45 protein-coding genes and 1 pseudogene (1 of these 46 running past the window's edge) are annotated in these 57,671 nt (G+C 59.3%); 19 read left to right on the top strand and 27 right to left on the bottom strand.

Features of this window, described 5'->3' with window-relative positions:
* The 8 genes from LB566_RS24610 to LB566_RS24575 all read left to right on the top strand — a co-directional run.
* Positions 1-548 carry the 3' portion of a GntR family transcriptional regulator gene (locus LB566_RS24610; RefSeq protein ID WP_411910504.1) on the top strand. It extends 196 nt beyond the left edge of the window, so only the last 548 of its 744 coding nucleotides appear in the window; its start codon lies off the left edge, out of view; it ends in the stop codon at positions 546-548.
* A 34-nt stretch (positions 549-582) separates the two neighbouring features.
* Positions 583-1,767, top strand: a complete 1,185-nt coding sequence (gene uxuA, locus LB566_RS24605) for a mannonate dehydratase (RefSeq protein WP_224628129.1) — start codon at positions 583-585, stop codon at positions 1,765-1,767.
* Between the two features lie 212 nt (positions 1,768-1,979).
* Complete coding sequence (locus tag LB566_RS24600) at positions 1,980-3,032, top strand: LacI family DNA-binding transcriptional regulator (RefSeq protein WP_224628127.1); 1,053 nt, start codon at positions 1,980-1,982, stop codon at positions 3,030-3,032.
* 2 nt (positions 3,033-3,034) lie between these two features.
* A complete protein-coding gene (locus LB566_RS24595) occupies positions 3,035-3,796 on the top strand; it encodes a glucosamine-6-phosphate deaminase (protein ID WP_224628124.1) in 762 nt (253 codons plus the stop codon).
* 35 nt (positions 3,797-3,831) lie between these two features.
* On the top strand, positions 3,832-5,019 hold the full coding sequence (locus tag LB566_RS24590) for an extracellular solute-binding protein (RefSeq protein WP_224628121.1): 1,188 nt from the start codon (positions 3,832-3,834) through the stop codon (positions 5,017-5,019).
* 268 nt (positions 5,020-5,287) lie between these two features.
* Positions 5,288-6,559 carry a type III polyketide synthase gene (locus tag LB566_RS24585; RefSeq protein ID WP_318012872.1) on the top strand — a complete coding sequence of 424 codons (1,272 nt, stop codon included), beginning with the start codon at positions 5,288-5,290 and terminating at the stop codon, positions 6,557-6,559.
* Positions 6,560-7,282: a methyltransferase domain-containing protein gene (locus tag LB566_RS24580; RefSeq protein ID WP_224628117.1), complete on the top strand. Its 723-nt coding sequence runs from the start codon at positions 6,560-6,562 to the stop codon at positions 7,280-7,282. It begins immediately after the preceding gene.
* Positions 7,279-8,463: an NAD(P)/FAD-dependent oxidoreductase gene (locus tag LB566_RS24575; RefSeq protein ID WP_224628115.1), complete on the top strand. Its 1,185-nt coding sequence runs from the start codon at positions 7,279-7,281 to the stop codon at positions 8,461-8,463. Before LB566_RS24580 ends, LB566_RS24575 begins: the two co-directional genes overlap by 4 nt.
* 134 nt (positions 8,464-8,597) lie before the next feature.
* On the opposite strand, the gene LB566_RS24570 is transcribed toward LB566_RS24575, so the two are convergent.
* The 4 genes from LB566_RS24570 to LB566_RS24555 form a co-directional block, all read right to left on the bottom strand.
* Positions 8,598-8,903 (bottom strand): hypothetical protein, encoded by a 306-nt coding sequence (locus tag LB566_RS24570; protein WP_140552796.1) that lies wholly within the window; start codon positions 8,901-8,903, stop codon positions 8,598-8,600.
* A 177-nt stretch (positions 8,904-9,080) separates the two neighbouring features.
* On the bottom strand, positions 9,081-9,581 hold the full coding sequence (locus LB566_RS24565; RefSeq protein ID WP_224628113.1) for a metallophosphoesterase family protein: 501 nt from the start codon (positions 9,579-9,581) through the stop codon (positions 9,081-9,083).
* Positions 9,582-9,659: 78 nt separating this feature from the next.
* Complete coding sequence (locus LB566_RS24560; protein WP_140552794.1) at positions 9,660-9,989, bottom strand: DUF768 domain-containing protein; 330 nt, start codon at positions 9,987-9,989, stop codon at positions 9,660-9,662.
* A 764-nt stretch (positions 9,990-10,753) separates the two neighbouring features.
* On the bottom strand, positions 10,754-12,841 hold the full coding sequence (locus LB566_RS24555) for a DUF4838 domain-containing protein (protein ID WP_224628111.1): 2,088 nt from the start codon (positions 12,839-12,841) through the stop codon (positions 10,754-10,756).
* Positions 12,842-13,308: 467 nt separating this feature from the next.
* Between LB566_RS24555 and LB566_RS24550 the strand changes: the two genes are divergently transcribed.
* The 5 genes from LB566_RS24550 to LB566_RS24530 all read left to right on the top strand — a co-directional run bounded on the left by LB566_RS24550 (position 13,309) and on the right by LB566_RS24530 (position 18,335).
* Entirely contained in the window at positions 13,309-13,503 is a 195-nt protein-coding gene (locus tag LB566_RS24550; protein ID WP_140552792.1) for a hypothetical protein, read from the top strand.
* A gap of 441 nt (positions 13,504-13,944) precedes the next feature.
* Positions 13,945-14,424, top strand: a complete 480-nt coding sequence (locus LB566_RS24545) for a MucR family transcriptional regulator (protein ID WP_411910503.1) — start codon at positions 13,945-13,947, stop codon at positions 14,422-14,424.
* Between the two features lie 210 nt (positions 14,425-14,634).
* Positions 14,635-16,221, top strand: coding sequence for an FAD-dependent oxidoreductase (locus tag LB566_RS24540; RefSeq protein WP_224628110.1), 1,587 nt, complete (start codon positions 14,635-14,637; stop codon positions 16,219-16,221).
* Positions 16,222-16,660: 439 nt separating this feature from the next.
* Positions 16,661-17,440 (top strand): response regulator transcription factor, encoded by a 780-nt coding sequence (locus tag LB566_RS24535; RefSeq protein ID WP_140552790.1) that lies wholly within the window; start codon positions 16,661-16,663, stop codon positions 17,438-17,440.
* Between the two features lie 133 nt (positions 17,441-17,573).
* Positions 17,574-18,335: a Crp/Fnr family transcriptional regulator gene (locus tag LB566_RS24530; protein ID WP_140552789.1), complete on the top strand. Its 762-nt coding sequence runs from the start codon at positions 17,574-17,576 to the stop codon at positions 18,333-18,335.
* A 160-nt stretch (positions 18,336-18,495) separates the two neighbouring features.
* Here LB566_RS24530 and LB566_RS24525 read toward each other — a convergent pair whose 3' ends face one another.
* The 9 genes from LB566_RS24525 to LB566_RS24485 form a co-directional block, all read right to left on the bottom strand.
* Positions 18,496-19,278: a cysteine hydrolase family protein gene (locus LB566_RS24525; RefSeq protein WP_224628107.1), complete on the bottom strand. Its 783-nt coding sequence runs from the start codon at positions 19,276-19,278 to the stop codon at positions 18,496-18,498.
* 129 nt (positions 19,279-19,407) lie between these two features.
* Positions 19,408-20,592 carry an acyltransferase family protein gene (locus LB566_RS24520; RefSeq protein WP_224628105.1) on the bottom strand — a complete coding sequence of 395 codons (1,185 nt, stop codon included), beginning with the start codon at positions 20,590-20,592 and terminating at the stop codon, positions 19,408-19,410.
* A gap of 305 nt (positions 20,593-20,897) precedes the next feature.
* The gene (locus LB566_RS24515; protein ID WP_224628103.1) at positions 20,898-21,992 is read right to left on the bottom strand and encodes a NeuD/PglB/VioB family sugar acetyltransferase; all 1,095 of its coding nucleotides are present in this window, start codon (positions 21,990-21,992) and stop codon (positions 20,898-20,900) included.
* A 6-nt stretch (positions 21,993-21,998) separates the two neighbouring features.
* Positions 21,999-22,931, bottom strand: coding sequence for an alpha-ketoacid dehydrogenase subunit beta (locus LB566_RS24510; protein ID WP_140552785.1), 933 nt, complete (start codon positions 22,929-22,931; stop codon positions 21,999-22,001).
* A gap of 3 nt (positions 22,932-22,934) precedes the next feature.
* Positions 22,935-23,945, bottom strand: a complete 1,011-nt coding sequence (locus LB566_RS24505; protein ID WP_140552784.1) for a thiamine pyrophosphate-dependent dehydrogenase E1 component subunit alpha — start codon at positions 23,943-23,945, stop codon at positions 22,935-22,937.
* A complete protein-coding gene (locus LB566_RS24500; RefSeq protein WP_224628085.1) occupies positions 23,942-25,117 on the bottom strand; it encodes a DegT/DnrJ/EryC1/StrS family aminotransferase in 1,176 nt (391 codons plus the stop codon). Before LB566_RS24500 ends, LB566_RS24505 begins: the two co-directional genes overlap by 4 nt.
* 22 nt (positions 25,118-25,139) lie before the next feature.
* Positions 25,140-25,817, bottom strand: coding sequence for a PIG-L deacetylase family protein (locus tag LB566_RS24495; RefSeq protein WP_140498445.1), 678 nt, complete (start codon positions 25,815-25,817; stop codon positions 25,140-25,142).
* A complete protein-coding gene (locus tag LB566_RS24490) occupies positions 25,814-26,476 on the bottom strand; it encodes a sugar transferase (protein ID WP_224628083.1) in 663 nt (220 codons plus the stop codon). Before LB566_RS24490 ends, LB566_RS24495 begins: the two co-directional genes overlap by 4 nt.
* The gene (locus tag LB566_RS24485; protein ID WP_140552781.1) at positions 26,473-27,834 is read right to left on the bottom strand and encodes a polysaccharide biosynthesis/export family protein; all 1,362 of its coding nucleotides are present in this window, start codon (positions 27,832-27,834) and stop codon (positions 26,473-26,475) included. The genes LB566_RS24490 and LB566_RS24485 overlap by 4 nt, the downstream gene beginning before the upstream one ends.
* Positions 27,835-28,004: 170 nt before the next feature.
* Between LB566_RS24485 and LB566_RS24480 the strand changes: the two genes are divergently transcribed.
* Positions 28,005-29,198 carry a glycosyltransferase gene (locus LB566_RS24480; RefSeq protein WP_224628081.1) on the top strand — a complete coding sequence of 398 codons (1,194 nt, stop codon included), beginning with the start codon at positions 28,005-28,007 and terminating at the stop codon, positions 29,196-29,198.
* Between the two features lie 9 nt (positions 29,199-29,207).
* Positions 29,208-30,395 (top strand): glycosyltransferase family 4 protein, encoded by a 1,188-nt coding sequence (locus tag LB566_RS24475; RefSeq protein ID WP_224628080.1) that lies wholly within the window; start codon positions 29,208-29,210, stop codon positions 30,393-30,395.
* Positions 30,396-30,431: 36 nt separating this feature from the next.
* On the opposite strand, the gene LB566_RS24470 is transcribed toward LB566_RS24475, so the two are convergent.
* Entirely contained in the window at positions 30,432-32,729 is a 2,298-nt protein-coding gene (locus LB566_RS24470; protein ID WP_224628078.1) for a GumC family protein, read from the bottom strand.
* Between the two features lie 284 nt (positions 32,730-33,013).
* Between LB566_RS24470 and LB566_RS24465 the strand changes: the two genes are divergently transcribed.
* Complete coding sequence (locus tag LB566_RS24465; protein ID WP_224628076.1) at positions 33,014-34,354, top strand: O-antigen ligase family protein; 1,341 nt, start codon at positions 33,014-33,016, stop codon at positions 34,352-34,354.
* A 102-nt stretch (positions 34,355-34,456) separates the two neighbouring features.
* On the opposite strand, the gene LB566_RS24460 is transcribed toward LB566_RS24465, so the two are convergent.
* Together LB566_RS24460 and LB566_RS24455 are read right to left on the bottom strand one after the other, a co-directional pair.
* Entirely contained in the window at positions 34,457-35,911 is a 1,455-nt protein-coding gene (locus LB566_RS24460; protein ID WP_224628074.1) for a pectate lyase, read from the bottom strand.
* Positions 35,912-35,931: 20 nt separating this feature from the next.
* The gene (locus LB566_RS24455) at positions 35,932-38,088 is read right to left on the bottom strand and encodes a nucleoside-diphosphate sugar epimerase/dehydratase (RefSeq protein WP_140642928.1); all 2,157 of its coding nucleotides are present in this window, start codon (positions 38,086-38,088) and stop codon (positions 35,932-35,934) included.
* A gap of 437 nt (positions 38,089-38,525) precedes the next feature.
* Between LB566_RS24455 and LB566_RS24450 the strand changes: the two genes are divergently transcribed.
* Positions 38,526-39,404, top strand: coding sequence for a sulfotransferase domain-containing protein (locus LB566_RS24450; RefSeq protein WP_224628072.1), 879 nt, complete (start codon positions 38,526-38,528; stop codon positions 39,402-39,404).
* 97 nt (positions 39,405-39,501) lie between these two features.
* Here LB566_RS24450 and LB566_RS24445 read toward each other — a convergent pair whose 3' ends face one another.
* From LB566_RS24445 to LB566_RS24405, 8 genes are all read right to left on the bottom strand, one after another.
* Positions 39,502-41,700, bottom strand: coding sequence for an acyltransferase family protein (locus LB566_RS24445; protein WP_224628070.1), 2,199 nt, complete (start codon positions 41,698-41,700; stop codon positions 39,502-39,504).
* A gap of 154 nt (positions 41,701-41,854) precedes the next feature.
* Entirely contained in the window at positions 41,855-43,072 is a 1,218-nt protein-coding gene (locus LB566_RS24435) for a glycosyltransferase family 4 protein (RefSeq protein ID WP_411910502.1), read from the bottom strand.
* Between the two features lie 6 nt (positions 43,073-43,078).
* A complete protein-coding gene (gene cysN / locus LB566_RS24430) occupies positions 43,079-45,010 on the bottom strand; it encodes a sulfate adenylyltransferase subunit CysN (protein ID WP_224628065.1) in 1,932 nt (643 codons plus the stop codon).
* The gene (cysD, locus tag LB566_RS24425) at positions 45,010-45,999 is read right to left on the bottom strand and encodes a sulfate adenylyltransferase subunit CysD (RefSeq protein ID WP_224628063.1); all 990 of its coding nucleotides are present in this window, start codon (positions 45,997-45,999) and stop codon (positions 45,010-45,012) included. Before cysD ends, cysN begins: the two co-directional genes overlap by 1 nt.
* Positions 46,000-47,403, bottom strand: coding sequence for a lipopolysaccharide biosynthesis protein (locus LB566_RS24420; protein ID WP_411910507.1), 1,404 nt, complete (start codon positions 47,401-47,403; stop codon positions 46,000-46,002).
* Between the two features lie 289 nt (positions 47,404-47,692).
* Entirely contained in the window at positions 47,693-49,513 is a 1,821-nt protein-coding gene (locus tag LB566_RS30510) for a sugar transferase (protein ID WP_318012871.1), read from the bottom strand.
* 369 nt (positions 49,514-49,882) lie between these two features.
* Positions 49,883-50,986, bottom strand: coding sequence for a glycosyltransferase family 4 protein (locus LB566_RS24410; RefSeq protein WP_224628060.1), 1,104 nt, complete (start codon positions 50,984-50,986; stop codon positions 49,883-49,885).
* 17 nt (positions 50,987-51,003) lie between these two features.
* Complete coding sequence (locus tag LB566_RS24405; RefSeq protein ID WP_224628058.1) at positions 51,004-51,987, bottom strand: sulfotransferase domain-containing protein; 984 nt, start codon at positions 51,985-51,987, stop codon at positions 51,004-51,006.
* A 433-nt stretch (positions 51,988-52,420) separates the two neighbouring features.
* Between LB566_RS24405 and LB566_RS24400 the strand changes: the two genes are divergently transcribed.
* Positions 52,421-53,320: a formyltransferase family protein gene (locus LB566_RS24400; RefSeq protein ID WP_411910506.1), complete on the top strand. Its 900-nt coding sequence runs from the start codon at positions 52,421-52,423 to the stop codon at positions 53,318-53,320.
* 57 nt (positions 53,321-53,377) lie between these two features.
* Here the strand turns inward: LB566_RS24400 and LB566_RS24395 are convergent, their stop codons facing one another.
* The 3 genes from LB566_RS24395 to LB566_RS24385 form a co-directional block, all read right to left on the bottom strand.
* Positions 53,378-54,406 (bottom strand): NAD-dependent epimerase/dehydratase family protein, encoded by a 1,029-nt coding sequence (locus tag LB566_RS24395; protein ID WP_224628053.1) that lies wholly within the window; start codon positions 54,404-54,406, stop codon positions 53,378-53,380.
* Positions 54,403-55,752 carry a UDP-glucose dehydrogenase family protein gene (locus LB566_RS24390; protein WP_224628042.1) on the bottom strand — a complete coding sequence of 450 codons (1,350 nt, stop codon included), beginning with the start codon at positions 55,750-55,752 and terminating at the stop codon, positions 54,403-54,405. The genes LB566_RS24395 and LB566_RS24390 overlap by 4 nt, the downstream gene beginning before the upstream one ends.
* Positions 55,753-56,290: 538 nt before the next feature.
* On the bottom strand, positions 56,291-56,965 hold the full coding sequence (locus LB566_RS24385) for a hypothetical protein (RefSeq protein WP_224628041.1): 675 nt from the start codon (positions 56,963-56,965) through the stop codon (positions 56,291-56,293).
* Positions 56,966-57,579: 614 nt separating this feature from the next.
* On the opposite strand from LB566_RS24385, the pseudogene LB566_RS30505 reads away from it, so the two are divergent.
* Positions 57,580-57,671: pseudogene (locus tag LB566_RS30505) on the top strand (molybdate ABC transporter permease subunit); the annotation flags it as partial.

The following is a 57,671-nucleotide window of genomic DNA, read 5'->3' as shown; positions in this document are numbered from 1 at the left end:
TCGGTGTCAGCCGCACGCCGGTTCGCGAGGCGTTGATTCGCCTGGTCGAAGACGGGCTGGTCAATATCTATCCCCAGTCGGGAACCTTCGTCGCGCCGATACCGATCTCGCTCATTCCCGAAGCCGTCGTCATCCGTAAGGCGCTGGAAGGCGCGACGGTCGAGAGGGCCGCGCAATGCGCAAACGGCGACGATGTGGGAAAGCTCGACGACATATTGGCGCGGCAGCGGTTCCTTGCCGAACGACAGGACATGAACGGCTTTCACGAGGCCGACGAGGCCTTTCACGAGGCGATTGCCCGAATAGCCAACTATTCCGGCATCTGGAACTATCTGAAGCCGGTCAAGGTGCAGATCGACCGGGCGCGACGCATGACGCTGCCCGCGCTCGGCCGCATGGACCATGTGATCGGCGAGCATGCGATCATCCGCAACGCCATAGCGGCGCATGACGTGAAGGCTGCCTGTAAGGCCATGCGAATCCATCTGGGCGCTGTCATTCCCGATGTCGAGCAACTGCGCGACGCCTACCCCGACTGGTTTATTTGAGCCGACCAGCCCTGAAATGTTGGAGAAATGACGAATGCGCGAGGCATGGAGATGGTTTGGGCCGGATGCGGGGGTTCCGCTCGATGCGGTGCGTCAGGCCGGCGCCACCGATATCGTATCGGCGTTGCACGAGGTCCCGATCGGGCGTGCCTGGACCAAGGCGGAAGTAGCGACACGCAAGGCGATGATCGAGGATACGCCGTCAAACCGCTCGCCGCTTGTCTGGTCGGTCGTGGAAAGCATACCGGTCCCCGACGCTGTCAAGCGTCACGGCGGCGGCGCGAAAGCCGAGATCGAGGCCTGGATCGCCAGCATGGAAGCGGTTGCGGCCAACGGCATCCATATCATCTGTTTCAATTTCATGCCGCTGGTGGACTGGACCCGCACCGATCTCGACTACGAGCTGCCAAGCGGCGCGACCGCGATGCGTTTCGACCAGGACCGGTTCGCAGCTTTCGACCTGCACATCCTGCAGCGCAGGGGAGCCGAAGCCGATTATTCCAAGGAGGACCGCGAGCGGGCGAAAGCTGTCTTCGAGGCGATGAGCGAAGAGGAGGCCGCGACCCTCGTCGCCAACATCGCCAGTGCGCTGCCGGGCTCGACCACGGAGCCGTTGACGGTCCCGCAATTTCGCGACCGGCTGGAGCGTTATGCGGGCATCGATGCCGCCCGGCTGCGCCAGCATCTCACCGAATTCCTGGCGGCGATCGCGCCCGCTGCAGAGAGCAGCGGCGTCCGGCTTGCGCTGCATCCGGACGATCCGCCCCGATCGCTCTTCGGTCTGCCGCGGGTGGCCTCGACCGCCGCCGACTACAACGCGCTCTTCGAGGCAGTTCCGTCGCCGGCCGTCGGCATGTGCTTTTGCACCGGAAGCCTTGGCGTGCGCGCCGACAACAATCTTCCGGCGATGGCGAAGCACTTCGCTCCGCGCATCCCCTTCGCGCATTTGCGGGCGACCAAGCGCGAAGGCGATGGCCGCACCTTCCATGAAGCGGCGCATCTGGACGGCGACGTGGACATGGTTGCGGTACTGCGCGAATTGTTGGCCGAAGACGGCAAACGGGAACCGCACGACACCATCGTCTTCCGCTCCGACCACGGCCACCGCATGCTGGACGATCTCACAAAGAAGGTGAATCCGGGTTATCCGGCGATAGGCCGCCTGCGCGGTTTGGCGGAACTGCGCGGCGTGATCCACGCGCTCCAGTCGAAGGGTTGACGGCGCGGCAATGCCTACCGTGATCGGCGCGGCCCTCGGTCCGCCTGCGCCGATCCTGCCCTATCCCTGACGTCGATTGGCATTAGGTCGGTTTCCGCCTGTGGAGGACTACCTCGGGAGACAGCCCGACTATCCGACCTGTTCTAGGCCAATCAATCCTTGACACGACTTCATGCAAGCGCTTTCATGCAAGCGCTTGCACAGGGGCGCGCATGCCTGACCGAAGGCGGAACAATTCATCTTCAACACCGACGCTGAGCGAGGTGGCGGACGCCGCCAACGTCTCTTCGGCTACCGTTTCGCGTGCTTTCAGCCGGCCGGAGCTTCTCAGTCGCGAGACGGTCGCGAGGGTTCACTCGGTCGCCGCGCGGCTCGGTTATGTCCCCAACCATGCCGCGCGCGCACTAAGCACCGGCCGGATAGGCAACATCGCGCTGATCGTGCCCGACATCACCAACCCGTTCTTCGCGGCGATGATGCGTGGGGGGCAGGCGACGGCCCGCGAATGTGGCTATGCGACGTTTATCGGCGATTCTGACGAGACGCCGGAAGTGGAGGACATTCTCCTGACCAAGCTGTCGGCGCAGGTAGAAGGTTTCATCATCGCCTCTTCGCGCCTGCACACGAAACAGATCCTTGAACATGCGCGGAAGCGGCCTTGCGTCCTCGTCAACCGCGACATTCCCGGCACGGTACGGCTTCTGGTCGATAGCGGGCCAAGCTATGGGCAAGCGCTGGAGCATCTGGTTTCGCTGGGCCATAGATCGATCGCCTATGTTGCCGGGCCGGCATTCTCCTGGTCGAACAGCCAGCGCTACGGCACCGTGACCAGGAGGGCCGCCGAGCTTGGGGTCGAGATCCTACGGGTTCCGACCTCGCGGCCAAGCTTCGAGGCCGGCCAGGCCTGCGTCGATGAGCTCGTCCTGACGGGAGCGACCGCCGTACTCGCATTCGACGATGTCATGGCGCAAGGCATCATGGCCGGGCTTGCCGCGCGCGGCCTGTCGGTGCCGGGCGACTACAGCGTGATCGGCTGCGACGGCATACTGGCGCCGACCCTTTTCCCGCCCCTGACGTCCATCGCAACCCATTGCGCGGAGGCCGGCAGGCAGGCGGTCGAGCTTCTCGTCGCTATGCTGCAAGGCAAGCCGCTCGCTCACAAGCGCATCAATCTCGTCACCGAATTCGTCATCAGGGCGACAACCCAGGCCCCGCGCTCGCAGCGAGCCAAGGCGGGGCTCCATCGACTTACAACCACGGAGTGATCATGCGAATTTACGTGAAACCGGACAAAAAGCTGCTGGGCGCTGCTGCCGCTGAACTGGGGGCGCAGTCGATCCGCGCCGCGATCGAGGCGCGCGGCGCGGCCAATATCGTCGTCGCCACCGGCGCCAGCCAGTTCGAGGTACTTGCCGCGCTGGTGAAGCGGGATGACATCGACTGGTCGCGCGTCACCGGCTTTCACCTCGATGAATATGTCGCCATGCCGGATACGCATCCGGCCAGTTTTCGGCGCTATCTCAAGGAGCGCTTCACCGCGCTGCTGCCGTCGCTCGGAGCTTTTCATTTCATCGACGGGGACGTGCCGGATCCAGGTGCCGAGGTGGCGCGCATCAATGCGTTGATTGCCCGCCACCCCATCGATGTGACCTTCGCGGGCATCGGCGAGAACGGCCACCTCGCCTTCAACGATCCGCCCGCGGACTTCGAGACGACGGCGCCGTTCCACCTGGTAACGCTGGACGACCGTTGCCGCCGTCAGCAGTTCGGCGAAGGCTGGTTTCCGACGCTGGAAGACGTTCCGCACAGGGCGATCTCCATGACCGTCAACCAGATCATGAAAAGCGGTCTGATCGTGCTGGCGGTGCCGGACCGCCGCAAGGCCGAGGCGGTGCGCGATACGGTCGAAGCGCCGATCTCGCCGATGGTGCCGGCCGGTATCTTGCGCCGGCATGCCGACTGCCACCTGTTTCTCGATCCGCAATCGACTGCTTTGCTTCACAAAGTGCCGGACACCGTGGGCGAATAACCGTCCACGCAACCTAGAAAAGGGAGGAGACACCAATGACAACCCGACGCAATGCCCTTCTAACGATCCTGGGTGCTGGCGTTGCCGCTACGGCAAGGCCTGTTTTCGCGCTTGCCAAGGAGTTCCCGAAGCCGAAGGAACCGCTGGTCATCAATGTGGTCGACGTTGCCGGCGACCTGCAGCTCAGCCAGCGAGCGCTTGAAAAGTTCGCCGAGACCCATCCGGAACTGATTTCGAAGTTCGTGTACACGCAGGCCCCGGCGCCCGAACTTGCCGCCAAGCTCAAGGCCCAGCAGGCGGCAGGCCGGTTGGACATCGATTTCGTGCTCACCGGTAACGATGCCCTTGCAGCGGGCATCGATCAGGGATTGTGGACCCAGATCCTGCCCGACTACGCCGATATGTTTCCCAAGCTCGACCAGCGCTACCTGCCGGGCGCCTATGCCATGCAGCAGATGGCGAAGGGCCAGGCCTTCGTCGATAGCTGGTATCCGTCAGGCCCGCTCCTGGAATATGCGCCGGATCGGGTCAAGGACCTTCCTGGGACCGCTGAAGAGTTGCTTGCCTGGTGCAAGGCGCATCCGGGAAAGTTCATGTATGCGCGACCGGCGAATTCCGGCCCCGGCCGAACCTTCGTCATGGGCCTTCCCTACCTGCTCGGCGATAAGGATCCGCTGGATCCTATCGACGGCTGGGAGAAGACCTGGGCCTATCTCAAGGAACTGAACGACTGCATCGACTATTATCCCTCCGGCACGACCGTCACCATGAAGGAACTGGGTGACGGCACGCGCGACATCATCGCCACGACCACCGGATGGGACATCAATCCGCGCTATCTCGGCATCGTTCCCGAAGACTACAAGATTGCGACCCTGAAAGGCTTCCACTGGGTCAGCGACGCCAACTATGTGGCTATCCCAAAGGGTGTTTCCGACGAAAAGCTCGGCGTTCTCCTGCAACTGATCGCCTTCATCCTGGAGCCCGAGCAGCAGGCATTCATGTACGATCACGGCTACATGTACCCCGGCCCATCGATCAGGGACGTGCCGATAGAGATGGCGCCGCAGGACAGTCAGGACACGATCAAGCGTTTCGGCCGGCCCGAATATGCCGCGATGATCGCCGACAACCCGATCGAACCGCCGCTCGACGCCAAACCGCTGGTTGCCATGTTCGAGAAGTGGGACAAGGAGATCGGCGGGGCCAAAAACGCCAAATAGGGTATCTCCGCGCACAGCCATTCGACAGCGGTTTGTCCCCGCTGCCATGATAGCTAAGCCGCCTTGACAATACCCTTGGTGGTCCGGGGAAGCCGCCGGTCCAACCGAGATCGCGGTCGACTGGCAAAGGCCTTGGCCGGTCAAGGAATGGATGACTCGTCTGGCCACATGGCGGCCGCGATGCCATCCGTCCTGACGCGAATGCGGCAACCGTCGCGGTACGGTGCCGACGTTCGACGCTCGCCCGCCTGCGCTGCCGACAGCGAGGATGCCTTCAATTGCGCTTGGTGCCGCCATAGGCCGGCACCTTGGAAATCGTCGAGGACGAGGGAAGCTTTCATCCGTCCCAGACGTTTATGAGAGTGTTTGCCATCTCTCAGGGGCTGGTCCCGACCCGGTCGGGTTCGTAGTCACGCCCGCGGTACACCAGCCTAAAGCTGTAGGCCGAGGAAAAATGCCCGCTCAAGCTTTCATCAATCGGATTGCGGCAGCCGTTCCGGAGAATGGCGTTCACCGGTTCTTTCTTCAATTTGCCGGCTCCCAACTGACTGCAGATCCCCGTCGCCGGGCGATCTTTGATCGCATGGCGGACAGATGCGGAATAGAGCATCGTTATTCGTGCTTTGCGCCCGCCGATGATCCTGAAGGCCCAAGTGTCGATTTGGAGGGTGTTTTCAAACGGGGCGCGTTTCCAGGCACGGCAAAGCGCATGGAGATGTTCGCGGCCACAGCGCCCGCTCTGGCTGAACGGGCCGTGGAGAAGCTCCTTCACGGTCAGGACAGGAGCCGTATCACGCATTTGATCGTCACCACCTGCACGGGTTTTTCCGCCCCCGGCCTCGATCTGGAAATAATTGCCCGGTGCAACCTGCCGACCTCCATCGAGCGCACAATCATCGGCTTCATGGGTTGCTATGCAGCGATCAACGCACTCAAGCAGGCACGTCACATCATCCGGTCAGAACCCGAGGCCCGGGTTCTGGTGGTCAGCATCGAACTCTGTACGCTCCATCTCAAGGAGACCTCCGACCTCGAAAAACTGCTCTCGTTCTGCCTGTGGGGCGATGGCTGCTCGGCTGCGTCGGTAAGCGCCAGCCCTTTTGGCATAGGACTGGATAGTTTTCACGCGCTCGTTGATGCCGGCAGCCGCGACCTCATGAGCTGGAACATACATGACGACGGTTTCGACATGGTGTTGTCGGGAGAGGTTCCCGCTGCAATTCACCACGCACTCGGCATAGACATCTGCAGCATTCTGGGAAACAAGAGCGTTTCCGACGTCGATCTCTGGGCCGTCCACCCGGGCGGGCGCTCCGTTCTCGACGCAGTGGAGCGCGCGCTGAATCTCCGTGCCGATGCGTTATCGGCCTCCCGCGAGGTCCTTCGTGAAAACGGAAACATGTCCTCTGCTACCGTCATGTTCGTACTCGAGCGAATGCTGCGCGAGGCCACAAAGGAAGACCGTGTGGGTTGTGCCATGGCATTCGGGCCTGGCCTGACGACCGAGACGATGATGTTCCACACAGCCGGCAATACCTAAATGGCCAATGATCTCGACCATCGTCGGATCGAGCGGGAACTGCTCGACAATTTGCCTCCCGACGATCCAAGGGCCGTCGGTTCGCGGCGTGACCTCGCTTGGATAAACGCACTGATGTTTCAGAGCGCGATCATGGCCAGCCTGTTGAAGGCAAACGTGCGCAAAAGCCCACCCAGATTTCTGGAAATCGGTTCCGGCGATGGAGCATTCATGCTTTCCGTCGCAAAGCGCCTCGCCCGGCGCTGGACAGATGTAGACCTGGTCTTGCTTGACCAGTTCAACCTCATTTCGGACAGGCGGTTCGCTGATTTCTCCGCACTTGGTTGGCGGATCGAAACCATCACCGACGATGTCTTCGAATGGATCGAAAGGCCACGCGCCGGCGCCTTCGATGTGGTAGCGGCCAACTTGTTCCTGCACCATTTTTCGGACGCAGCCCTGAAAAGTCTGTTTTTGGCGCTTCGCACTCTGGCGCCAGTGTTTCTCGCCACCGAGCCGAGACGAAACGCCATTGCCTTAAGAGCCTGCTCGCTTCTGCATGTCATTGGCGCGAACGAGGTGACTTTGCACGACGCGGCGGCAAGCGTCCGCGCGGGGTTTGCGGGTCATGAGCTCTCCAGCCTATGGCCCAGGGATTTCAGGCACCAATGTGCAGAACGCAGAATTGGACCGTTTACCCACGCCTTCCTAGCCGTCGACCGCGCTTCGGAAGGTTTGCCATGATCTACGACGCCATCGTCATAGGCGCCGGGCCAAGTGGTTCTTCCGTGGCCTTGGCTTTGAGCGGCCAGGGGCGCGCCGTTGCCATCGTCGAACGAAGTGAATTCCCGCGCCGCAAAGTCTGCGGGGAGTTCATGTCCGCGGTCAATCTGGATCTGCTGGATAGATTGGGCGGAGGCACCGCGGTTCGCGCCAAAGCGGGTCCGGAGGTCAAGCGGGTTGCACTTTTTGCATCGGGTCCGGGCCCAGACGCGGGCATGCCGCGAGCCGTGGGAGATGCGTTTGGGCGCGCGCTCGGGCGCGACGTTCTGGATGGCATACTTTTGGATGCGGCTCGCGATGCCGGAGCCGACGTGTTTCAGCCCTGGCGGGCGGCGGAGATCACCACCGATGGTGACAACGCTACGGTTCGGATCGAAAGCAAGCACGATCAGGGAGTTCTCGTTGCGCCGGTCGTGATCGCCGCGCATGGCTCGTGGGAGCAAGGAAGGCTTCCGACGAACCTGCCGAAAACCAACGCGCCGCACGATCTTTTCGGGTTCAAGGCTCATTTCACCGGCGCTGAGCTCGACCGCGACCTCATGCCCCTGTTGGCATTTCCGGGCGGCTATGGCGGCATGGTCTGGGCCGACCGGAACAGGATGTCGCTGTCGTGCTGCATACGCCGCGACGTCTTGATCAGGCTGCGGGAAAAAGGCAACGCCTCGTCGGCAGCCCAAGCTGTTCATGCGCATATCCTTGCTTCGTGTCCCCGTGTCGCCTCCACGATCGTGGATGCCACGCTCGATGGCGAATGGCTCGCGGCAGGTCCTATGCGGCCTGGTATACGCCCACGTTTTGCCGACGACATATTTCGGGTGGGCAACCTCGCCGGTGAGTCCCATCCCATCATCGCTGAAGGCATCTCGATGGCGTTGCAGTCAGGCTGGTTGTTGGCCAATGAACTGGCCAGGTTCGACCGTTGGGACCGGGCGGCGAGGATTGCTGTTGGACGCCGCTATTCGAAGGCCTGGAACCGGCAATTTGCAACTCGCATTCGCGTGGCTGCCCTGTTGGCACGTCTTGCCTCCCATCCGATGTCCGCTGCCGCGATGAACACGTTCGTGAGCGGGTTCCCGAATAGCCTGACGCTGGGAGCCAGATTGACCGGTAAAACGAAACCGCTGCCGATTGCGTGCGACTGAGAGGCTCAAGGCTTGGTACTCCAAGACGCTATAGCGGTCACGCACTCAGTCTTTCGATAGACCCAGCCTTGCGATTCGAGGTGACGTCTCAGGCCCGGTCATCGCCGGGCCTGAGCTGAATTCTGCTGGCGGAACTATTTGTTGCAATTCTGGGACGGCGAGGTGGCAGTGCCGCTGGCGGTATTGGTGTCGACGTCATTGCCCGCAGTGTCCTTGCAACGGTCATTCATGCCGTTGGGCGTTGTCGTGGTCGAGTTCGTCGCATTCGGATCAGTTGTGACGGTACCCGTGGTGTTGCCGGAGCCGTTGACGCTCGTGCCGCTGTTGTTCATGCCGCCACCTGCGGTACCGCCGGCATTGCCCGAGCCGCTCGTTTGGGCCAGAGCGGATGTGGCGAGCGCTAAGGACAGGGCGGATGCGACGAAGATCGTTTTCATCATAAGTGTCTCCATTGGTTAAATCGCTTGTTGCGATCACTTTCCCAACGGAGCGCCGTCCTTGTTGTTCCTGTAACGGAAAATCGTGATCGATCTTCATTCTTGTCCGGCTTTGATGCTGAGCGAAGCACATCCAGAACTGTATAAATGACGACTGCCGGTCCGTGGCGAGGGCTACGCTCAGCCTGATCGACGGTTATGCTTGCTGAGTAGCATCGGCAGGGAAACCGGCCGGAAATTCCACACGTCAACGCCGACATCACGCTGGCGAGTAAGCGGCTTCAGCTTGCCATGCGAATGGCCGTGCAAATTTACCGATTGCTTGCCCATCTGATTCCAGGTCCGAAACGGATAATGGCACAGGATGAGGAGGGTGCCGTCCACCACCAGTTCCGCATAGTGCTGGATGCTGGCCCAGCCAGATGCGAGCGTTGCATCGCTTCCGTCATTATTGCCGATGATCAGGTGCTTGCGCCCGTTGAGCTGCGACAGGATGTTTTCGATGCCGGCCCTCGGGCGGGCAAAATCACCCAGATGCCAGATCTCGTCGTCCGAGCCGACGGTCTCGTTCCAGAGGCTCATCAGCGCCGCGTCATGCGTCGCCAGCGAGCTGAACGGCCGCCGGTCGATTCGCAGGATGCGTGGATCGTTGAAATGAGTGTCGCTCGTGAAGAAGATCATCCTGTGCGCGGCTTCCCTCGCTGATCAACCCAGCCCATACGCCGGACTAACGATCCGGTATTCGGCTGTAGGCGCTCGTCAGCTCTCTTCCTTACGGCCGTCACCGGCGGCAGACACTGAGTGTTCAGGCTCCGCAGCCTCAAGACCTTCGATGATCGGCGTGAGCGCGCCATCTTCTTCCGGAACTGGCTGCCGGCCGTTGGTTGCGTTCGCCTTGTCGAGGGCCTGCTGGATGGCGTCCTCTATGTTGCCGATATCTTCTTCGCGAACCTCGCGCCCATATCCTGCGGCGTCCGCATCCTGCTCGAATTGCTGGGCCAACACTGTAACGCTGACTTGCGTGTCGGCGGCCAGGTTTCCGACATTCTCCTGCAGCCAGGTTCGAAAGAACTCGATCGTCGCGCTCATATCGCCTCCTGAACCGGACAACTGCTGCTGAGAGCGGTTGTTCCATGTTCCTGGCCACGCTTGCGGACTCTTGTGACGTTGACCTTGGGTGCCAGGGATCTGATGAACGCGCTGGTTGAGCATGGCCATTGCCGCCACGGCCGCTGCCATCGGTCCCGCGGCCCTTGCCGTCGGCAACACACGGTATCCGAACGGAGTAGCCCCAAACTGTCAGCTTACAATTTGCAGTCATAGGTTACAGACTTCCCTTGTTCTATAAAGGGAGGTGGGAAGTACCTGGGCCTAACAATACTCTAGTGCGAGGTTGACGGTTCGCCTTCGAATCGCGAAATGCCCAGGTGGTTCACAACTCCCAAAACAACGGGAGGTGTCAGCCAAACAGGATGAAATTCGGGTTTCGGACCCTAGTCCCCTCGGTCCGATTCACCGGTTCAAGGGCAACGTTAACACAGCTCAAAGCCGCACAGGAAAAATGCAGTCCGGCAAGTCTCGGCCTCACATCTGGAAACCAGAGCCAGGCACCGACTTCCGCGCAGCACGACGTGTCCTCTCCGGCGATTGAGGAAAATTGCGAGGTGATTGTCGCGTCTGTCGCCTGTCTTGACGCAGTCCCCCCGTTCATGGACAGAAGCGCTCCCGCAACTGCACCGAGCACAGTCGGCAGTGCCTGGCACAACGCCGACCACCTCTCCCTAGCTGGCCAGGGCGCGATATCGCGCGGCTTGGCCAGCTAGCTTCCCGCAACGTCCTTCAAAATAGATGGATCATTCCGGATCAAGGTCCGGAGATTGAATCGCAAAGCCCGGCAGGATCCAACTCTGGCTCTCCACCCACGCGCAGTGGTTCATGTTGGATATCCAGATATGCTCATATGAGCGCCGAAATTGCAGCAACGCTTCCAGTTCCGGCTTCCCGCGCTCATAGGTGGATTGCGGATCGCCGAGCGTGAGCTTGCTGGCCGCTCGCGAGCACAGCTTCGCATGCTGCAATCCCAGCTCAAGGAACTTCACCCGCATGGAGGCTTCCGGATCTTGGATTGCGGAGGCGGCCGCCCTGTCAAGCAAGGCTTCCGCCGGCGCGAAACTCTCCTCTGGATAGACAGCGTGCGCCGCCTTTGCCCAGCTTCGCCAACGAGATGCTCCAAGAGCCTCGAACCCGTCCCGCAGCTGGGCGCGAGCGTTCGAAGTATACGCTTGCCAATAATCAAAATAGCTTTTGACGTCGTCGGCCGCAGGTCCGAAGGCTGAATAATATTCCGACAACAATGACTCCACGGCAGTCTCGGGATGTGTCTGCAGGCGCATCAACAAATAGAGATTTGGACCTTGCGTCGCCCAATGGCCTGTCAGCGAGTCAAAGTCGGTTCCGACCATCCCGTTTCGCGCCGCGTTCTGAAACTCGTCGGCGAACTGGCCGGCGAATATGTGGGGCATGCAGTAGCCATCCAGGAAATAGTTGGTGCGCATGAACACCTGGGCAGTCGTTGCCGCCCATCCGCGCCACTGGTCTTTTATCCAGTCCTGCTCTTCACCGTTGCGTGGATAGTACCAGGCCGATGGGCAAAACCCGATCAGGATATTCGGGTTCAACTTGATTCCCGATGTCGGTGCCGCGAAGTAGTTCATATAGGCGTATCCAACCACGACCGCGTTAGGATCGTCTTTGGCGGCTATCCGCTGAATGGCCTGCCATGAACGCGCATAGCGGTCCGATACGAAAGGCTTGCTGGCGATCTTCGACTTCGACGGAATGAACTTTCGATAGTCAGGCGGCTCTGGGCCATCCAGCGCCTTGCATACTTCGCACTCGCATTGCCCTGGGATGTCGTTCTCGACCGCATTGACGAAAGTTGGCTGTCCCGCAGAGGCGCTCCGATGCTCACGCCATTGCGAAACGATCTCTTCTCGCAAGCCCGGATTGGAAATGCACATCGAGAAGCGAGCGCCCAGCCTCACCGGGCCCCGTTTGCCTCTGACCAATTGAAACCATTCGGGATGCTCGGTGCCATACCGCTGCCACCAGTCGACGAAAGCGTGACCGTAGTTCGTGGGTACTCTGCGGCCCATTCGGTGGCGACGCAGGAACGTGGCCTGTGCTTTCATATATTCTTTCGCCGCTGCTGCGGTGAAACCCATTTCGGGATGTTGTTCGCTCGTGAAGCCAGCCCCAGGGCGCACGCGACGCTGCATGAACCGAGGCGTAACGACGTAATCAAGCGCAGGGATCACCAAGGACTGTGCCTTTGGGACAAACGTTCCCAGCTCACCTGGCCATAGCCATCGGACACCGAAATAGCGATCAAGGAGCTCGTACACGCCGAAGAGGGTGCCCGCGGACGTGTTTTGGTCGAGTGCACTGCCGGGATGATCGAGGCCGGCGATGCATAGATGGTTGCCGACGGTTCGGATGATACAGGTTTCACGCGGCAATGCGCCGAAGGTGATTCCGGCCGCCCGGGCGAACCGGGTGTCGCCCAGAAAGATATGGGCGGCGTTACGCAGGCCAGCCGGCGAGACATGGCTTTCAGTTGTGATGGCAGGTTGGATGCCGGTCGCTTTTCCTATGTGCCAGCCGAGTTCCGTGGCGGCGTAGTGGACAGAGCCACTCGGCTGATCCGAAGTAACGAGCGTTACCGCAGGTCTGCCGCCGGCGATAAGCGTTACGCCAGCTGAAGATTGAGTGACCGCTTTGCCAGGGCTGGTAAAGCCAAGCCAGTGTAACAGGCCCAGAACTGTTCCCTGTGCAAACGTCCTTCGCGATAACGGCCCCATGCCAAAGACCTCACTTAGCGCGCCCGTACAAGAATGTAGACCCTTTTTGAGAAGAAGGGGGTTCACAACAATTTGTATCAAGTAAGCTTTGCATGCTTCAGCCGTTGCGTTTCCCCTTACCCGCATGCCGTCTATGGATCGCCATTCTGCAGTTCGGGGCCAAGACGAAGATCAGCGTGTAAGGGTTCTCTTTGTATAATATGTACATACATGCAGAGGTCCCATCTGATTTAACGGATGCAGAGAATTAATCGATATATCCGCGATTTTCCTCGAAAAAAACTATTCATATCCGCGGGATAAGCAATGCCCTCTTTTGGAGGCTTATCATGATCAAACACATTCTTTTGACAGGCTCACTGACCGCTTCAGTGCTTCTTTCATCTGATCGTTTTGCCGATTCCGGGACAAAGGTCGGGTCGGCGGATGCCGGTCGGTCCGGCGCTGTGCGACCGGTTTGCGCGACCCACTGGTGAAGTCCCCACCATCCGGGAACTCTCATGCGCCATGTTCGTTACTGCTCCACATTATGGAGAGACGGGGGTCGGATGGATTTTTCGAAACGTACGGACTGGGAGGCTCTAGCCAGCGCCCTCGACGTCAACATCTATCAGCGTTCGAAGACAGTGTGGATTGCGGCTGGAAAGTACCGCGGCAAAGACATTGAAGTGAAAGGCCGCTCGCCAAGCATCGCACTCGCATTGTGGAAGGAAGCTGCGGGTTATACCGGCTCGGAGTGGTAGAAAGAGTTGCTCCTCAAGCCGCGCCGCTCAGGTCCGAGCGCGCTCGCGCAGCGCAAGGCGCAAGCATCATTCAAGGGGCGACGCGTGGATAATCGTGACTTCGCGCGCGCCATGAAGCTCCTGACACGACAGCCTTAACAAGTCGAGCCGCCGCAGAGAGGCGGCGCTGGATATCGATTTAACAGTCGATGCCGGTACGCGATGTGTGCGCACCGGCATCGGATCACTCAGGTCCTGCCGGCTTGGCTGTGCCGCCTTTGTTGTCGGTTTCGCCGCTGCCATCACGGGATCGGCACTGCCAGGCGGTACCACTTTTGGATGGATCGGCTGCCGCCAAGGGACAATTGACACAAACGGCACCTGGGGATGGCATTGGGGCTACGCAAGGAGCGGGGCATCAGGAGCATTCTCCTGTGACGGTGGGCAGTCCTTCAATGAGCGATGCAGAACGTGCTCCGCGCCTCGGCCACGGAAGGTAATCTTCTTCAGGCAATGAGCGGACTCATGGACTCTGACCCCGCCGACCACATTGAGCTAACCGCTGATATTGTTTCGGCCTATGTCAGGAAGAACCGGACGTCGCCTTCCGACCTGATTGACCTGATCCAGAATGTCGGCCGTGCTTTGCAAAAGCTTGCCGTGGGCGATCACCAGCCTGAACCAAAACCTGTTCCGGCCGTGCCGATCCGCAAGTCGGTGACCCCTGACTTCATCATCAATCTGGAGGACGGACGCCGGATGAAATCGTTGAAGCGGTATCTTACGTCCATCGGCATGACGCCAGCGCAATATCGGCAGAAATGGGGTTTGCCGCCGGATTATCCGATTGTGGCGCCGAATTTAACTGCGTTGCGTTCGGAGGCAGCCAAGAGGATCAGGCTTGGACAACGGAATGCCAGTGGCCGAACTTCCAGAGGTTAACCGAATGGAGCACAGGGCGAGGCTCCGGCAGTCCTCGCGCCGTTGCTCGTATCGTCGCATTTGTTTTCTTCGGACGACAGATTTAACGTGCCTGCCCGATGCCAGCGGGACCAGCAGTCAGATAGGGCTGGGGGGAGGGCGCAAACGGCCACGCTGTTCTCACAAGCGTGCAATTTCTGGTCCCGATCGACGCCATGCCCGATCGACGCCATGATTGAAGATTGCAACGCCTTTCCGCAGGGGATGCGCCTGGAGGCGGACGTGTGCATCGTGGGAGCGGGTGCCGCCGGCCTGGCGATAGCATCACAACTCGAAGGCATGCGGCATCGCATATGCGTCATCGAAAGCGGCGGCATGACGTACGAGCACTGGCGCCAACGGCTGTCGCGCGGGCTGTCCGTGGGTCAACCCTACGAAGCTCTTGACCTTTGCCGCCTTCGTCAGTTCGGCGGAAGCACAGGCAAGGCTGGTTGGGGCGGATGGTGCAAGATGTTGGATCATGGCGATTTCGAGCATCGCCCCTGGATACCCCTGAGTGGGTGGCCCGTCGCCCATAAATCGTTACTACCCCATTATGAGACCGCAGCCCGGCTGCTCGGAATCGACGACCTGCTGACCGATTGGCCGACTTCCGCGGTCCTGCCCGAAAACGGGCCGCTCTTTTCGGAACGCTGCTTTCTTAGTCCCACTCCGGATATCGGAGCAACGCTTCGCAAGAAGCTTCAGGACGCAAAAAACGTGCAGGTCGTGCTGCATGCCACGGCGCTGCGGCTCGACACCGACGACTGCGGAAGGCGGGTTCGCTCCATCGAGGTAGCGAGCACGCCGAACAAACGATTCCAGATTGACGCGCGATTTTTCGTGCTGGCCTGTGGCGGTATCGAAAACGCGCGCCTGCTCCTTGTTTCAAACCGACAGGCGCCGAATGGCATAGGAAACCAGTATGACCTGGTTGGCCGCTATTTCATGGAGCATCCCCGGGTAAAATGGGGAAGCCTGCAAGTCAGCCAACCCGACAAAATGATAGACCTCCACGTGCCCTGGACCCGCAGGACCGGATTGTCGCCTGAAAACCGCGGCACCAATGATGCGTTCGGACTGGCGCTGCGGCCCGAGATACGCGCAAACGAGCGCCTCCTCGATTCCCGCACATGGATCAAGCCTGGACCTTGCGTCAATCACATGGATGGTTCCGAAGCCTTGCAGTATCTTGCCTTCTGGCTGCGGAGAGGCCGCCTGCATCGCGATCTTATCAAATGCGGCCGAACTATCCTGATGCATCCTGCGGGAGCAGTGTCGGCAGGTTTCGAACGGGCATGGCACTCACGTCGGCGTGCAAGGCATTTTCATTTTGATACGATACTCGAACAAGAACCGGATCCGGCAAGCCGCGTCACGCTCGATACAAGGCTCGACGAGTTCAGTCTGCCCCGTGTGAAGCTGCAATGGAATGTGGGGCCTCTCGTCCGACGAACGCTTGAGCGTGTCCAGGCAATCATCACTGAAGAGATGAAGCGGCTGGGGCACAGAAGCGCCATTCATGCAGGCCAGGACGAAAAGGCGGCGGGAGAGCGAGACATCCCTTATCACTGGGTTCGACACCACATGGGCACGACGAGGATGAGCGATGACCCGCGAACCGGCGTGGTCGATAGCTCGTGCCAGGTGCACGGCCTCGCAAATCTGTTCGTCGCCGGCAGCTCGGTCTTCCCGACCGGAGGCAACGACATGCCCACGCTCACCATCGTCGCGCTCGCTATCAGGCTGGGCCAGCACTTGCGGCAAAGCCTCGAGTAAGGCTCGCCTCCATCTTCGCTAAGGCGGCCAATCGACGGGAACGGGCGCTGGCTGCGACGTCTCATGCCGCAGGGTCCGCATATGGAATGTGCCGGCTCCTGAATACAATTTTACGTTTTGCCGAGAAAGTATGCGCGTTCTGAGCGAAGGTCTGACCAACGGCTCACATAGCCACCCTGTTTAGCTCTTTGTCGTAACGATTCTGGGTGACCGCTACTTCCGTAGCTACCCCCTATTGGTAAGCGCATGGACTTCGAAGCCAACTATAATACTGCAACCAGGACTTTTTCACTTTGATTGCTTGGGGAAACCGAAATTTTGGCCGCGCTGTGCGTTTTGTCACACCACCACCTCCGGTCCACAAGCTATTACTAAAGTGTTAAGGTATGGGTTTAAAAGCGAAATCTCCGTTGGGGCGAGATTTGCGCGGGGGTGAGTCATGACAAGTTTTTTGCCTGCGAATGATCGGACGGACAAAACTGATCTTGATCAATATCCATCTATTCTCGACGTCAATCGCCTCTCACCGTCCTCGGGAGAGGGAATCGAGATTGCAATCATCGATGGCCGGCCTTTGATGTGTGACTGCTTCAGCAGAAGCCTCGAAATCATCGAGCCATCATTTCATATCCAGCATTACGCGTCGGTCGAAGCGTTCGACATGGCGGATCCCGAAGAAACGCAGAGAGTTTCGACGGTCCTGATGTGCGTGATGTGGTCGAACTCCCAGGCGGACTACCATCTTTCCCAGATAGGCCATCTGAAGGCGACCAGGCCCGAGGTAGGGGTGGTCATCCTATCAGATATCGAGAACTTCGAGGACATTCTCAAAGTGGTCGAAAACGGCGCGCGTGGCTATATTCCTACCAGCGTCAGGTTGCAGGTGGCCGCCAAGGCGATCCAGCTTGTCGCGGCGGGCGGAACCTTCGTCCCGCCCAGTGTTCTCTTTCATTCAGGGCGCGCTGTCACCGACGGCCAGCCCGCGACCAAGCAGCAGCCGCACGGAGACAACACTTTTACTTCGCGTCAGATGTCTGTCATCGAGGCATTGCGTCGAGGAAAGGCGAACAAGGTCATCGCGTACGAGCTCAACATGTGTGAAAGCACGGTCAAGGTACACATCCGGAATGTGATGAAAAAACTTCGTGCCAGAAACCGTACGGAAGTTGCCTACATACTCAACACAACGCCGTATGAAGGGATTGCCATACGGAATTGAAATATATGGGTGCCGCCTCACTCAACGAATAATGGTTCTTGACGGACCGTTTTAGTAGATGTGATTTGCTTGAGCTTGGGGAGCAGCCGCAACGGAAGCGGCTGCGAACCTTTGCAAGGGGGGCGCGACCAGAATGAAACAACCGCCCGTTCGATATCCAGGCCCGCAGACTGACGGGGAGATCACCTCCGTAGCTGATGCCAACCATATGCACGGGCCGGATTTAAAAAATATCGAGCATTTCAGCAATGTTAAGTCGTCCACCCTGATCGAGATAGACCGCCGCTGTCGTTGGTTGCATCTCAATGAAGGGGATGTACTGGTCCCGGCCGGCGAAAGTGTCGACCGGCTTTTTTTTCTGCTCGAGGGTGAGCTTCGGGCGCTTGTTTATACCCGCAACGGCAAGATCGTTTCGCTCCCCCCCGCGCATCGTGGCTCGCTTGTTAACGGAATTGCCTTGAGCGGCGACATCCAGATGCCATATTCGGTCGAAGCGGCGGGACCATGCACTGTCGCTTCGATCGGCAGTCGTGCCTTTCTGGACATAGTCAAGCAGGATCCTGAAGCCCTGCATGCCGTTGTGCAATTGTTGGTGGAACGTCAGCAGGTGCTTGTCGAGCACATCGTTGAGCTTTCGACGCTCAACGTTCGGTCCCGGGTGCATAAGGAACTCCTGCGCTTATGCGCCGAAGACATCGGAGCCGACGGTTCAGCGAGGATTTCTCCTATCCCGACCCATACGGATCTGGCCCACCGCATTGGCACCCACCGCGAGGCGGTGGCACGCGAACTGAGCTACCTGCAAAACATCGGATTGGTGCTACGCCATGCGAAAGAGCTTTACGTGCCGGATGTGTCCCGCATCGCCGATCTTGTGGCAAAGTCGGACGACTAATCGTAAGCGATGCGTCGGGGCACCTTTCGAGAATGGTCGCGATCTCTGAGATTGCCGGTTTGCATTGGGACCAGACATCGGTTGTGTTTGAGCTTGATCTACGCTGGCCCTGAGCGGCAGCTGCGGTGCTCCGAGGTGAACGATAGGCAGCTTCGCCTGCTCATTCGGCTGGTTCAAGACGCCCGTGAACTCGCTCCGCGACCGACTTCAGGAATTGGTCGGACGTCGATGTCCATCCAAAGAGTATCTGAACGAGCGTGATCGAGGCATCATGATTGCTCCTTGGGGCGTCCCAGGCGATGGGCTCGCTGGTGCAATCCGTCAGCAGTATGCAGCGATAGTCCCTGAAGAAGGCATCCCGAATTGTCGATTCCACACACACGCTGGTCGTGCATCCTGTCACGATGAGGTGTTTGACGCCTGCGGTTTTCAGAACAGAATCGAGTTCGGTTTCATAGAAACCGCTGAATCGCGTTTTATAGAGGACGATATCCCCTGCCTGTGGCTTGAGGTCGTTGACGACATCTGTTCCCCAGGTGTCGCGGATCAGAATCCGGCTCTCGCTGCCATCCGGGGCTGCCATGGTCGCGCCGACCCCGAAGATCTCGAGATGTCGAATACGGTTGGGGGCGTCCGATGTTCCAAGGTCCGAGAGGTCGCGATGATATCCCATCTTCAGGTAGACGATGGGCATGCTAAATTCGCGAGCGGCAGCTATTACGCTGGCAATAGGGCCGACAGCCCGTTGAATCCCGGAGATATCGATTCCGGCTCTGTCGAACATTCCACCGTTGGAGCCGAAGTCATTCTGCATGTCCACGACGAGGACGGCAGCGTCAGCGGGATCGATTGAAATAGGTTGAGGCTTGGCGTCGATGACAAGTGGATCCATTTCGTCCTCCCACCAGCATGAGGTGTCGCTGTTTGCGCCCTTGGTGATCACGATCCCGCGCCTACATCGCGTCACACAAATGCGAGCTACATCCCTGCTTGCAGCCTAAGAACAGTGGCTACGACCAGTCTGCTATCTATCCGCCTCAAAAAAACCGCAGGCCGCCGCGCAACGGCGATCCTACCCCCGCAGCCATGCCGCACGTTTGGCATTTGACGCCAGCCAAAGCCGCATCGCGCTTGGCTGCGAGGCCGAGCGATAGATCTTCTGATGATAGACAAACTCATAGGGCCACAGCTCGAGCGTTCTGTTCGCGAAATGCGTGAGCACCCAGGTGATCGCCGCCGCCACCAAAATGAAGGCACCCATTGATACGGCAACATTCTCCGAAAAGAGATGGGCGCGGGAAAACAGCGAGCGCGTCAGAAAATACGTGTAGGGATGCACCAGATACAGACTGTAGCTCACCGTTCCGAAGTATCGAAGCAGCCGATTGCCAAGGAGTAGTGCCGTTAAGCTGTTCCGCGACACTGCAAGGAAGAAATAAAGCCCCGTCGCGACCATAAGCAAGGGAAGCTCGGCATTTTGGAAATCGGACCAGTGATAGTCGTAATGGCCGCGGCTGGCGAGAAAGACGCAGGCTGCCAACGCCCCACTCTCGGCAAGCCGATGGCGGCCCAGGCTTACCCATTCATATCGGTCATAGGCAAGGCGAATCAGCCCGCCGGCAAGAAAGTACAATGCGATCGGATACCGGGCGACAAAGAGCGCCGCGAGAAGGCCGAGCGCAATTGTGCCGAGCCTGGTCGGGCGACGAACCGTCAGGAAAACGAATGCTGCGGTAAACACATAGAACCAGACCTCGAAGGTCAGGCTCCATGCGTTCGGCGTCAATTGCTCGGTATGGGTTGCAAGGTTCAGGAATGTCAGTCCTGCCAGAACCGCTGTGAGATTGTTGGTTTCGGGATAAAAGTTGGTGGTTGCGTTCAGCACGATGAAAAGCAGGCTTAGTGCGAAAAACAGAGGGTAGAGGCGCAGGAACCGTCGGGCAGCAAACTGAGCGGGACTGTAGCGTATCGCACTGGGCAGGATGACGAAGCCGCTGATGACGAAGAAAAGGCAGACTCCGAAGGTGCCGAAATTCCAGAAGGGCGTAATGCGGTCGACATAGGCCGAATTGGAGGCGTAGACGTGCTCCGCCGTGCCGCCCAGGAGGTGAGCGAAGAAGACCATAAGAGAAGCAATGCCGCGCAACCCATGCGCGGCTACATTGAACGAATTGTCGCCAGCCCGCTTCGCTGACGGTTCGACGGGAAAATGCTGCGGACCCGATGGGTTCTGAGGATGGAGATGTGCAACGGTCATCTGAGCCTCCAAATTGGATCCCGCAGACCATTTCACCGTACACCATCCCAGGTCTCGCAATGCTCGGGAATTCGAAGGACACCCCCGCCCAAAAGTAGTGGGCTGCCGCAGAAAACTCCACCGGATGACTAACAGCCGCATTGCGGGACTGATTTAACGGCGACCGCTGGATCGCAACCGAAGTACGGCTTGGCTGACACCGATCGGAATTGGCGAGCCCTCGGCCGCTGCGACGAGAGCCGCCACGTCGAACCGCCCCGCCATGTCGCTTTCCCAAGCCGGAGATCGCCTTTGGGCGACATGCATTAGCGGAGATGGCGGCGGCCCTGCGCGTCGACGATGGTGTTGTCTGCGACATTGGCGCTGATGTGCGCGCCGTTGTGGATCAGGCACTCGGCACCGATCTGGACGCCCAGGAGCACCGTTGCGCCCATTCCCACGACGGTCATGGCTCCGATGCCCACTCCGCCGGCTAGGATGGCGCCTGGTGTCAGGTGCGCATTGTCCTGAACGAGGCTGTCGTGGCAGACTATAGTCCCTTGATTGACGATGACGTTGTTACCGATCGTACAGCGCGGACCGATGCTCGCGCCGGCCAAAATATGGCAGCCATGTCCAATCCTGGTCGCCTTGGAGACGATCGCGGAAGGATGGATCACAGGCGGCAGAACGAAGCCCATTGCAGTGGCGCGTTCATACATTGCCCGCCTCGCCTGGCTTGACTGGGCGCCTCCGATGCCGATGAAGGCATAGCGCGTGCCCTCGGCAAGCAAGCGCTCCAGGCAGTCTTCCGTGCCGATTACCGAAATACCGCCGCAGACGTGATGGCCGGCGGGCAACGCTTGATCGGTGCAGCCCACGATATCGTATCCGGCACCATCGAGAGCATCGATCAGACAGGCAGCGTGGCCGCCGCCGCCGATGATGACGGCCCGCCTGGAGAAAGCGACAGAACTGGGCTCGCCCGGTTCGGCTCTCTTGGCGCCGGATCGGCGACCGGCAGCAGCGCGCACTTCGGCTTCGCCAATGCGGCCATTGGACGGAATGACGTCCGCAAGGTCGACCCCGAGCTCGGATGCGGCCTTGCGGGCTTTAGCCGTTATCGCGACCTCGCTGGCCCCGACATCGGCCGCGCTGGTTTCCCCGACAAGGGCATTCGAATTTTCGTCGATGATTTTGCAAAGCGTTGCGCCGACAGGAACGAAGTCACCGACCTTGACGTCCAGCAGGCCGACAGTTCCTGTCTCCGGAGCATCAACTTCGACTGCGGCCTTGGTGGTCTCAAGCACGAAAAGAATGGTGCCTTGTTCGACCCTTTCACCTTGTGTGACCCGAATCTCGATGAGCTGGAGATTGTCCTCGTTGGCGTTAACCCGCGGGGCTTCGACAAGCACGGTCATGTACGCTTAGCCTTTCTGGAACAGGTCGATGCAGGCCGCCTGGATGGCGTTCACACCCGGCAGCAGATCGTCCTCCCAGTCGCGGCTTGAGGGAATGGGGTGATCGGGTCCGGTCAATGCGCTGAAGTGCTTGACCCGACCGATCAGCGCGCGCGCACACTCCGACGCGAAGCCCCAGCCGGGAGAGCCTTCCTCCACCGCGACCACACGCGTGCAGTTGCCGACCTGGCTTCGGACATCCTCGCCAGGGAAGGGCGACAGCTGTTCGACGGCCACCACGCTGGTCGCGATTTCCTCTTCTTGCGCGAGTTTCTTTGCGGCCGCGACAGCGTGCTCGACGCAACCCCCATATGTCAGGATCACGACATCTGCATCCGCCGGATGTGGAAGCGCGTCGGGTCCGAGCACGGGCCTGGAATACATCACCTTGTTTTCGATGATCAGGTGAGGGGATCGCGATGCGAAGGCCCGATGCAGAAGCGTACCAGGATCGGCATACTCGTGAGTGGCAAGCACCGTCAGCCCGGGCACGCCGCAAAAATGCTTTTCCAGGCTTTGCGAGTGCGTCGGCCCATAGCCGCGCCGTCCGCCCATGGGAGCGCGGATGATGACGGGGACCTCAACCTGGTCGTTGTACATCCAGCGGAACTTGGCGACGTGGTTGATGATCTGGTCGGCAGCAAGCGCTATGAAGTCTCCGAACATGAGTTCGACGATCACAGGCCGGCCTTTGATGGCCATGCCTGCCGCCATGCCAACAATGCCGCCTTCGCTGATCGGCGTGGTCCAGACACGGTCCTTGTAGGCTGACGAAAGACCCTTGGTGACCTTGAAGGCGCCACCGTAGGGGTCAAGAACATCCTCACCCAAAATCACCAGACGGAGATCGGCTCCCATGAGATCGTGTAGAGCGCGATTGATCGATTCGACGACACGCATGGATCAGCCCCGCGCCAAGGCGGCCACGGCGGCGGATTCGACCGCGCGGTCCACGACATTCAGGCAGTAGGCGTCGATCTCATCGGCGTTCGCAACGCGCTGGCGCATCGGAGGTATGGGATCTCTGGCTCGAGCTTGCTCAAGACGCTCAGCCGGCCTTGTATCATCTCCCTTGCTGTGCGGGCCGATCCGTTCGGTTCGCAAGTAGAGCCAGCAAGGGCGGGATTCGGCGCGTACATAGCCTATGGCTTCTTGGGCGAGCTCATATATCGCGATCGGATCGTTGCCATCATAGGCGAACGTGCGGACGCCGAACGGCTCGGCCCTGGCGACGATCGAACCGGAGACGGTCAGATGCTTGGGCGTCGTCTGGGCGATCTCGTTGTCCTCGATCACAAAGACCACCGGGGCGGCGAAAACAGACGCAAGGTTCAGGCTCTCGTATACGGCTCCCTCGCCCATCGTGCCGTCGCCGAGGAACACCACTGCGACGGCGCCCTCGTCCTTTCGCGCCAGCGCGCTGCCAACCGCGACGGGCGCGATGCCCCCTTGGATGCCATTGGAGTGGAAGTTGCGGAAGCACAGGTGCTGGCTGCCGCCGCGTCCGCCGCAAATGCCGGTTACACGCCCCATGATCTCCGCTATCAGGCCTTCGACTTCACCCGAATAGGCAATGAAATGACCGTGGCAGCGGTGGTTGCTCCAGACAATGTCGCGGTCCCGGTCAAGAGCGTTTATCACGCCAACCGCATTGGCTTCCTGTCCAATGGACGTGTGCGTCGTGCCGAACAGCAGACCTTGGGAAAAAAGATCGAGCAAGCGCTCCTCCACGAGCCGGATGAGCATCATCTGCTGATAAAATCGAACCGCGGCCGGCAGTTCGAATCCGAGCAGACTGCGTTCTGTACGGGCAAGGGTGAGGTTCCGCGCTGCTGACGACGTCACTATCTGCAGCTCTGCCAGAGAAGACGCTAGAACGTTTTCATCCTTTCTGATGGCGCGTTCCTTTGTCATGCTGCCTCGAGCTGGCGCGAAGCCGTAACAAGGATTGACCGCGCCGTCGACGCGGCAGCCATGGTCTCCTCGGTCGTCCAGGACGGGTCGACCAGAAAAGCCATACTCGTTTCACCGAGCTGCCGTGCGACCGGCAGACGTTCGGGCGGCGCTACCCCGGCGTCCGCGAAGGCATGTTCGAGATAGATCTCCGAGCAGCTTCCCGAGAAGCACGGGACGCCGGCCGCATTGATGGCCGCGATCAACTCGTCGCGCGACCATCCGGGAGACAGCAGCTCGGGCTTGATGTAGAAATAGCATCGGTACCAGGCATGCTTATGCTCCGAACCGAGCTGGGGCGCGCGCAGCATCGGCAATTCAGCAAGCGCCTTTATCCAGATGTTGGCATTTCGCTCGCGTTGGCGAGTCCAATCGGGCAGGCGTTCGAGCTGCCGCATGCCAAGCACTGCCTGGATTGATGTCATGCGCCAGTTGGTGCCGATGCTGTCATGCAGCCAGCGAAACCCTGTCGCCCTATGGGGGGCAAAGACCAGATCGTAGTTCTTGCCGTGGTCCTTGAGGCTCCAGGCAGCGAGCCACAATTTCTTGTCGTCCATTGCGACAAGTCCACCTTCGCCGCCCGTCGTGATGATCTTGTCCTGGCAGAACGAGAACGCCGCTATGTCGCCGAAGGAGCCAATCGGTCGTCCGTTGTATTCGGCTCCATGCGCCTGGGCACAATCTTCGATGACTTTTATGCCGCTGCGCTTTGCGAGTTCCATGATCGGCGCCATATCGCACGGCCAGCCGGCAATATGCACGACGATCACTGCCTTTGTTCGAGCCGTTATCTTCGGCGCAATCGTCTCGGCGGAAAGGTTGCCAGAACTCGGGTCGACATCCGCGAAGACAGGCGTGGCGCCGGCAAACATGACGCAGGCGGCGGAGGCGACGAAACTGCGGGGCGTGACGATCACCTCGTCGCCGGCGCCGATGTGGAGGATCTTCATCGCAAGATCCAGCGCGAGCGAGCCGTTGGCCAGCGCCACCGCGTGACGTCGGCCGAGGCTGCGCGCATAGGCGCGTTCGAAGGTCTTCACATGGTCGCCGGTCCAGGCGTTCACCTGGCCGGATCGCAAAACCTCTACCACATCGGTTATTTGTTCTTCGTCGTAGATTGGCCAGCGTTTCATCGCAGAATACTCCAGCTAGGATTCAAATGACGTTTCGCAGAAGGACAAAGGCCTCGGCAGCCCTCAGATGGGCGGCGGTGCCCCTGACGATCGCAAGCGCCCGCAAGGTTTCGATCGAACGCTCGTGCGGGAAATCTCTGATCTGTGAGGCGAACATCGACGCAGCTTCGAGTTTGCGGTCCAGCGTCGATGCGATGTCTATGAAGACGTTCGGCACGAAGCTCGGCGTCACATAGGGCGCATTCCAGTTCGTTTCGGAGACGGTCTCATAAGCCATGATCGTCCGCGGATATTGAGATTGGGTCGGGCGAGCGGCTACCAGCGATGACAGGAAGATCAACTGGTGGTCCATGTGCACATCACCGACGAAGGGGATGAGCAACGTATCCGGCACGACATCCCGCAACAGGGTCAGCAGCGCCCTGTTGAGCGTCGCGTGCGGCGTTTCGGCGATCTGCGCTGCCGGCAGATCAAGCCAATGCGTCTGTTGCACGCCCAAACAGGCATGCGCCGCCTTGGCCTCGCTGCGAACCCGCTCCGTCATCTCCTCTGTGAAGGCGGGCGGGCTGCCTCGCGTAACCACTGCGACATGAACTTCTGCGCCTTGCGCAGCCATCCGGGCTATCGTGCCGCCACACCCCAGGACCTCATCATCAGGATGCGGTGCGATCACCAGAAGTCGACCGAGTGCTGGGTTCATGGCCGGACCGTCCCGGCAGGCATAGCCTTCAAAGCATGGTCGACATGGCGGCGATCGACGCGTTCGCCCAACAGTGCCACTTGGACAGTCAGAACCAGTATGTGCAGATCGAGCCACAGGCTGCGGTTGCGCACATACCAGAGGTCGAGCGCCAGTTTTTCGCTGTTGGTGAGGCGGGTATTGCCGTTCACCTGTGCCCATCCAGACAGGCCGGGGCGGACCATGCCGCGAATACGCCCAAGCTCGCCGAATTCGGCGATGGTGGCCGGGAGCAACGGACGGGGCCCCATGAAGGCCATGTCCCCCCTGGCTATCGAGAGAAGCTGCGGCAGCTCATCGATACGGACGGAGCGCATCAGCCGCGTGGCCGGCGTCTCACGCAAGGCGTCGGGGAGCAGCATGCCGTTCCCGTCTCGCCCCTCGTGCATCGTACGAAACTTGCAGATCACGAACGGGCGACCTTCCAGCCCGCTGCGAGACTGGCGGAAAAACAGCGGACGGCCAATGTTCGCCCAGACAAGGACAGCAGCCACCAGCCATAGCGGCAGGCTGAGAACCAAAAGAACCACCGCGGCGATACGGCTTGGTATGGCCCGGCCAGGCGGAACGCGCGCAGTCCAGCCGCCGGAACGTGCTGTCGGGGTGCTGAGGCCGATCATTGCGACGGTCCGACCTGGACGGAAGAGGTCGTCGCCAAGGTAGTGGCTGAACGGCTTGTCGCGTCCTGGGCGCTGTCCAGGCGGTTTATTGACACCAGGATCGTATCTCCGGCCGCAACCGGATCGTCGAGGGTCGCCACCTTTGTGGCGGTCTGGCCATTTACCTTGCGGCGGATCTGGTAGGTGAACGTGATGGAGTTGTTGCTGCGTGTCTGCTCCGCGGCCAGTGAGCTCAACAGCAGGATCTGTTCCTCGGTCGATTCTCGAACCGCGATCAGGCGTTCGATTTCAGAGTTGTGGGCCTGGAGATCCGTCAGCGCCGTGTGTGTCCAGGTCTGGGTGGCGTCATCCAGGTCGCGCTGCAACTGGCTCAATTCGCGGCGCACCGTCGATGCCTGATTGTAGATCTCAAGCAGATGAGATTGCTGCGTGGTCGCTTCGCGCTCGGCGTTCGAGAGGTCTGTGATTGTGACGAGACCTTTCTTGTTGAGGCCCCTGATGCGGTCGAGATCCGCCTGTGCCGAAGCGATCACCGTCTTTTGTATGTCCGAAAGCTGTTGAACATTGGCGAGGGCAACATTCACTTCTTCGATCCCCGCAGAGAGCTGCTTGCGACGTGTGGTCAGCGCTTGTTGATCTGCTTCAAGGATGCGCTGCTCGGTAGGAAGCAGCGTCGCGAGCAGGTTGGCATTCATCAGGCCCTTGATCTTGGCTGGCAGATCCAGTTCCGAGATCTTGTCGCTGTTTGCCAACTGGGCCTTGATGCGCGCAGCGGCGACCGCCTCCTTGGCGATCTCCACCACGCTTTCATCAAGAGCTCCGCGCAACCGGGCGCGTGTTACGACGCGATCCTCCGCCGTGGCTCCCCCGGTCGACTGGCCGCCCGCAAGCGCCACCGCCTGCTCCACATTCAGTGCCGGCTGGTAAGGAAATGAGCCCGGCGCCTTGACATCCCCAAGGACGAAGATCGGGCGGAAGCTCACCACCGCAAGGGCTATATGCGGGTCATTGAAGAGTTCACGCGCGATGAATGCTTTACGGATCCGACTCAAGGCGTCGGGTACCGTCAGGCCGCCGACTTCAAAGCTGCCGATCAGCGGAATGTTGATCGCGCCATCGCTGGCGACCGTGAGTTGTTCGGCAGGAAGCGCGTCGTCGATGAAGTCAAACGACACCACATCGCCGACCGAAAGCTTGTAATCATCGTCCGCCGCGGCCCAGGCATCAAGCTGGGAAATCAGAATCGCTGCAACCGCAAGGATCGCAATACCGGCGGATCCCAGTGCTTTCGCAAGGAATGTACTGGTCCATGCGCCTGTCGATCGCCTGCTCCGCGCCGCATTGCAATAAGATGCCATGGAAGCCCACCATAGAATTTTCCTGCAAAGACCCTAGCGACACCTGCGCGAGGACAATGAGTCATACCTTTGGTGGAGCGGTGACAACCTTCGGTCTGGTTCCCACCTAATTTGGCTAACTGGATGTCGGCTGCAACCAACGTATGGTGCGGCTGGATACTGTCGGATGATTGAATGCTTCCTCAGGGCGGAGCGTTGCAGACAGCTGGGAAGCTTGCGTGCACACAAGTGTTCTTCACACCATTACCAGTCTCGACGTCGGCGGCGCTCAGGTCATGCTTGCCCGTTTTCTTGGCCAGGTCGACCAAAATCGCTTCTCGACTTCAGTTCTGTCCCTGCTTTCACCCGGTCCGGTGGCTGCAAACGTAGAATATTCAAGATCGGGGCTCGTTTCGCTCGGCATGACGGAACGGCCGCGACCGCGCGATGTCGTTCGGCTGACGCGGTCGATAAGACGGGCGGCGCCCGATCTTCTTCACGGATGGATGTATCACGGCAACGTCGCGGCAACGCTCGGCTCGATGCTGGGGCTCAATTTCTCGCCGGTCATCTGGAGCATCCATCACACGGTTCGAGATCTCGCCGACGAGAAACCGTTGACGCGTCAATTGATACGGCTCTCGGCCCGCCTGTCGAGGCGCACCAGCGCGATCTCATATTGCTCGCGCGTCGCCGCCGATGATCACGAACGCCTGGGCTTTGATCCGCGCCGGAGGGCGGTTATCCCGAACGGGACGGATTGCGATCAATTTTCCCCCTCGGCCCACGCCGGTGCGAAACTGCGCCGCCTGTTCGGCTTGCCGCCCGGACGGCTGATGATCGGCCATGTGGCACGCTTCCATCCCATGAAGGACCAGGTTAGCCTGGTTCGCGCCATCAGCCGGCTCCTGGAGCAGGGATACGACGTTCAGGGCATATTTATCGGGGAGGGACATGCCGACGGCCCGGTGCGGCGCACCGCCCGTGAGCTCGGCATAGACGACCGCATTACCACGCCGGGCATCCGCGCTGACATCGCCGACCTCATGCCGGGCTTCGATGTCTACGCGCTTTGCTCGGCCTGGGGCGAGGCATTTTCCCTTGCCGTAGGCGAGGCGATGGCCAGCGGCGTGCCGGCGGTTGTTACCGCGGTCGGCGACTCTGGCTGGCTGGTCGGCGACAGCGGCGTGGTCGTTCCACCGGGAGACAGTGAAGCACTGGCCGCCGGATTGATCAGGCTTGTCAGCCTTGAACCGGCCGAGCGCCGCGCCCTGGGTCAACAAGCGCGTCGTCGCATCATGGAGAACTTCTCGCTTTCCCTTTACGTCGGCCGGCACCTGGAACTCTACGAAGCAGCTCTAGGGCGTCGTCGCCATATCCGATAGGAGCGGCTGATGGTTGCTGTGCACATGAATGGTCGAGACTCTCCTCGCGCTCCTATGGACTATGCGATGCGCCGCAAGCGCATCGTCGTCATTGCGAGCCTGACGCGTTCGCTTGTCAACTTTCGTCTCGAATTGTTGAAGGCCATGGTCGCTGCCGGGCATGATGTCATTGCGCTCGCCCCCGATGAAGATGAGCGGGCGATCGCCGGGCTCAAGGCAATTGGCGTGACCTTCCGACAGATTCCGATGGCCAGGACGGGTACCAGTCCGCTGGCCGATTTGCGAACGCTCAAGGCGCTTTACAAGCTCATCCGCGGCTTGGCGCCCGAAATCGTCCTGGCGTATACGATGAAGCCGATCATCTATGGTGGATTGGCTGCCCGCCTTGCCCGTGTACCGCGCCGGTTTGCGCTCTTTACAGGCTTCGGCTTCATATTCAGCGGCAGCATGACGGGACTGCGCGCAACTGTCTTGCGCCGGTTGAGTATTGGTCTCTACCGCTCGGCTCTGGTCGGCTGCGAAGCAGTTTTCGCTTACAATGACGCCGACGCTTCCGACATCCGGCGCCATGGGATGGTTTCTGCGACGACGCCGGTGATCATGATCCCGGGTTCAGGAGTGGACCTGACGCTGTTTGCCGCAAGCCGCCCACCTTCAGGGCCACCCGTCTTCCTTCTGATCGCTCGCTTGCTTCGCGAAAAGGGAATTGCCGAGTTTGCTGCCGCCGCGCGTATCCTGAAGACCAAGTACCGCGCTGCACGCTTTCAGATTCTCGGGCCCTTCGATCCCAGTCCCCTCTCCATCTCGAAAGCCGAAATGGACCAGTGGACCAAGGAAGGTGCCGTCGAATATCTCGGCGAAACACACGACGTCGGTCCCTATTTGACCGCGTCCACCGTGTTCGTGTTGCCGTCCTATTACAGGGAGGGCATTCCTCGCAGCGCGCTGGAAGCCTTGTCGACCGGCCGGCCGATAATCACGACCAACGCCCCTGGCTGTCAAGAAACGGTGATCGAGGGCGAGAACGGTTTCCGGGTGGAGCCGCGAGACGTGGAAGCTCTCGCCTCGGCGCAGCGGGCTTTTCTCGACGATGAGGAACTCGCCGCAAAAATGGGTGCCAACTCAAGAAAGCTCGCGGAAGACCGGTTCGATGTTCACAAGGTGAACCAAACCCTGCTCGAGGCGATGGGAATATAGTCGGCCGCGCCCGATCGGCCGCGCGGCCGATGGCGGTCAAGCGGGAAAATAACGACGAATCTGCTGCCGTTTCAAATAGGCTTTCCGCAGGGCACCACGGGCCTGTCGGAAGGGGTCGACGCGGTTGAACACCCAGCCGATCGACGGGCCGCCAGCGAACCGCAGGCGCTCGACAACCTGGGCGAGAGCCTCTTGCGTGGTGTTGTCGCACGCGGCCACGACCACGACAGTGTCCACCGAGGCGGCAATCCTGATAGCGTCTTCGACGACGAGCACAGGCGGCGCGTCGATGATCACCACGTCGTATTCCAGCCGGAACGCCTCCAGCAATTTCGCGAATTGGCTGGAATTGAGGAATTCAGGCAAGGTCTGGTCGTCGGCAGATGGCGCCAGCACATCCAGTCGCGGAACTTCAGGAAGCGTCTGAACGATCTCCGCCAGGGTGCAACCACCATGTAGGTAGTCGTTGAGTGTCTTGTCGGCGGGCCCAAACTCCATGGCGCTATGGATGCTGCGGGTTCGCAAATCCAGATCGATCAGCGCTGTCAGGGCGCCGTCCATTCCAGCTGCCACGGCGAGGCCCATGGCCGTCGTTGTTTTGCCTTCCTGCGGTAGTCCTGAGCTGACCAGGATCACCTGTTTGCTCCGGCCACCGTTCATCCGGGTGCAGGCCATGTACAGCGACCGGAAGGCATCGGAGAAGGCCGACCGCGGTTGCGACAACAAGGTTTCAAGAGGGGGCGTGGCGCGTTGCAGGAACTTCTTGGGCAGTTGCGGAATCGATGCCAGCAGTGGCGCACGGATAAGCTTCGATACCCGTTGTGACTCGCGTATTCTCACATCCATGCTTTCAAGCGTCAGCACAAGGATCAGGGCTAGGATCAGCGACGCGGCGAAACCGCCCGCCGTCATCAAACGAAGTTTGGGAAAGGAAGGGCTCGTCGGAATCTCGGCGGCGGAAACCGTCCGCACGCCGGGCTCGACCGCCTCGGAAAACGGATCGAGGCTGCCAAGTCTGCCTGACACGAGGTCGTAGAGCTTCTGCTCGGTCGACAATTGGTTGTTCAGTTCCCGGAGCTTCGCTTCCGCCAGGCTCCTTTGCCGCAGTTGCTCGTTGGACTCCTCCAAAGTCTTCGCGAGTTGGTTGACCCTGCCTTCGTTGACGCGGACGTCATTTTCCAGGATTGCGATCGTACGCAGCATCTCTTGAGAGATCATCGTGCGGACGGCCGCTACTTTTGCATCCGCCTCCTGGACCAAGGGATGATTGCGCCCGTAATTGCTGGCCAGTTGCGCGCGGTCCCTCATCGCCGTCGCTTCGTCGTTGCGCAGGGACGTCAGGAAGTCCGATGAGAGCAGGGGATCGACGTTGGCGCCCGCGTCGCCGCTCTTGGCTGCCAGCCTCACCTGGGCGAGGCGCGCCTGCGCTTGCGTGTATTCACCTCTGGCGGTGCTGAGCTGCTCGTTGCTTTGCTGGATCGAGGCGCGCAGCAGATCATCGCGCGGATCGCTGGACACGCCGTGTTCTGCCGCATACTTGGCGATCTGGCCTTCTATGGCGGCTATCCGTGACGCAAGCTCCGTCGATTGCTGCCTCAGAAAGCTGACGGCGTCCTTGATGTCCTGCCGCTTGTTGTCCCGGGACCATTCCACGAACAGTTTGGCCGTCGCATTGGCTATCAGGGCCGCCCTCGACGCGTCGTCATTGAAAAAGGAGATCGTCATCGCCGAGCTCTCTCCGGACCGGTCAACCGAAACGCTCGACAGATACGATGAAATCGCCCGATCTTGCTGAACCCCCTTCGATGGCAGCGACGCGGCATCCTGCGGGTCGGCGCCGGCGACAAGGTTCCATAGTGCTCGCGGTATCGAGACGATCAAGCCGACGGTCTGTGACAGCAGTCCAGGGCCCGAATCCGAAGGGGAAGCTCGGCTCGCGGCTGGTTTCAGATAGGTGTTGAAGTCCGGGTCCTTGATGAGGTCCAGTCTGTCGACGACCAGGCTGGCAAAGACACGAGAAGTGATCAGATCCGCCTCGGTGTCCATTCGCGACTTGTCAGGCTGTTGATTAGGCTGCGCTTGTGCGGTGTCGAGAGGATTGGGATCGTCGGATTCGACAACGATCATCGAACGAGCGGTATACGTCTTGGGAAGTTCCATGGCCGCGATGAGCGCGAGAGCGGTGCCGGTAGTCACGACCGCAAGGATCAAGGGGAGGCGCCTTCGGAAAAGCGTGTAGAGTTCGCGCGGGCCGAAAGTGCGTTCCTTCGACGGCTCGATCGGCTCTTGAAGGAATGGTTCCAGACGGCTCCACACGCTGTTGTCGTCTATCAAGCTCACAGATCCCGCCCCTTTTTTTGTTCTGTCTTCGACTGGTCTAATCCGGCCCTGCCACATCGGACCTGGAGGCAACTCAGCATCGAATTCGCGACTTACCGCGACGACAGTTTTAACATGGTTGTGCGGCCGCAATCGCGCTCAAGAGGCTTAGCCGCAAAGGCAACATCATCCAAAAGGATAACGTAACCGGCCCGGGCCCTATCTTGGCAGATAGGCTGAACTGCAGGCCCAATGAGGGCTGGCGAAAAGGACTCTCAAAACAGATTTCAGGAGTGAGGATGAACTACGCCAGGGCTCCTCGCCATTATTGGACAAGGCCCGGCCCCAAACCGGCCGTCACATCGTTGCCAGAGGTAGCCGAGAGACTCGGGCTTTGGTTCGCCGTGGCGTCCGTCTTTCTCACGCCCTTCAATATTCTTCGTTTTGATGCATTCTACTTTACCATCAGCGACGGCTTCGCTCTCGCGGCCGTATTTGCAGCCATGCTCGGGAAATCCTTTTCGATCTCTCCCTTGGGGGCGGGGACGTTTCTATGGAACATCGGCATCACCCTACTATGCGGGATGCTGCTGCTAAGCAGTCTGATCCACGGAGATCCGCAGCGAGGCTTCATCATCTCGGCGCAATATCTGTACGCTTACTTTCTCCTGGCCTTCATGATCGTGTCGAGGCCCTGGGCCGAAATCGTTCTCTTGATGAAATCATTTCTTTGCTCGATCGCAGTGATGTGTCTGCAGGGGATAGTGATAATCGACATCCTCAAGCAACGCGGCACCGTCTTTGTCAGCGGCAATGGTCGTTTCCAGGGTTGGGTGGAACGCGAGAATGAATGCGCAACGCTGATAGCGCTCTCTGTCCCGCTAATGTTGTGGCTGGTGGCGTCAGGCTGCATAAGGCCTCGCTGGCTTTGGGTCGGACTGCCGCTTTTTGGTTATGGCATTATTTTGACAGGATCCAATACCGGCCTGATCGGCCTCGTCTTTGCGGTCACCATCTTCGTGGTCGCGACGGGCTCTTGGCGCCGCATCATTTCTTTAGCTGTGACCTCGATCGCCACATTCTTCATTGCCGTTACCTGGGGCCGCGATTTCTTGCCCGAGGTCTTCCAACGCCGCGTGCTGAATGCGCTGCAGAATGGTGACCTCGATGAGGCCGGCACGTTTGCGGACCGTATGCGGCTCATTCATGAGGCCATTGGCAAAGCGGACAATAATTCGCTGCTCGGCATCGGTGCCGACCAGTATCGGCAGGTCAGCGAATTGCACGCCCCGGTCCACAACGCCTATCTCCTCATATGGGTCGAGGCAGGGCTGCCCGGATTCGTCGGTTTTCTGCTCCTGCTCGTGGCAGGCATCACCATCGCCATCCTTGCCGCTCGTAACCGTGAAGGCAGGGCATCTGCCATTTGCACGGCGACGACCGTTCTCCTCTTCGCGGCGCTGGCCAATGCGCTGCCCCATATCTACGGTCGTTTTTTTGTCGTGCCTCTGCTGCTTGGAATGGCGCCCAGTGTTGCGATTTTGCGCGATGGCCCAGCTCCAAGAACGGTCGCGCGCTTTCTTCGCGGTGCTCGCTCCAAGTACGGTCGTTCGCGACCTTTCCCACGCAGGCCGATCTAAGGCCCACCAGCCGAGCTTTCCAGCTTCTACGAAGGCTAAATCGGCGCACCGGAAGATCTTGGTCAGGATCTCCCCATGGCAAGAGCGAGCGATATGCAGAAACTATTTCGCCGGCTCCGATGCTGGCGCGGAGATGAAACGAGCGAGGGCGAACACGCCCTCGACGAAGTCTTCTCCCTCGATAAACCGGCCCTCAACCCAACGTCCCTGGGTATCCTGACTGTCGACGAGCTGACGCACCTTCGAATTCAGTTCGCCAGCGCTCAACTCATCCGCGGCACTGATCCACAGTCGTTGACGTGAAACTCTCTGCCCCCGCTTTGCAACCTCGAGCCGAGCGAACACCGGCTCGATCTCTGCACCGGTTTTCATGCCGTAGTGTTTCAGGAGGTCCATGTCGTCGAAGGTCACTTGGCCGCCCTGATCGATGTAAAGCGGCCGGTTGGTGTTGAGTTCGTAGAAACGTGCCCAACTGCCGTCGGGCAGGCGCGCTGCCTGTAGCCAGGTGGCAGCAGACGTCGCCGCGTGCAGCAACCTCGCATCCCCGTTTTGCTCGTTCAACTCGATCAGGTAATCGATATTGCCGGCGGTTTCGCGCGAGACGACCGCTGGCGGCTCAAACCTGCGCCCCCAAACCGGCTGCATGGAACGATCGTAACCCTGAGCCCAGCCCTGTTGTGGCGCGGGCAGCTGGGCTGCAAGGAGAAAATCACCGACCCTCTCCGCCGTCTTGAGATATGCGGGATCATGATATGTGCGGTACGCGTTGAGAAAGAGACGACCCATATCGCGGGGAAGATTGTCGTTGATGATGAAATAGGGCGGACGATCAGGCTTCTGCCACTCGTGGGACCAACTGGCCGGAATACTCGCCTTGGCCGCAGCCTTTACATCCGCCCCAGGCGCAACTCCCTTGAAGAAGACTGGGAAGGCCCCATTCGCGTATTGCACCCGCATCAATCGATGAAGCGCCCTGTCGATGCAGGAACGGACGTCCGGATCCGAACCGCCGCTCGCCAGGTCGAACCACATCAGAAAATTCAGCACGCTCTGTGTGTTGTTGTCATCGAGGACAGTCTCGTTGCGTTGCGGATTGTCCTTGATATCGCGACAGGTATTCCTGCCCAGCTTCAGTGCGTGGTAGCACCATGTCGCCGCCTTTTGCGGGTCGGTCTCGATCTTGTAAAACCATCCGCCGGACTCCAGCTGAGTCTTGACGAGAGCGGTTGCCACGACCTGGGCAGACTGAAGCCATTGCTTGTCGCCGGTAACCTCGAAGATACGCAGGAACGCAGCGCCGACGGCCGGCGTACCAGGCGGCTGCACCCAGCCAACGCTCGCGGGCACGGTACCGCCTTCGCCCACCCTCTTTTGGCCGTCGAGGGAATATTTCCATACATAAGTTCCCGCTACACCGAGATGATCGCGGAAATAGGCCCCCGCAAGCTCGACCGCCTCCCGTGCCTCGGCCACTGTCGGCTGAGGTTGAGGCGCCCCGGCCAGTGCAGTACCGCACGACAGCGCGACAAACAGAGCCGAGGCAATATGCCTTAGCACGGCAGCGCTCCCGCTGGGCCTCAAGCGGCCGCCTCGTGTGGACGCGTGGTTGCCTTGGCTGAACCGAGGATCACATGAGGCACGAATGGCGCCGTCACCGCCGCCGCAGGCTTGGCTTCGTCTCTGCGGTAACTGGGAAGCATATCCGCAACAAGGTTTAACACTCCCTCAGTGTCGCCGGCCCTCGCCAAGCGACGCAATTGCGAAAATCCCTTGCGAAGCGTGTCAAGCGGCATCGCGTTGGGCACGGCGCCCAAAACTCCGGAAATCGGAACGTCGACACGTCTTTCGCTTTCGTCGAAGAGTTCCTCGAACAGCTTTTCTCCCGGCCGGCAGCCGACAATCTTGATCTTGATGTCCTCATCCGGCCGAAATCCCGCGAGCTTGATCATGCGGCGCGCCATGTCGATGATCTTGATTGGCGCACCCATGTCGAGAACGAAGATTTCGCCCTGTCCGAGTTTTTTCTCCAGACCATGGGCCGATGCCTGCAAGGTCAGTTCAACCGCCTCACGTATTGTCATGAAGAAGCGCTTCATCTCCATGTCGGTCACGGTCAGCGGACCGCCGTGGGCGAGTTGGCGCTTGAATAGCGGGATCAGCGACCCGCTTGAACCCAAAACATTGCCGAAACGAACGGTCATGAAGCGGACGGGGGTATCGCCGGCGGTAAAGGCGAGGTCCAGGGACTGGCAATAGAGTTCCGCTAGGCGCTTGGTAGCGCCCATGACACTGGTCGTGTTCACAACCTTGTCGGTGGATATCTGGACCATTGCCTTGGCGCCGCAAAGGCGGGTCGCTTCTGCCACGTTCATAGTACCGATGACGTTGGTAAGAATGCCCTCACAGGGATTCAACTCGACCATCGGCACATGTTTGAGCGCCGCCGCGTGGAAGACCAGGTCGACGCGATGGCGTCGGAAAATCTCGCCCAGGCGAACAGGATCGCGTACGTCGCAGATATATGGCTTCCGGCGCACATTCGGGAATTTCTCCGCCAACTCCAGATCGATGGCGTACAGATTGTACTCGCTGTTATCGATCAGGACCACTTCGGTGGGACCGAGCGCGGCAATCTGCTGCGTGAGCTCTCCACCGATCGAGCCTCCGGCACCGGTGACGACGATGCGCCTGTTTTCGATCATTCGGGACAACGCATCTTTATCAAGAACCGCCTGCGGCCTTTCCAGCAGGTCGGTAAGTTCGATGGGGCGCAAGTCGAAGCGACTCTGATATTTAGGATTGCGCAGTTCCAGGACGGGGGCGGGGCGAGAGACAGCGATGCCCAGACGGTCGGCCCGGTCGATCAGCGCTTCAAGCGTCGGGTCGACGAGGCCGGGCACCCTTTCGGTGAAAATCACGTGGCGGGGCTTGATGCCGCGACCTTCCAGATCGCCGATGACCGTGTCGAAGTCTTCGATGCTGCCCAGAACCGGCACGCCGCGCAGGAAATAGCCCTCTGTCGTTGCGCCATTGTCGAGCACGCCGACCGGCCAATGGCGTGCATTCGGATCCCGCTGCAGCGCGCGAATATAAAGATCGGCCGCATCGCCTGCACCGATCAGCAGCACAGGGACCACGTCGCGTCCGTTTCTCGCTCTGTTCGCAGTCGGACCAAAGCGGCTTAGCTCAACGAGCTTGGAGCGGATGCGAACCGAAATAAGCAGCGGCACGAGCAACAGAAACTGGATCACTATCACCGAGCGCGGAATCGAATCGAGCCGTGTAGCCACAAACATCAGGAACACGAAGGCCAGCGATGTGACGAATGCCGCGCGAACGATACCGAGCATGTCGCCGACGGAAGCATATCGCCAGTTGCGGGTGTAGAGGCAAGTCACCGGGAAGACCACGGCGCATGTAAGCAGGAAGCAAGGGAGTGCGAAGAGCAACGAAGCGTGGCTTTCCGGACCGGTGAATTCTCCATCAAGGCCCAATCGCATGAATGAAGCAAACGACAGTGCCGCCAGCGCCAGGGCCAGGTCGATGATGTAGAGATGAAGGTTCTTGCCAACGGCCTTGGCGCGCCCGGTCACCCGCCGGCGCAAGTACGACAGCACATGAACAATTGTGCGCGGCTTGCTGACGAGACGGCCGAGAGCGATTGCAGTGGCCAGCAAAAGGGATTGGCCTCCCAGCGGACTGATTGCCTCAAACGGCTGATCTGACTGGCTCATTCTAGACCTCGACAAAGCTTAGCCGCCGCGCTCCAAGAGAGCACGTTAAGAGACGCGGCTGTTTGAACTCGCAGGCACAAATCCGTGCCTGCCAGTCCCTTGCTCAATCAAGAACAGGTTGGCCTGCAATCGTTCGGATTCGAGGCTACGATCTTATCGCTGCTATGGGGCGCTTTACCCGCTTTCTAAGCAACACATGCTTTTGTGCATGGGGGGATTATCGGAACTGCAAGCGGACTTTGCCGCGTTAATCCAAAGAGGTACTCCCACCAGTCCGGGCCAGCCAGCTAGCTAGGTCTCGCTGCACCGACGCAATGGCTTACAATGGCCGAGATTAAAATGGTCGCTTGAGTTTCGGTCCGGCGGTCCCGTTCTTCGGGCACTTCATTATCGGCGACGCTAATGCGCCAAGCACACGCTAGCAGAGGAAGCTTTCTATGCTCGGACAGTTGAAGAACAATCTTCGCGACGCTACCTTTTTCCTTGGCGAAGCCGTCGTTCCAAAGAAAATACGCTACTCGGGTCCCCTGGGAGCGTTGCGCCGCCAGATGATCTTTTGGTCGCGGGACTCCTTTGTGCTTTCATATCCGAAATGCGGTCGAACGTGGCTGCGCACCATGGTTGGCCGCGTCATCGACAAACACTACGGCCTTAACCTGCAGAATCCCATGGAAATCCAGCATTTCTGGAAGATCTCGTCGAATATCCCTTGCATTGGCTTTTCTCACGACGACAGCCCGAACCTTAAGCGTCCCAGCGAAATACAGGCCGATAAGTCAAGATATTCAGGAAAAAAGATCCTATTTCTGGTTCGGGATCCGCGAGACGTGCTTGTTTCATATTATTTTGACGCAACGCACCGAATGAAGGTGTTTGACGGGACGATCAATGAGTTTCTGGCCCAGGATGTCGGCGGCATTGATTCCATCATAGCGTTCTACAACGCCTGGGCGCACAACCGCGACAAGGTAAAGGCATTTCAAATGCTGTCCTACGAACATATGCGCCAAGCTCCAAAATCGGCGCTTCGCACGGCGCTGGATTTTCTGGGCATTGAGGGCGTGCCGGAAGCGATCCTCGATGAGGCGACAACCTTTGGCTCTTTCGAGAATTTGCGAAAGATCGAAATGGCAGACGCTTTCGGTCACGAAAGAATGCGCCCGACGGACCAGTCGAACCCCGACAGTTTTAAGGTGCGGCGGGGTAAAATTGGCGGTTATGTCGACTATTTCAACAGAGACGAGATCGCTTACATGGATGAGAGAATTGCCAGCTCTTTGGACCCGTATTTCGAAATATACCACCGCAAGGCATAGCGTCGAGCTCTACTGCAAGGGGCGGCCTTGTCGCTTCCGTGCTGGGACGTCGCATAAGGCTTCCCCGTCGAAAAAGTCCACGGCTCTCCTTCGTCTGTCATCGGTCATTTCCCCACCGTGCTTTGATGGCGTCCATGATCAAAACGTTGAGCTTGGACGCGCCGGTCTCGCTGAGATGGTTGTCGTCCCGATAAAAAATCTGAGAGCCTCGATTGGCGAAACAGCGCTGTTGATCGCAGAAGGCCTTCTCCGGATACACACGCACGAGATTTGGATCGGATCCTACATTATCGTATAATTCGTATGTCCGTTGCGTTCGCCGGCGGAAATCCCCGTAGGAAACCGAAATCGGTTCCGCCTGCATATAAGCTGCAGGATCGTTCTGGCGTCTGGCCCGCATGAGAAGCACCTGCGGGACGTTCCAACCCATCTCCGGGACAGGATAGACTAAGACAACCTTCACCCCGCGCTCCAGAAGTGTATTTATGGTGTGGGAAATGGCCGTGGCGACCGCAGCCGGATCGGCGGGCCCGGTTTCACCCAGCTTGGCCAAATGCGGGTGATCGTCGCCCGGCTCGATTCCCCCCTCGCCATTGTCATAACGGCTCTGCTCCACGAGAATGGGGAGACGCCACAAGAGCACGGCTATCGGTCGCTTCAGCTTGCCTATGTAGTCGAGCCTCTTGTCATTGTAGTCGCCTGGACAACCCGGTTGGTCCACGTCAACCCTTTGCATACCCAGGAGAAATACGCAGCCGCCTCGATTGAGCGGTGTGAACGAAGCGATATCTCGGTAGTCGTCGAGGCTGTCTCGCATCGGACCAAGCAGAGTGCGAGCGTGAGAGTCACCTAAACTAACAAGAGCATAGCCCTCGGGGTTAGAGCCATGAAAGGTACAAGGGCCCTGTTCAGGCGCAAAGTTGAGACAGCTCTTCCCGTTCTGAAAAATCTGAGCCTCGCGAATATCGGATGCAGCGGCAATCGGGGCAAGTCCGCCCGCAAAACGGCTTGGCATGCCATTTTGGACATACCAGTAGTATCCGCCGCCGCTGAGTAGTACGGCCCCAAGTGAGGCAATCAGCCATATAACGGGCTTGCTGGTTCGCTTTCTGCTGCGGGTCGGCATCTCAACGAAGCGGTAAGTCGCAATGGCAAGTATAACAGACATCAAAATCCAACAAAGTACCGTCGTGCCGTCGACAGAATTGGTCGCACTCATTCTGCCGAAAGCAAATATCGGCTGGTGCCAAAGATAGAGAGAATATGATATCAGGCCGACAAATACAAACGGTTGGGAGGAAAGCGCTCGTGTAATGGGATCGCCGTGCCCTGTATACCAGATAAGCAATGCCGTTCCTGCAACCGGGATCAGCGTTACAAGTCCTGGGTGGTGCCACTGCGGTCTCATCAGCGGCACCGCGCAGATCAGGAGCACCAAACCGACCGCAGGCGCGACTCGTGAAGAGCGCATCGACACAAGCCGGCCGCCAGTCAATTCGCGTCTTGCCAGAAACACCCCCAACCCTAGTTCCCAGATTCGAGGCGGCAGTAGAAAAAAAGATGCATCCGGAAAATGCCTTGTCATCCACTCCGCAAGAATGAACGAAACGACGAGCCCAAGGCACAGGATGGGGGTTAAAAACCTCCGAGCATATTTCCACACCAGTAGGAGAAAGCAGGGGAAGATCAGGTAGAACTGTTCTTCGACTCCCAAGCTCCATGTATGAATTAACGGACGAAAAAGATTGTCGGCTGCGTCGTAGCTCGCAACATGCCAGAAATATAGATTGGAAGCTGAAAAGATGGTTGCAAAAAGGCTCGCCGAATAGTCTCTGAAGGCGCTCGGCAGCATATATAGCCAAGCGAATGGGATCGTCACTGCTAAGACGGTATACAGAGCAGGTAAGATCCGTCTCGCGCGACGCTCGTAAAAGTTGGCGAACGAGAAAGTCCCATCCATGACTTCCCGCTGTACAATCGAGCCAATCAGATAGCCGCTAATAACAAAAAAGACATCAACGCCAATAAAACCGCCGGCAAAGGGGTCAAGGCCCGCGACGCGAAGCCCTGAATGGTAGAGAATCACCAGAACGACTGCGATCGCCCTCAGGCCGTCAATTTCGCGGCGATATCCAACTTGACCGGCCCGGGTCGTGGCAACGATCCCACTCTGGGCAGCTGCCGTGTCTTGGTTCGCATTGCGAGCAGGATGATGGGCTTCGTACGGCAGACCTCGATCCATGCCGGGGGAACCATATATCAATGGCGCAGCTGACTTTTCGCGAAACTCACTCATGTCAAAGGAGGCCCTTCCCTTGGATGCGTCTATCAAGATACCGGCGTGCTGACGCCCGGATCGGCCTGAAGCTGCTGCTGCAGCCAGGTCGTCGTGCTTTTTGCGGCTCCGATGACAAGGAAATCGATGTGCTCTACCCGCATTGTGAAACCCTTTAACCGCCGATTTCGCTGGTTAGGTCGGTCGCCAAGCCGGCCTTGCGGGAGCAAAGCGCCCTGTCATAGATCTTCATGACATTTTCGACATGGCGGTGTGTGCTGTAGGAGAAGAAGGCGTGGTCGCGGGCTGCATCGCTGATCCGGGCCCAGAGCGGCGGATTGGACAACAACCGCGATAGCGGCTCCATGAAGGCCCCGGCGTCTTCCGGCGTGACCAGAAATCCGGTCCGTTCGTTCTCGATAGCTTCCGGATTGCCGCCATGATCGGTTGCAACCACCGGCGTCCCAAGGAACATCGCCTCGATAAGGGTTCGGCCGAAGGGCTCTCCCATGGCGGGAACGACCAGAACATCCGTTGCTGCGAGGAAAGGTTCGATCGGGTTGCGAAAACCCATGAAGCGCACCGTTTGGCCGAGCCCGCGCTCGGCGCAGCGCACGCGGGCGGCAGCTTCAAGATCTTGCGAGCCCGCGGGAGAATTCCCGAACACGCAGCCGACGACTGGGATTTGCGGATGCTCCCGCACGAAACGATCAAGGATATCGATGAAGAGGAGCGGCCGCTTTCGTTCGATCAGCCCACCGATGAAGCTCAGGACGCGTGTTCCCGGTGCAAGGCCTAGCTCGTCCAGAAGTGCAGCCTTGGCCGCGATCCTGTCAGGCACAGTCGACGGATGGTCGAAGGGACTATGGATGACGCTGAGCCGTCCCTTGAGGGATCTGATCGGATGCCGCGGTCGCGAAAATCGCGACACCGTCACCATGCGATGCGCGATGAGCGGCGCAAGCACGTTGGCGCCCTTGGCGTCGGGGTCGCCGCGATGATGCCAAACCAGCCGGGCACCTGACAGCCTCGCCGCAATGCCCCAATTCACATGCGTCCTGCCGTCATTGGTGTGAACGATATCGAACTTCTGCTCCTTGATGAAACGCCGCATGCGCGGGAGCGTACTGGTCAGATAGGTCATGACATCGCCGGGAATTGTTCCCTTTCCAGGCGAAGTCGTCGGCAGCGGGAAACCCATGAAAGGCTGACCTTCCATTTGCAGAAAGGCCGCCAGAGGCCCGGCCGTTTCCTGAAGCACCAGAATCGGAACGACCTTCGATGTATCGAGATTCTGGATGAGCTTGAGCGCCGAGATGTGGCTTCCACCGACATCATCACCGATAAATGGAAAGCAAACCCGTACCGGCCCCTGGCTAGCTCCTCCAACCATCGCCTGTTACCCGGTCGCAGTTCCGAGGTAGCCGCCTCGTTCAAGGTAGCTGACGATCGCTTCCGCGGCCCCCTCGGCGCTCAGATCCGGCGTTACCGTGATCTGTGGCGCTTCTGGGCGTTCATAGGGACTGCCGATGCCGGTGAAATTCTGGATCAGCCCGTTTCGGGCGCGTCGATAAAGGCCCTTCGGGTCGCGGCTTTCGGCGACCTCCAGTGGTGTATCGATGAAGATCTCGATAAACTGCCCTGGGCCGAAGAGGTCGCGCGCCATCCGCCGTTCCGCCTGGAACGGCGAAATGAATGAAGTAAGCGCTATCAGTCCGGCATCGACCATCAGCTTGGCCGCCTCGGCCACGCGTCGAATGTTCTCCACGCGATCAGCATCGGTAAAGCCGAGATCTCGGTTCAAGCCATGGCGAACATTGTCGCCATCAAGCAGGTAGGTGTGCTTGCCGAGCGCATGGAGGCGCTTCTCCACGAGATTCGCGATCGTCGATTTTCCGGAGCCCGACAGGCCTGTGAACCACAGCACCACGGGCCTTTGACCTTTGGCGATCGCCCGCGCATTCATGTCGACATCCAGTGCTTGCCAATGGACGTTGTTCGCCCTGCGCAGACTGAAGTCGATCATTCCGGCACCGACCGTGTGGTTGTTGATCCGGTCGATGACGATGAACGCGCCGGTTTCGTGCACGCTGGAAAAGGGGTCGAAGGCGAGCGGCGCCTGCGTCGTCAAGTTGACAAAGCCGACGTCGTTCTTCTCGAGGGTTTTTGCTGCCAGTTTTGCAAAATTATTGATGTCGACCCGGTGTTTTATCTGCGTGACGCTCGCACCCACCACGCTGGTGGCGAGCTTGATCAGATACGGGCGGCCGGGGATCAATGGATCCTCGTGCATCCAGAGCAGATGGGCCGCAAACTGGTCTGACACTTCCGGGCGCTCCGCCGCCCCCGCCAGGACGTCGCCGCGGGACACGTCGATCTCATCTTCGAGCGTCAGCGTGACAGCCTCGCCCGCCGCTGCCTCCGACAGGTCTCCGTCCTGGGTGACGATGCGCTTGACCAAGCTTGTCACGCCGGAGCGTGCCACGACCACACGGTCTCCCGGCCGGATCACGCCGGCGGCGACGGTGCCGGCAAACCCGCGAAAGTCGAGGTTCGGACGATTGACCCATTGCACCGGCATCCGGAAAGGCGCGCTACGGCGGTCTCGTTCCACCTCGACGGTTTCCAGATGCTCGATGAGCGTCGGGCCCCGGTACCAGGGCAGGTTCTCGCCTTTCGAAAGAACATTGTCGCCATAACGCGCCGACAGCGGGATGGCCTCCAGAGAAACGAAGCCAAGCGGTTCCGCGAAGCTTCGATAGGTCGCCTCGATCTCCTCGAATGCCGTTTGCGAATAGTCGACCAGGTCGATTTTGTTGACCGCAAGGACGACATGCCGGATTCCGAGCAGCGAAACGATGAAGGAATGTCGGCGTGTCTGGGTCAGAATGCCCTGCCGCGCATCGACAAGAATGATCGCCAGGTCGGCATTGGATGCGCCGGTAGCCATGTTGCGGGTGTATTGCTCATGGCCGGGCGTGTCGGCGACTATGAATTTGCGCCGCTCCGTGGCGAAGAAACGATAGGCCACGTCGATCGTGATACCCTGTTCGCGCTCGCTGGCGAGACCGTCGACCAGAAGGGCGAAGTCGAGATCGCCGCCGGTTGTGCCGTGGCGTTGGGAATCGCGGGTAAGTGTGGCAAGCTGGTCTTCCATCAGCAGCTTCGTGTCGTAGAGCAGCCTGCCGATCAGCGTCGACTTGCCGTCGTCCACGCTGCCGCATGTCAAAAATCGCAGCAGGCTCTTCTTCTCGTGGACGGCAAGATATTGCGAAGTGACCTCGTCTATCGAGGAAGATTCGAGTTCCGCGGTTTGAGCAAAACCCAGCATCAGAAGTACCCCTCGCGCTTTTTCTTTTCCATCGATGTTGCTTCGTCATGGTCGATCAGCCGGCCCGATCGTTCGGAGGTCCTCACGACAAGCATTTCCTGGAGCACTTCGGGAACAGACGCGGCAGTGCTTTCGGTGGCCGCGGTGAGTGGATAGCAACCAAGCGTGCGGAAGCGGACCGAGCGCATTTCGGGGGATTCGCCCGGGCGAAGCGGCAGACGGTCGTCGTCCACCATGATCAACTGTCCGTCGCGCTCCACCACCGGGCGCTTGGCCGCGAAATACAGCGAGACGATGGGGATGTTCTCCCTCATGATGTATTGCCATATGTCGATTTCGGTCCAGTTCGATAGAGGAAAGACCCGGACCGACTCCCCTGGTTTCAGCCGGCCGTTGTAGAGGTTCCATAGTTCCGGGCGCTGGTTCTTTGGATCCCAGCCGTGGCTATCGCTGCGCAGCGAAAACACCCGTTCTTTCGCGCGGCTCTTTTCCTCGTCGCGCCGCGCGCCGCCGAAAGCGGCGTCGAAGCCGAGCGAGGTCAGTGCCGATTTCAGCGCCTCCGTCTTCATGATCTGCGTGTAGGTCGACGAGCCGTGTGTGAATGGCGTGATCCCTTCGGCCAGGCCGGCCTCGTTGCGACGCACCAGCAGCTTCACACCGAGCCGCGCGACAGTCTCGTCGCGGAAACGGATCATTTCTTTGAATTTCCACGTCGTGTCGATGTGAAGAAGGGGGAACGGCAGTTGCGACGGATAGAAGGCCTTCATCGCGAGATGGAGCATCACTGCGGAGTCCTTGCCCACCGAATACAACATCACCGGGTTGCGCAGTTCGGCGACGACCTCGCGAATGATATGGATTGATTCAGCCTCGAGTCGTTGCAGATGGGTGAGCGACGAAGGTGAGGAAGGCGAGCGCCGCTGCGCTGCAGGCAAAGTGACCAGGGCTTGAGGTGCCGGGGCTTGAGATGCAAGAGGTGCAAGAGACATCTAGATCGCCTTTGAAGGGGCAAGACTTGCTTGGTTGAGAGCGTCCGCCGGCGGGGTTTGCCGGTCGGGGTGATGGGCGGTCTTGAGGGCCTGTCGCAACGAAAGCGCCAGGCCGAAGGCCCACAGAATGCCCAGGACGATATGGGCAATATTGCCGCCCATCGCGCCGATCCGCGGGATGAGCAGGAGGGCCGTCACGTGGAAGGCGGCTGTCGCAACGACAACAATGCGCAACACCTCACGTTGCCGGCCCATGGCAAGCAGCGCCGAGCGGGCGGCTGAGCCCGAAAGCACGAACGTGACAGCCACCATCTGCACGATGACTAGGCTGGCTGCGCCTATGAACTCCGGTCCCGCGGTCCAGGCGAGCAGCGGCCGGATGAGCACCGCCACGACCAGGACGCAAATGACGCCAAAGCAGAGCAGCATGGCTTCGGTCTGAAAGATCACCCGCTTGAATTCCTCGATGCTGCCTTTTGCCCAAAGGCGGGCGACATCGGGATAGAGAACGTTTTGCACCTGCGGGCCTACTTGCTGGCCGACGCGGCCTATGCGCTTGGCGATCTGGTACAAGCCAGCCGAGGCCGGGTCGGCTAGCCATCCGACCAGCAGTGTATCGAGCTCTTGCGCGCTCGCGCGCAAAGTGAGTGAAATGTTCGACGACCACGCGAAATCCCAGATGCCAGGGAAGCGGCGTGTGATGCCGGCCAAAGGCGCGCCGAGGACATTGTGGACACCCTGCCTGTGTAGCGCGCGCATGGTCAGCGTCAGCAGCGCCAGGGAGCCGAGGATCTGCGTTCCGGCCCAAACCGCTGTGAAATAAGCGAGATCGCCATTGATCAGCACGCCGAGCAGACACAGCAATACGCGCAGAACGGCGTTGAGCAACTGCCCATAGGCGAGGAGGCGGAAGTTGCCGGCCATGCGCTGGACAGCCACGGGGACGCCGGAAATCTGAAACAGCAGAACGCTGGAGTAGAGAACAAGAAGATGCACGATTTGCGTCGACCAACCGAAAACCGGCGCAATGAGAAGGGCCGCGCCAATGGCGACGACCCAGGCGCAGACAGCGGCGCCGACATCGATAAGCAGACCGAACTTCATGAGGACGCGCAAATTCTCGTGGCCCTCGGACGCGTTCATGCCGGCTGCGTATTTGATAATTGGCTGCCACGACTGGAAGCTGACAACGCGCTCGACGACCCTTGTGAACGCGATGATCAATGCAAGCTCACCATAGTTCGTCACGCCAAGCGCTCGTGCTGAAAGCGTAAAGGCTACAAGCGCCAGCAATGAGCCAAGAAAATTGCCGGTCAGAAGGTGTGCGATATTGGCCAGGCGTGTGCGGCCCGCACTCTTGCGCCTGGCAGCTTGCAGCACCCGTCGAGCCAGTTTTCCGATCATCGCAACCGTAGCCAAAGTCGCCCCGCTCATTCTTGATCGGCAATACGCGTCCCTTGGTCGTTCTCTGGGATTGTTTCTGCCGATGACATCCATCATCGGCAGAAACCAGAAAGCCGCCACGACCAAGTTTGGTCCTGTCGCAACCCCAATAAGCTAGCACCTGATCGCCGCTACGACCGATGGCCTACCCCATTAGCGGTAGCAGCTTCATGGCCGGTTTATCGCTAAATATATACGGCGCGAAAAAGTAGAACTATAAGAGATGCCGAACTAATAAAGAGAAATCCCCCTAAATATTTGGCTTTGTAAATTTAAAAAAAAGCAAACGGCTCCATATCTTATTAATCTCCTCGGGATGAAGCACAACATATATGGTGCGCCTCTTTCGCTGTTGGTCGAGGACTGCTCTAAGGTTGGATCCGGTAAGAGATATGCCGAAATCCGACGGGCCCGAATAGGCCTGGCCGAGCATGCGATCCAGCATCAACTCTCCCAAGGCCGGAGTGTAACGCGCAGAGCTCCAGTACCACCGCATCGTCTGATGACGATCGCCCGGATCCGGAATGTCTTCCATTGTAACGGAGTTATAGCCGCTAAAATCCCACAGTTTCACTTCAGATGTGGCTGTCTTGGATGCATTGACCTGACTTACAGTATACGTCAGATCCACACGCCATCGGTCGTAAACCGGGAGTAGCCCCATGGCCCTGAGTGCTTCCATCTGACGAGCATGTATCGGTGAAATGAAGAGCGTGACGTCTACTCCAGCGGCGGTGAGACGATCCAGCAGGTCGTGCAACAGGCCGATTCTGGTGCGGTCATAATCGAAGCTGCCGGGAGACGAAAACTCCGCCATCAACCGATTCAGCCTCTGGTCGGACACCTGTCTGTAGCTGTAATTGTGCGCCAACATGATCTGGTGAAAACCGTCTTCCTTGTCGGTCTCCTGAAATCCAATGCTGTTGGCGTGCACCGTCCGCAAAGCGTCGATAAAGCTTTCGGGGGAGAACAAGGACCGCGCATAAACGATAGGCATTGGAACCCCGGCAAAGCCGGACTCCGGAAAATCCTGGGTTTCCGTTCGGTCCGCCTCAAACATGGAGAAATCGAGATTGACGATCATCCGGCGGGGGGCGCCATGAGCCAAGGCGAACATGCCAATGTCATAGAGTTCGGCCATGCTCGCATGCGGAACCGCGGCATTGTAGGCCTTCAGCCTAGCTAGGCTCGGTCCGGCGGGATCAAGCCCGACGCGCGCCCGCGAGCCGCCGAGGATCAAAGTGTCGTAGTCGGTGAGCCATAGACGTAGTGAGCGCTCGGCTGTCGTGCCGATCGAAAGGCGATGTGTCTTTTCGGCATTGAAATCAGGAATCTCAAGATGGTGGTTGATGCCATATGGATCGACAACAAAAACGAAAGCGGCAGTCCCAAGCTCGAGCAGAATACCGATGGCTGCAACCCTTGCAGCGAACCGTGGCAGGCGCGATCCAGATGTCCTCAACGGCCCGCCCGACTGCGAAACCTGCGAGCCCATGAACTCGGGCATGGTGGCGTGTCCCGCGGCGCTGATCCCCTCTCGGGTGAAGATCTTGTAAAAGGTCAGGCAGAGAATTTTCAGGTCAAGTGCGAAGGTCCGGTGATCGACATACCAGACGTCCAGGACGAAGCGGTTCTCCCAATCAAGTGCGTTGCGGCCATTCACTTGCGCCAAACCTGTGATGCCGGGAATGACTTGGTGACGACGCGCCTGCTCAGGGCTATAGCGGGGGAGATACTCCATCAAGAGTGGACGAGGCCCGACGAGGCTCATCTCACCCCGCAATACGTTGATCAATTCGGGCAGCTCATCAAGGCTGCTTGCGCGCAGAAAGCTGCCGAAGCCAGTTAGCCTGTCAGCATCGGGAAGCAGCCGGCCATGATGATCCCGACGATCGGTCATCGTTCTGAACTTGATTATCTTGAATGGTTTTCCGTGCAGGCCGGGACGTTCCTGGCGGAAAAAAACAGGACGCCCAAGAAACAGCGCGACTGCTATTGAAAGCACCGCGATGAAGGGCGACATCAGCAGCAGAAGGCAGGCGGCACCGAGCAGGTCGAACGTGCGTTTCATGAGCGATGCTCCTTTCATCAGCATGCCTGCCGCGGCTCGCTGATACGCCCTCTGGCCAACCGCAAGGCTTCGTAGTGATCAAAAGCCAGGCCACCCCACGGGACACAATCTCGAAAGTCTGCATGTAGCCTTGTGTCTTGAGGCCGATCCCAGCCAGGGACGATGTGCGGGCATTGCCTTGCCCCGCGCGGCAGGTCGCCGCTTTAGTTATATTGGCTGTAAAGTGCGCCTATCAAAGATCATCTCCAGATGAACATCAGGATATGTGCGCCGGATTTGAAACGCTCGAGGTGTTCTTGTCCGACATTGGATATTTTCATTCGCAGATCGCGAACCTGAACAACTGAGTTCGTGATCGATTGCCTTCACTCAGAATTTCGTCAAAGCGGAGTCCCATTTTTCCGCAATCTGCTGCATTGAGAACCGATCGATCGTTTTCCGGGCCGATCTACCCATTTTGTGGCGAAGAGCATTATTTCGCATCAGGCATGCCATCGCAGATGCCAACTCGGCAACATCGTCGACTGGTACCAGCAGACCCGAAACGCCTGGTTCGACGATTTCGGATGGACCGAAATCACAGTCCGTTGCGACGACGGGCAGGCCGGCCGCCATCGCCTCGATCAGCACGTTGGGAAAGCCTTCGTAGCGTGACGGCAGGACAAAGAGGGAGGCGTCGCGTGCCCATTCGCCCGGACGCTCGGTAATGCCGGCAAGCTTTACCCTGTCCTCCAAATCAAACGCATTGATCTGACGTTGAAGAAGAACCCGATCAGGTCCCTCGCCGAAGATCGTCAATGCCCATGCCGGAAATTCGGTGGCGATTTTAGCAAACGCCTTTATCAGCGTGTCGAAGCCTTTCTGTTCCACCAGGCGTCCGACGGCGACCAGGCGAAACATTTCATTGCCATGGTCTTTGTAGGCATCGGTCGCCTCGTACGGATTTCCGATGACCTCGCAAGGATTTCCGATAACGTGGGCCTTTTTTCTGAGCGTATCTGGAAGCGTCTTGACAATCGCATCAGTCTGCATGACCAGCCGATCCGCCTGCCGAAGTACAATTCCAGAAACGAGCCGCCAAGCGGCGTGTTTCTTCTGCGCTTGGGGATTGTTCCTTTCCGAGATAATAACCCGGATGCCAAGATTCTTCGCCGCCAGCAGGCAGAGAATATTAATCTTTGTTAGAAACGAAACGATCAGAGTGGGCTGAAGCTGCTTGAATTCCGCGCGCAACATGGCCACGCGCCGCAAGCTGCGGACAAATCCGAGTTTCGAAAGCCGCGAAGCCCCATCCTCTACAAGTCTGTGGACGGTGACCTTCGGGTGCAGGGCAAAATAGCTCTTATCTTGCTCTCCCACGAAAGCAAATAGATGGACTTCATCTCCGCGCCTGCATCGATCTGCGGCGAGCAGACTGACGACGCGCTCCGTCCCTCCCGCACCCAGGCCCGCCTGCACAATCGCAAGTCGCATTTACTCCCCTCTTAACGTCAAGACGTCGATGGATTATTTCCATACTTCTCGGCAATCTCCGCCAAGTTGCTGCATGGATTGGTGGAAAGGGATTCGATGACAGGAAGATCTCTCTTGATCATCTCGCCTTGGCCGTGTTCATCCATGGTTTGGCGGCGAAGTTCATACCAGCCGCATACGAGCCGCGTTCCGCCACGGCGAAGCAGTTCCATCGCGGCTGGAGTTAGCCAGTCGATGCAGGTCTGCTCAATGAGTTCGGCTTGCGCATCACTAAGATAGTCGGCAAAGCCGCCGACCTTGCCGAGACGAGCATGCTGGCTTTCGCCATCGTGCGCCGCTAGGCCGCCCGCCATCTCATGCTCACGCATTACGTCGAAACGCGAAGCGTCGATAGAATCCTGAAGCGCGCGCACGGACGGTGTGTGGCCAAGAAATGTCAGGATACGCGTGCAGGCACCCATAGGATCTTCAGTCAGTTCCCCATAGCCCAATACTGCACTCACGTGATGCTTTAGACCTCTACCCCAATCATTCAGATATACTATCAGAGCCGGCAGGCCTTGTTCGCGATCGGCAATGAACGCGTCCATGGTGCCTTCGAAGCAGTGTTTGTGACGTGTGGCATCGAAATAAGCTGACACGATTACGTCGCGCGGATCTCGGGTCATGAAGATGATGGGTCGATTGAGAAAAAGCGAGCGTCTGTAGGTGAGGTGCGAAACCAGGACGAGCGGCACGCGATGGCGCTCATCTGTGTAACGAAAAGCCGGAATGCCCCTTGTCGGATCGAGATCGAAATCCGGAAGAACCTCGAACATTGGCGAAAGATCGCCATTCTCGCCGTTGGCGTGGCGACTGAAGTATTCCGAAAGGATATGTCTAAGCTGGGTTGCTCCGGACTTGGGGTAGGAGACAAGAAACGCGTCTGCGCCCGACGCAGCCCAGGTCATCCTGATCCGGGCGTCGATCTTATGCAATGTCAGACGGGTGGTCGTCAGCATGGTGACAGGTCTTCAGTCCTTGGGGATCGCAGCGCAGCATGTATGACGTCGCAGTCTAAGGACGCGATGGGCGGGCTGCCGGCCATGGCCTTGAGCAGTACCGCGCAATCTTCGTAGCGGGACGAAAGCACAAATGCGTCGGCGTCCAGAAAGCAGGATCGCCATGCGTGGAAGATCAGATCCGCCCTTCCCGACTGTAGCGGCGCTGCGATCCAGAAATGCCAAGCCGGCGAAGCTGTCCATCGCGTATTCCAATCCCGCTGTCGCAATCCCTAAATACCCAGCTTTCTTTGAAGGGACGAGTTGCACATAGGGATGCATGGCCGGCTGCCGTTTACCTCTAAAGGAGGACTTGGGCGCAGAAACGAAGCAGACAATAGAAGAGATCTGTGTCCATCTATCGCTCACGCCGGTGAGTTGGAGCCTTGAATTCATGCGCATAGCCTTTGTCGGTGCGGTGGAGGGATCTCGGGTCGCATTCGATGCCCTTGTCGAAGCTGGCATGACGCCATCGCTGCTTGTCACCCTTGCGGGCGAAGCTTCCAAACGCCATTCCGATTTCGTCGATCTGGCGGGGCCGGCACGTCTGGCCGGGGCCGCGGTCCACCTGACCAGGGACATCAATGCGCCCGACACGATCGACAGGCTCGAAGCCGAACGGCCCGATTTGACGATGGTGGTCGGCTGGTCGCAGATCTGCCGCGGCGAATTTCGCTCGGTCGCCCGATATGGCTCGATCGGCTTTCACCCGGCGCCGTTACCGCGTTTTCGGGGCAGGGCGGTGATCCCCTGGACGATCATTGCGAATGAAAAGGAGACGGGCTCGACTTTCTTCCGGCTCGACGAGGGTGTCGATAGTGGCCCTATCGTCCTCCAGAAGCTTTTTGCCGTGGCGCCGGACGAAACCGCTCGCTCGCTCTACGACAAGCACAAGCAGGCCTTGTTCGAGATGACGCCGCTTGTCGTGGCGGCGATAGGTCGTGACAAAGCCGTGGGCGTCGCGCAGGACGAATCCCTTGCCAGCTACTGCGCAAAGCGCACGCCCGATGACGGAATGATCGACTGGAACGATGCCGCCGAGAATGTCCTTCGTTTTGTCCGCGCCGTCGGCGATCCCTATCCGGGCGCCTTCACTTTCACTGCCGGTGCCAAGATCGTGATCGAGAAGGCGCGCATGTTTGCCCTGCCTGGGCGCCATATCGGGCTGACCGGCCAGGTCCAAACTCATACCGACAGCGGCTTTACAGTGCTTTGTGGAGACGGAGCCGCCATTGAGGTGACATCCTGGCATGGCGAGAGGCCCAGGATACACGCCAAGCTGGCCTCGGCATGACCAACCTGTGTCGGGCCAAGGAGTTAGGCGCGTGCACTGATCACAGGACTGCGCGCTTCAGGCGGCTATTGTCGGCCGCGACGGCCGTTCTTCCAGATACCAGCGTACGAAGGCGGTCACCCCGTCCTCGACGCTGGTGCAAGGGCGAAAGCCGGTAAGGGCCTCCAGCAGGCGGGGGTCGGCATAGGTTGCCCGCATGTCGCCAGCCTGCATCGGCAACATCTTGCGGATGGCGCGTTTGCCCAGGCACTTCTCGATCGTCTCGATGAAAGGCAGCAGCCCGACAGGCTCGCCGCCGCCTATGTTGACGACACGCCACGGCGCGACGGGTGACAGCGTGTCGACGACGCCGGGAGCGGACGCCGCGCGACCTGTCGCCGGCGTGCATTCGACGAGCCGGACGATGGCTTCGACGAGATCGTCGATATAGGTGAAATCACGCTTCATCAGGCCTTCGCCATACACTTCGATCGGACGGCCGTTCTCGATCGCGTCGACAAATTTGAAGAGTGCCATGTCGGGCCGGCCCCAGGGGCCATATACGGTGAAGAAGCGGAAGCAGGTGGTCGGCGTCCCGAAGATATGTGAATAGGAGTGCGCCATCGCCTCCATCGCCTTCTTCGTGGCCGCATAGAAGGTCAACGGGCAATCAGCCTTGTCGGTTTCGACGAATGGCATCTTGTCGTTCGCTCCATAGGCCGAGCTCGTGGACGCAAGGAGCAAATGCCGGGGCTTGAGATCACGCGCAAGCTCAAGCACGTTGAACGAGCCGACGAGATTGCTGTCCGTGTAACTTCGCGGATTGTCGATTGAGTAGCGGACACCGGCCTGCGCGGCCAGATGCACGATCACATCGGGCCGGGCGGAGTCCGCGGCGCGGCGAAGGGCATCCAGGTCTTCCAGTTGGCCGATATGGGCGCGAAAGGCGTCGTATCTTTGAAGCAGGGCGTGTCGGGACTGCTTCAGGACGATGTCATAGTATGGCGTCATCCCGTCGAAGCCGGTGACGCGATGACCGTCCTCGAGCAGCCGGCGCGCCAGGTGAAAACCGATGAATCCTGCGGTGCCGGTGATCAGATACCTCATTCCGCGGCCGCGGCGAAAACTGCCTTGTCTGCGACCGCTCCCTCACCGATATTCACGTACTCGAAGCCGTGCTTGGAAATCTCTTCCCGCCGGTAAATGTTGCGCAGGTCGACCACCACCCGTTTCGACATCGTGCGGGACAGTCGTTCAAAATCCAGGGCGCGGAACTGATTCCACTCGGTCACGATGACCAGCGCATCGGCGCCCTCGGCGCATTCATAGGCGCCTTCGGCATAGCTTACGCTTGTGCCGAGCACGATTTTCGCCTGATCCATGCCTTCGGGGTCATACACTCGGACATGTGCTCCAAAATCGATCAAGGCCTGGATGATCGAAAGGGAAGGCGCTTCACGGACATCATCGGTGTTGGGTTTGAAGGTAAGACCCAGCAAGGCCACCGTCTTTGCGCGGACATCGCCGCCGCAGGCAAATACGATCTTGCGCGCCATGGTGCGTTTTCGCTGGTCGTTCACGGCAACCGTCGTTTCGATCAGGCGCAATGGCGCGCCGCTGTCCTGCGCCGTCTTGACCAAAGCCAGCGTGTCTTTCGGAAAACAGGATCCTCCATAGCCCGGGCCAGCGTGCAGGAACTTTGAGCCGATGCGATTGTCGAGCCCGATGCCCCGCGCTACCTCGCGCACGTTCGCGCCCACGCTCTCGCAGAGATCCGCGATCTCGTTGATGAACGTGATCTTGAGCGCCAGGAAGGCGTTGGCCGCATATTTGATCAGCTCGGACGTGCGGCGGCCGGTAAACAGGATTGGCGCCTGGTTGAGATAAAGCGGCCGATACACCTCCGCCATCACCTCCCGGCCACGCTCGTCCGACGGCAGGCCGATAACGATCCGGTCTGGTCGTTTGAAGTCGTCGATCGCGGCTCCTTCGCGCAGGAATTCCGGGTTGGAGACGACCGCCACATCGGCCAGGGGATTGCATTGGCGAATGATCCGTTCGACCTCATCCCCCGTGCCCACCGGCACCGTGGATTTGATTGCCACCACGGTGAACCCGTGAACAGCGGCCGCGATTTCCCGGGCCGCTTCGTAGACATAGGACAGATCGGCATGGCCGTCGCCTCGCCTCGAAGGCGTTCCGACGGCAATGAACACCACGTCCGCATCGGCGACTGCCGCTGCAAGCGTGCTGGTGAAGGTGAGCTGGCCGCTCGCGGAATTCTTGTCGACGAGGTCGTCGAGACCTGGCTCATAGATCGGCATTCTTCCGGCCTGGAGATCGGCAATCTTGGCCTCCGCCTTATCGACGCAGACGACTTGATGGCCGAAATCAGCCAGGCAAGCGCCCGATACAAGACCCACGTAACCCGAACCAACAATCGCGATGCGCATGTAACCGCCACTCTGATGATGACAACTGACGCGATTAAGCCAGCAGCGGCCAAGAAAATGGAGTGCGCAATCGGATAAGACATTACCACTTCCGAGACCTGGTATAGGCCCGGACGGTCGTCTGGCGCGGTTTGACAACGCTAAGTGCTGATGGCCATTGCAAATGGACGAGACGAGATGATCTGGCGCGCAGCCACGCTCGGCTGCAAGCCGGCTGACGGCGCTTCATTGGCGCGTCGATTGCTTGAGTTCATTTTCCGTCAAAATTCCGGTCGGCGGCCGTTCGGTCTTTTGCCATGCTCTTAGAGGTAGCTCGGTTCTCGCTTCAACTTGCCGTCCGGGAGCCGAGCCGGGAAATTGCCCTCGAACAGCCTCGCCTGAGCTTGATAGATCTTCGTCCAGGTGAGGCTGCGCGCTGGAGTGTCCTGCCGTGACGAACAACGCTAGGCAAGAGCACGCCGAGGCCGGCAGGGCGATTTTCCGGTCCATGCAATGGAACTGTTGCCGGCTGCGCGTGGTCGCATTTGCCGGCGAACATTCAAAGAATGTAGCTGAGGGCCTCGCTTTCCGTCGCACTGTCAGCCGCGGAAACAGGCTTGGCGAAGAGGAAGGCACCATCTCGCGAGAACAGATCCGCCGGCATCATCTGGAACTCGCGCTGCGAATGCGGGACATCCAATTCACGATCGACAATATGCCAGAGGCTGTTGAAGAACGACCCGTCGGCTTGCCTCATGCTTTCCCCCCGAAGCGGCTTTCTCGATGAGAAAACCGTTGCTGGATTGGCCCACATGTCGGCAATGGCGATATCGTAATAGCCGGGATGCGCGGCATTGGGTTTGATAATCGCGAAGGGCGTGTTCTTTTCCGGCCAGCCTATGCGGCCCACGGTCAGGCACTCTTCCGGCTCGGGCAATCTTGCCTCCACAAGATAGGCCAGTGCCGCATCGATGCCGCCGATTTCCGAAACGACGCACGATGTCAGTCCCGCGCGGGCAAGCTGCATCAGCTTTCGAGCTTCTTGTTCATCCATATCGGCCCATCTCAGGAAAGCCATCCATTGTTGGTGCAGGCAGTCGTCCTTGGCTTGGCAAAGAAGTCGTCCTGCCTCCAAAGCGGATTCGACCCTCCTCCTGTCCGCCTCCGCGAAGGCTTCTCGCGCAGGGCGAATTCGGCCGGCTATTTCCATCAGGTCATTTGAGATGTTTTTCATATCCTCCTCCCCAGGCGGATTTCTAATCTGACTTATGCGCTCCATGATGCGTTGGTTTTGTATTGCGTAGAATGCCTTCACGGGAACGCGTGAGATATCTTAGTGACGTGGCCAACCTATTCTTTTGAGCAAGGGTCCCACTTCCGACCGTCGGCCGACCCGCGCGCGATAGTGTTCGCTACTACTTGCTGCCATAGCTTCGCTTTCGTCGTTGTCGGCGTCGCCTGGTCCACACGACGACGTCTGCAAATTCTGTCGTCCGATCCGCCGAACGCCATCTGCCGGGCGGTATGCGCGCGATGGAAGCTCGGGACCCAACACTGGTCGCGACATGCAAGGCTTGTCCCCCGGGTTTAATTTTTCGACGACTGAAGAATACGCGTACCCTATCATTTCGGTGATGATGCTCATCCAACCAGATCTGGAGACCTGCGCAGGAAGGAGTAGTCAGAAGAGCTGGAGAAAGCCCGAATGACCGCGAAGAAGGAAAATCCACACGCCTTTGGGCGAATGGAAGTAGGCGCCGTATCTTTCAACGAACTTGCACGCCCAAGGCTCTTGAAGTCATAGCGGAGGGCAATCTGGCTTGAACGAGTGGGGCGATCCAGAACTCCATGACAGCAGTGGCCATCACAGCACCCGCTCGGGCGGGTTGGCGGTTTCGACAGCCGAGCGTCATTCCGGGTTTCGGATTGACGCTCGGCTT

This window comes from Mesorhizobium sp. CA13, from assembly GCF_020165235.1.
Lineage (GTDB): Bacteria > Pseudomonadota > Alphaproteobacteria > Rhizobiales > Rhizobiaceae > Mesorhizobium.
This window is presented reverse-complemented; position numbering and strand designations above follow the sequence as displayed.

What these genes read in the sequence shown, in the direction of transcription:
- uxuA (WP_224628129.1), top strand. Translation starts at nt 583, where the DNA reads ATGCGCGAGGCATGGAGATGGTTTGGGCCGGATGCGGGGGTTCCGCTC.
- LB566_RS24600 (WP_224628127.1), top strand. Translation starts at nt 1,980, where the DNA reads ATGCCTGACCGAAGGCGGAACAATTCATCTTCAACACCGACGCTGAGC.
- LB566_RS24595 (WP_224628124.1), top strand. Translation starts at nt 3,035, where the DNA reads ATGCGAATTTACGTGAAACCGGACAAAAAGCTGCTGGGCGCTGCTGCC.
- LB566_RS24590 (WP_224628121.1), top strand. Translation starts at nt 3,832, where the DNA reads ATGACAACCCGACGCAATGCCCTTCTAACGATCCTGGGTGCTGGCGTT.
- LB566_RS24585 (WP_318012872.1), top strand. Translation starts at nt 5,288, where the DNA reads ATGCCTTCAATTGCGCTTGGTGCCGCCATAGGCCGGCACCTTGGAAAT.
- LB566_RS24580 (WP_224628117.1), top strand. Translation starts at nt 6,560, where the DNA reads ATGGCCAATGATCTCGACCATCGTCGGATCGAGCGGGAACTGCTCGAC.
- LB566_RS24575 (WP_224628115.1), top strand. Translation starts at nt 7,279, where the DNA reads ATGATCTACGACGCCATCGTCATAGGCGCCGGGCCAAGTGGTTCTTCC.
- LB566_RS24570 (WP_140552796.1), bottom strand. Translation starts at nt 8,903, where the DNA reads ATGATGAAAACGATCTTCGTCGCATCCGCCCTGTCCTTAGCGCTCGCC.
- LB566_RS24565 (WP_224628113.1), bottom strand. Translation starts at nt 9,581, where the DNA reads ATGATCTTCTTCACGAGCGACACTCATTTCAACGATCCACGCATCCTG.
- LB566_RS24560 (WP_140552794.1), bottom strand. Translation starts at nt 9,989, where the DNA reads ATGAGCGCGACGATCGAGTTCTTTCGAACCTGGCTGCAGGAGAATGTC.
- LB566_RS24550 (WP_140552792.1), top strand. Translation starts at nt 13,309, where the DNA reads ATGGATTTTTCGAAACGTACGGACTGGGAGGCTCTAGCCAGCGCCCTC.
- LB566_RS24545 (WP_411910503.1), top strand. Translation starts at nt 13,945, where the DNA reads ATGCAGAACGTGCTCCGCGCCTCGGCCACGGAAGGTAATCTTCTTCAG.
- LB566_RS24540 (WP_224628110.1), top strand. Translation starts at nt 14,635, where the DNA reads ATGATTGAAGATTGCAACGCCTTTCCGCAGGGGATGCGCCTGGAGGCG.
- LB566_RS24535 (WP_140552790.1), top strand. Translation starts at nt 16,661, where the DNA reads ATGACAAGTTTTTTGCCTGCGAATGATCGGACGGACAAAACTGATCTT.
- LB566_RS24530 (WP_140552789.1), top strand. Translation starts at nt 17,574, where the DNA reads ATGAAACAACCGCCCGTTCGATATCCAGGCCCGCAGACTGACGGGGAG.
- LB566_RS24520 (WP_224628105.1), bottom strand. Translation starts at nt 20,592, where the DNA reads ATGACCGTTGCACATCTCCATCCTCAGAACCCATCGGGTCCGCAGCAT.
- LB566_RS24515 (WP_224628103.1), bottom strand. Translation starts at nt 21,992, where the DNA reads ATGACCGTGCTTGTCGAAGCCCCGCGGGTTAACGCCAACGAGGACAAT.
- LB566_RS24510 (WP_140552785.1), bottom strand. Translation starts at nt 22,931, where the DNA reads ATGCGTGTCGTCGAATCGATCAATCGCGCTCTACACGATCTCATGGGA.
- LB566_RS24505 (WP_140552784.1), bottom strand. Translation starts at nt 23,945, where the DNA reads ATGACAAAGGAACGCGCCATCAGAAAGGATGAAAACGTTCTAGCGTCT.
- LB566_RS24500 (WP_224628085.1), bottom strand. Translation starts at nt 25,117, where the DNA reads ATGAAACGCTGGCCAATCTACGACGAAGAACAAATAACCGATGTGGTA.
- LB566_RS24495 (WP_140498445.1), bottom strand. Translation starts at nt 25,817, where the DNA reads ATGAACCCAGCACTCGGTCGACTTCTGGTGATCGCACCGCATCCTGAT.
- LB566_RS24490 (WP_224628083.1), bottom strand. Translation starts at nt 26,476, where the DNA reads ATGATCGGCCTCAGCACCCCGACAGCACGTTCCGGCGGCTGGACTGCG.
- LB566_RS24485 (WP_140552781.1), bottom strand. Translation starts at nt 27,834, where the DNA reads ATGGCATCTTATTGCAATGCGGCGCGGAGCAGGCGATCGACAGGCGCA.
- LB566_RS24475 (WP_224628080.1), top strand. Translation starts at nt 29,208, where the DNA reads ATGGTTGCTGTGCACATGAATGGTCGAGACTCTCCTCGCGCTCCTATG.
- LB566_RS24465 (WP_224628076.1), top strand. Translation starts at nt 33,014, where the DNA reads ATGAACTACGCCAGGGCTCCTCGCCATTATTGGACAAGGCCCGGCCCC.
- LB566_RS24455 (WP_140642928.1), bottom strand. Translation starts at nt 38,088, where the DNA reads ATGAGCCAGTCAGATCAGCCGTTTGAGGCAATCAGTCCGCTGGGAGGC.
- LB566_RS24450 (WP_224628072.1), top strand. Translation starts at nt 38,526, where the DNA reads ATGCTCGGACAGTTGAAGAACAATCTTCGCGACGCTACCTTTTTCCTT.
- LB566_RS24445 (WP_224628070.1), bottom strand. Translation starts at nt 41,700, where the DNA reads ATGAGTGAGTTTCGCGAAAAGTCAGCTGCGCCATTGATATATGGTTCC.
- LB566_RS24435 (WP_411910502.1), bottom strand. Translation starts at nt 43,072, where the DNA reads ATGGTTGGAGGAGCTAGCCAGGGGCCGGTACGGGTTTGCTTTCCATTT.
- cysN (WP_224628065.1), bottom strand. Translation starts at nt 45,010, where the DNA reads ATGCTGGGTTTTGCTCAAACCGCGGAACTCGAATCTTCCTCGATAGAC.
- cysD (WP_224628063.1), bottom strand. Translation starts at nt 45,999, where the DNA reads ATGTCTCTTGCACCTCTTGCATCTCAAGCCCCGGCACCTCAAGCCCTG.
- LB566_RS24420 (WP_411910507.1), bottom strand. Translation starts at nt 47,403, where the DNA reads ATGATCGGAAAACTGGCTCGACGGGTGCTGCAAGCTGCCAGGCGCAAG.
- LB566_RS30510 (WP_318012871.1), bottom strand. Translation starts at nt 49,513, where the DNA reads ATGAAACGCACGTTCGACCTGCTCGGTGCCGCCTGCCTTCTGCTGCTG.
- LB566_RS24410 (WP_224628060.1), bottom strand. Translation starts at nt 50,986, where the DNA reads ATGCGACTTGCGATTGTGCAGGCGGGCCTGGGTGCGGGAGGGACGGAG.
- LB566_RS24405 (WP_224628058.1), bottom strand. Translation starts at nt 51,987, where the DNA reads ATGCTGACGACCACCCGTCTGACATTGCATAAGATCGACGCCCGGATC.
- LB566_RS24400 (WP_411910506.1), top strand. Translation starts at nt 52,421, where the DNA reads ATGCGCATAGCCTTTGTCGGTGCGGTGGAGGGATCTCGGGTCGCATTC.
- LB566_RS24395 (WP_224628053.1), bottom strand. Translation starts at nt 54,406, where the DNA reads ATGAGGTATCTGATCACCGGCACCGCAGGATTCATCGGTTTTCACCTG.
- LB566_RS24390 (WP_224628042.1), bottom strand. Translation starts at nt 55,752, where the DNA reads ATGCGCATCGCGATTGTTGGTTCGGGTTACGTGGGTCTTGTATCGGGC.
- LB566_RS24385 (WP_224628041.1), bottom strand. Translation starts at nt 56,965, where the DNA reads ATGAAAAACATCTCAAATGACCTGATGGAAATAGCCGGCCGAATTCGC.